The sequence below is a fragment of the Ornithinimicrobium sp. CNJ-824 genome, from assembly GCF_001942405.1.
GTDB lineage: Bacteria > Actinomycetota > Actinomycetes > Actinomycetales > Dermatophilaceae > Ornithinicoccus > Ornithinicoccus kibberensis.
The window spans coordinates 114,801-172,471 of record NZ_MKKA01000059.1; the positions used below are offsets into that span (position 1 = coordinate 114,801).

General features: G+C 72.3%; 44 protein-coding genes and 7 pseudogenes (2 of these 51 cut by a window edge). 22 read left to right on the forward strand and 29 right to left on the reverse strand.

From position 1 onward, the window contains the following. The 3 genes from BJF81_RS14345 to BJF81_RS14355 form a co-directional block, all read left to right on the forward strand. Nucleotides 1-198 carry the final stretch of an ROK family glucokinase gene (locus BJF81_RS14345; RefSeq protein WP_075958913.1) on the forward strand. 765 nt of this gene lie to the left of the window's left edge, so only the last 198 of its 963 coding nucleotides appear in the window; its start codon lies beyond the left edge, outside the window; its stop codon occupies nucleotides 196-198. Further along, a complete protein-coding gene (locus tag BJF81_RS14350) occupies nucleotides 195-1,211 on the forward strand; it encodes an ROK family glucokinase (protein WP_075958914.1) in 1,017 nt (338 codons plus the stop codon). The genes BJF81_RS14345 and BJF81_RS14350 overlap by 4 nt, the downstream gene beginning before the upstream one ends. Nucleotides 1,212-1,294: 83 nt before the next feature. Beyond that, nucleotides 1,295-1,996 (forward strand): endonuclease/exonuclease/phosphatase family protein, encoded by a 702-nt coding sequence (locus BJF81_RS14355; protein ID WP_075958950.1) that lies wholly within the window; start codon nucleotides 1,295-1,297, stop codon nucleotides 1,994-1,996. A gap of 7 nt (nucleotides 1,997-2,003) precedes the next feature. On the opposite strand, the gene BJF81_RS14360 is transcribed toward BJF81_RS14355, so the two are convergent. Further along, nucleotides 2,004-2,519 (reverse strand): hypothetical protein, encoded by a 516-nt coding sequence (locus BJF81_RS14360; RefSeq protein ID WP_075958915.1) that lies wholly within the window; start codon nucleotides 2,517-2,519, stop codon nucleotides 2,004-2,006. A gap of 97 nt (nucleotides 2,520-2,616) precedes the next feature. Here BJF81_RS14360 and BJF81_RS14365 point away from each other — a divergent pair, with 97 nt between their 5' ends. The 5 genes and pseudogenes from BJF81_RS14365 to BJF81_RS20460 all read left to right on the forward strand — a co-directional run bounded on the left by BJF81_RS14365 (nucleotide 2,617) and on the right by BJF81_RS20460 (nucleotide 6,547). Then, nucleotides 2,617-3,465 (forward strand): lysophospholipid acyltransferase family protein, encoded by an 849-nt coding sequence (locus tag BJF81_RS14365; protein WP_075958916.1) that lies wholly within the window; start codon nucleotides 2,617-2,619, stop codon nucleotides 3,463-3,465. 35 nt (nucleotides 3,466-3,500) lie between these two features. After that, nucleotides 3,501-4,873: pseudogene (locus BJF81_RS14370) on the forward strand (class II 3-deoxy-7-phosphoheptulonate synthase). A 78-nt stretch (nucleotides 4,874-4,951) separates the two neighbouring features. Continuing rightward, nucleotides 4,952-5,934 (forward strand): annotated as a pseudogene (locus BJF81_RS14375) (threonine aldolase family protein). A 14-nt stretch (nucleotides 5,935-5,948) separates the two neighbouring features. Continuing rightward, nucleotides 5,949-6,368, forward strand: coding sequence for a molybdopterin-dependent oxidoreductase (locus BJF81_RS20455; RefSeq protein ID WP_158068702.1), 420 nt, complete (start codon nucleotides 5,949-5,951; stop codon nucleotides 6,366-6,368). Continuing rightward, nucleotides 6,365-6,547: a molybdopterin-dependent oxidoreductase gene (locus tag BJF81_RS20460; RefSeq protein ID WP_269087348.1), complete on the forward strand. Its 183-nt coding sequence runs from the start codon at nucleotides 6,365-6,367 to the stop codon at nucleotides 6,545-6,547. The genes BJF81_RS20455 and BJF81_RS20460 overlap by 4 nt, the downstream gene beginning before the upstream one ends. 3 nt (nucleotides 6,548-6,550) lie before the next feature. Here BJF81_RS20460 and pknB read toward each other — a convergent pair whose 3' ends face one another. Both pknB and BJF81_RS14390 read right to left on the reverse strand, forming a co-directional pair. After that, nucleotides 6,551-8,596 (reverse strand): Stk1 family PASTA domain-containing Ser/Thr kinase, encoded by a 2,046-nt coding sequence (gene pknB / locus BJF81_RS14385; protein ID WP_075958917.1) that lies wholly within the window; start codon nucleotides 8,594-8,596, stop codon nucleotides 6,551-6,553. A gap of 52 nt (nucleotides 8,597-8,648) precedes the next feature. Next, nucleotides 8,649-9,941, reverse strand: a complete 1,293-nt coding sequence (locus BJF81_RS14390; protein ID WP_075958918.1) for a LysM peptidoglycan-binding domain-containing protein — start codon at nucleotides 9,939-9,941, stop codon at nucleotides 8,649-8,651. A gap of 167 nt (nucleotides 9,942-10,108) precedes the next feature. Here BJF81_RS14390 and BJF81_RS14395 point away from each other — a divergent pair, with 167 nt between their 5' ends. Beyond that, complete coding sequence (locus BJF81_RS14395) at nucleotides 10,109-10,471, forward strand: Rv2175c family DNA-binding protein (RefSeq protein ID WP_075958919.1); 363 nt, start codon at nucleotides 10,109-10,111, stop codon at nucleotides 10,469-10,471. Nucleotides 10,472-10,501: 30 nt separating this feature from the next. Here BJF81_RS14395 and BJF81_RS14400 read toward each other — a convergent pair whose 3' ends face one another. Beyond that, complete coding sequence (locus tag BJF81_RS14400) at nucleotides 10,502-11,593, reverse strand: polyprenyl synthetase family protein (RefSeq protein ID WP_237770255.1); 1,092 nt, start codon at nucleotides 11,591-11,593, stop codon at nucleotides 10,502-10,504. A gap of 328 nt (nucleotides 11,594-11,921) precedes the next feature. On the opposite strand from BJF81_RS14400, the gene BJF81_RS14405 reads away from it, so the two are divergent. From BJF81_RS14405 to BJF81_RS14425, 5 genes and pseudogenes are all read left to right on the forward strand, one after another. Next, complete coding sequence (locus tag BJF81_RS14405; protein ID WP_083664263.1) at nucleotides 11,922-12,284, forward strand: DUF6504 family protein; 363 nt, start codon at nucleotides 11,922-11,924, stop codon at nucleotides 12,282-12,284. Nucleotides 12,285-12,375: 91 nt separating this feature from the next. Then, a complete protein-coding gene (locus BJF81_RS14410) occupies nucleotides 12,376-12,858 on the forward strand; it encodes an SAV_6107 family HEPN domain-containing protein (protein WP_158068703.1) in 483 nt (160 codons plus the stop codon). Nucleotides 12,859-12,967: 109 nt separating this feature from the next. Further along, nucleotides 12,968-16,874, forward strand: a pseudogene (locus BJF81_RS14415) (DNA polymerase III subunit alpha). Nucleotides 16,875-16,903: 29 nt separating this feature from the next. Further along, nucleotides 16,904-18,127, forward strand: coding sequence for a DNA polymerase IV (dinB, locus tag BJF81_RS14420; RefSeq protein ID WP_342447162.1), 1,224 nt, complete (start codon nucleotides 16,904-16,906; stop codon nucleotides 18,125-18,127). Nucleotides 18,128-18,192: 65 nt separating this feature from the next. Continuing rightward, the gene (locus BJF81_RS14425; RefSeq protein WP_075958920.1) at nucleotides 18,193-18,663 is read left to right on the forward strand and encodes a DUF3040 domain-containing protein; all 471 of its coding nucleotides are present in this window, start codon (nucleotides 18,193-18,195) and stop codon (nucleotides 18,661-18,663) included. A 57-nt stretch (nucleotides 18,664-18,720) separates the two neighbouring features. Here BJF81_RS14425 and BJF81_RS14430 read toward each other — a convergent pair whose 3' ends face one another. From BJF81_RS14430 to BJF81_RS17725, 6 genes and pseudogenes are all read right to left on the reverse strand, one after another. After that, nucleotides 18,721-19,203: a DUF456 domain-containing protein gene (locus BJF81_RS14430; protein WP_075958954.1), complete on the reverse strand. Its 483-nt coding sequence runs from the start codon at nucleotides 19,201-19,203 to the stop codon at nucleotides 18,721-18,723. A gap of 105 nt (nucleotides 19,204-19,308) precedes the next feature. Beyond that, the gene (locus BJF81_RS14435) at nucleotides 19,309-19,524 is read right to left on the reverse strand and encodes a DUF7455 domain-containing protein (RefSeq protein WP_075958921.1); all 216 of its coding nucleotides are present in this window, start codon (nucleotides 19,522-19,524) and stop codon (nucleotides 19,309-19,311) included. A gap of 882 nt (nucleotides 19,525-20,406) precedes the next feature. Next, nucleotides 20,407-23,928: a thiol reductant ABC exporter subunit CydC gene (gene cydC, locus BJF81_RS14440; RefSeq protein ID WP_075958922.1), complete on the reverse strand. Its 3,522-nt coding sequence runs from the start codon at nucleotides 23,926-23,928 to the stop codon at nucleotides 20,407-20,409. A gap of 15 nt (nucleotides 23,929-23,943) precedes the next feature. Further along, complete coding sequence (gene cydB, locus BJF81_RS14445; RefSeq protein ID WP_075811989.1) at nucleotides 23,944-25,044, reverse strand: cytochrome d ubiquinol oxidase subunit II; 1,101 nt, start codon at nucleotides 25,042-25,044, stop codon at nucleotides 23,944-23,946. A gap of 45 nt (nucleotides 25,045-25,089) precedes the next feature. Continuing rightward, a pseudogene (locus BJF81_RS21660) lies at nucleotides 25,090-26,555 on the reverse strand (cytochrome ubiquinol oxidase subunit I). 204 nt (nucleotides 26,556-26,759) lie between these two features. Next, on the reverse strand, nucleotides 26,760-26,999 hold the full coding sequence (locus BJF81_RS17725; RefSeq protein WP_143780878.1) for a hypothetical protein: 240 nt from the start codon (nucleotides 26,997-26,999) through the stop codon (nucleotides 26,760-26,762). Nucleotides 27,000-28,527: 1,528 nt separating this feature from the next. Between BJF81_RS17725 and BJF81_RS14460 the strand changes: the two genes are divergently transcribed. From BJF81_RS14460 to BJF81_RS20465, 7 genes are all read left to right on the forward strand, one after another. After that, nucleotides 28,528-29,136 (forward strand): DsbA family protein, encoded by a 609-nt coding sequence (locus BJF81_RS14460; RefSeq protein WP_446740564.1) that lies wholly within the window; start codon nucleotides 28,528-28,530, stop codon nucleotides 29,134-29,136. 30 nt (nucleotides 29,137-29,166) lie between these two features. Next, nucleotides 29,167-29,784 (forward strand): vitamin K epoxide reductase family protein, encoded by a 618-nt coding sequence (locus BJF81_RS14465; protein ID WP_075811993.1) that lies wholly within the window; start codon nucleotides 29,167-29,169, stop codon nucleotides 29,782-29,784. Nucleotides 29,785-29,834: 50 nt separating this feature from the next. Further along, nucleotides 29,835-30,260, forward strand: coding sequence for an ArsR/SmtB family transcription factor (locus BJF81_RS14470; RefSeq protein ID WP_075958923.1), 426 nt, complete (start codon nucleotides 29,835-29,837; stop codon nucleotides 30,258-30,260). After that, nucleotides 30,257-32,248, forward strand: coding sequence for a heavy metal translocating P-type ATPase (locus BJF81_RS14475; protein ID WP_075958924.1), 1,992 nt, complete (start codon nucleotides 30,257-30,259; stop codon nucleotides 32,246-32,248). The genes BJF81_RS14470 and BJF81_RS14475 overlap by 4 nt, the downstream gene beginning before the upstream one ends. Further along, on the forward strand, nucleotides 32,245-33,159 hold the full coding sequence (locus tag BJF81_RS14480) for a cation diffusion facilitator family transporter (protein WP_075811999.1): 915 nt from the start codon (nucleotides 32,245-32,247) through the stop codon (nucleotides 33,157-33,159). Before BJF81_RS14475 ends, BJF81_RS14480 begins: the two co-directional genes overlap by 4 nt. Continuing rightward, nucleotides 33,152-34,795 (forward strand): apolipoprotein N-acyltransferase, encoded by a 1,644-nt coding sequence (gene lnt / locus BJF81_RS14485; protein ID WP_083664264.1) that lies wholly within the window; start codon nucleotides 33,152-33,154, stop codon nucleotides 34,793-34,795. The genes BJF81_RS14480 and lnt overlap by 8 nt, the downstream gene beginning before the upstream one ends. A gap of 162 nt (nucleotides 34,796-34,957) precedes the next feature. Next, the gene (locus BJF81_RS20465; protein WP_269087347.1) at nucleotides 34,958-35,080 is read left to right on the forward strand and encodes a hypothetical protein; all 123 of its coding nucleotides are present in this window, start codon (nucleotides 34,958-34,960) and stop codon (nucleotides 35,078-35,080) included. 298 nt (nucleotides 35,081-35,378) lie between these two features. On the opposite strand, the gene BJF81_RS14490 is transcribed toward BJF81_RS20465, so the two are convergent. From BJF81_RS14490 to BJF81_RS14505, 5 genes and pseudogenes are all read right to left on the reverse strand, one after another. Then, on the reverse strand, nucleotides 35,379-37,319 hold the full coding sequence (locus BJF81_RS14490) for a cytochrome c oxidase assembly protein (RefSeq protein ID WP_083664265.1): 1,941 nt from the start codon (nucleotides 37,317-37,319) through the stop codon (nucleotides 35,379-35,381). Between the two features lie 650 nt (nucleotides 37,320-37,969). Next, the gene (gene resB, locus BJF81_RS14495) at nucleotides 37,970-39,706 is read right to left on the reverse strand and encodes a cytochrome c biogenesis protein ResB (protein WP_237770256.1); all 1,737 of its coding nucleotides are present in this window, start codon (nucleotides 39,704-39,706) and stop codon (nucleotides 37,970-37,972) included. A 1-nt stretch (nucleotide 39,707) separates the two neighbouring features. Further along, nucleotides 39,708-39,830, reverse strand: a complete 123-nt coding sequence (locus tag BJF81_RS21195) for a hypothetical protein (RefSeq protein WP_321166349.1) — start codon at nucleotides 39,828-39,830, stop codon at nucleotides 39,708-39,710. Further along, nucleotides 39,785-40,447 carry a cytochrome c biogenesis CcdA family protein gene (locus BJF81_RS21665; protein ID WP_446740568.1) on the reverse strand — a complete coding sequence of 221 codons (663 nt, stop codon included), beginning with the start codon at nucleotides 40,445-40,447 and terminating at the stop codon, nucleotides 39,785-39,787. The genes BJF81_RS21195 and BJF81_RS21665 overlap by 46 nt, the downstream gene beginning before the upstream one ends. A gap of 112 nt (nucleotides 40,448-40,559) precedes the next feature. Then, nucleotides 40,560-40,949, reverse strand: a pseudogene (locus BJF81_RS14505) (TlpA disulfide reductase family protein); the annotation flags it as partial. 622 nt (nucleotides 40,950-41,571) lie between these two features. Between BJF81_RS14505 and BJF81_RS18170 the strand changes: the two are divergent. Next, on the forward strand, nucleotides 41,572-42,198 hold the full coding sequence (locus BJF81_RS18170; protein WP_075812001.1) for a copper resistance CopC family protein: 627 nt from the start codon (nucleotides 41,572-41,574) through the stop codon (nucleotides 42,196-42,198). 452 nt (nucleotides 42,199-42,650) lie between these two features. Here BJF81_RS18170 and BJF81_RS14515 read toward each other — a convergent pair whose 3' ends face one another. From BJF81_RS14515 to BJF81_RS14585, 14 genes and pseudogenes are all read right to left on the reverse strand, one after another. After that, a complete protein-coding gene (locus BJF81_RS14515) occupies nucleotides 42,651-43,154 on the reverse strand; it encodes a hypothetical protein (RefSeq protein WP_202817142.1) in 504 nt (167 codons plus the stop codon). Between the two features lie 594 nt (nucleotides 43,155-43,748). After that, nucleotides 43,749-46,772 (reverse strand): multicopper oxidase domain-containing protein, encoded by a 3,024-nt coding sequence (locus BJF81_RS17020; RefSeq protein ID WP_237770257.1) that lies wholly within the window; start codon nucleotides 46,770-46,772, stop codon nucleotides 43,749-43,751. Beyond that, nucleotides 46,769-47,950 (reverse strand): hypothetical protein, encoded by a 1,182-nt coding sequence (locus BJF81_RS14535; protein WP_237770258.1) that lies wholly within the window; start codon nucleotides 47,948-47,950, stop codon nucleotides 46,769-46,771. The genes BJF81_RS17020 and BJF81_RS14535 overlap by 4 nt, the downstream gene beginning before the upstream one ends. A gap of 197 nt (nucleotides 47,951-48,147) precedes the next feature. After that, nucleotides 48,148-49,053 carry an NADP-dependent oxidoreductase gene (locus BJF81_RS14540; RefSeq protein ID WP_075958927.1) on the reverse strand — a complete coding sequence of 302 codons (906 nt, stop codon included), beginning with the start codon at nucleotides 49,051-49,053 and terminating at the stop codon, nucleotides 48,148-48,150. 56 nt (nucleotides 49,054-49,109) lie between these two features. Further along, on the reverse strand, nucleotides 49,110-49,535 hold the full coding sequence (locus BJF81_RS14545) for a cupin domain-containing protein (RefSeq protein ID WP_075812007.1): 426 nt from the start codon (nucleotides 49,533-49,535) through the stop codon (nucleotides 49,110-49,112). 97 nt (nucleotides 49,536-49,632) lie between these two features. Beyond that, the gene (locus BJF81_RS14550; protein ID WP_075958928.1) at nucleotides 49,633-51,600 is read right to left on the reverse strand and encodes a heavy metal translocating P-type ATPase; all 1,968 of its coding nucleotides are present in this window, start codon (nucleotides 51,598-51,600) and stop codon (nucleotides 49,633-49,635) included. A 118-nt stretch (nucleotides 51,601-51,718) separates the two neighbouring features. Then, nucleotides 51,719-51,958, reverse strand: a complete 240-nt coding sequence (locus tag BJF81_RS14555) for a heavy-metal-associated domain-containing protein (protein WP_075958929.1) — start codon at nucleotides 51,956-51,958, stop codon at nucleotides 51,719-51,721. A 213-nt stretch (nucleotides 51,959-52,171) separates the two neighbouring features. Beyond that, nucleotides 52,172-52,474, reverse strand: a pseudogene (locus BJF81_RS14560) (transposase); the annotation flags it as partial. 4 nt (nucleotides 52,475-52,478) lie between these two features. Then, nucleotides 52,479-53,870, reverse strand: a complete 1,392-nt coding sequence (locus BJF81_RS14565; RefSeq protein WP_075958931.1) for an IS30 family transposase — start codon at nucleotides 53,868-53,870, stop codon at nucleotides 52,479-52,481. Nucleotides 53,871-53,916: 46 nt separating this feature from the next. Continuing rightward, nucleotides 53,917-54,641, reverse strand: a pseudogene (locus BJF81_RS14570) (IS3 family transposase); the annotation flags it as partial. 34 nt (nucleotides 54,642-54,675) lie between these two features. Next, complete coding sequence (locus BJF81_RS14575; RefSeq protein WP_237770259.1) at nucleotides 54,676-56,007, reverse strand: Mu transposase C-terminal domain-containing protein; 1,332 nt, start codon at nucleotides 56,005-56,007, stop codon at nucleotides 54,676-54,678. Nucleotides 56,008-56,112: 105 nt separating this feature from the next. Further along, a complete protein-coding gene (locus tag BJF81_RS19970) occupies nucleotides 56,113-56,664 on the reverse strand; it encodes a hypothetical protein (protein ID WP_237770260.1) in 552 nt (183 codons plus the stop codon). Further along, complete coding sequence (locus tag BJF81_RS14580) at nucleotides 56,661-57,398, reverse strand: TnsA-like heteromeric transposase endonuclease subunit (protein WP_075812019.1); 738 nt, start codon at nucleotides 57,396-57,398, stop codon at nucleotides 56,661-56,663. Before BJF81_RS14580 ends, BJF81_RS19970 begins: the two co-directional genes overlap by 4 nt. Nucleotides 57,399-57,653: 255 nt before the next feature. Next, nucleotides 57,654-57,671, reverse strand: the 3' portion of a protein-coding gene (locus tag BJF81_RS14585; protein ID WP_143780879.1) for an ABC transporter permease. 1,089 nt of this gene lie beyond the right edge of the window; 18 of the gene's 1,107 nt are visible here — the last part of the coding sequence; the start codon falls outside the window, past its right edge — the gene reads right to left on this strand; its stop codon occupies nucleotides 57,654-57,656.

The following is a 57,671-nucleotide window of genomic DNA, read 5'->3' on the forward strand; positions in this document are numbered from 1 at the left end:
GTGCTCGACCCGGCGCTCATCGTCGTCGGCGGCGGGGTCAGCGCCGCGGGCGACCTGGTCCTGGAGCCGGCCCGCAACGCCTTCGGCCGGCACCTCACCGGCCGGGGGCACCGGGAGATCATCCCGATCGTGCGCGCCGAGCTGGGCAACGCCGCCGGCATGATCGGCGCGGCCGACCTGGCCGCCGCCCGGACGTGACCGGCGGGGCCGCCGGGCCACGGCCCGACGGGGACGCGCTGGCGGTCGGGGTCGACGTCGGCGGCACCCGGATCAAGGCCGGCCTGGTCGACCCGGCCGGCCGGGTCGTGACCCAGGTGCGGCACGACACCCCCGACCGCACGACCGCGGCCCGCGTGGTCGAGGACGCGGTCGTGGCGGCCGTCGAGGAGCTGCTGCGGTCCCCGGCCGCCGCCGGCCGGGAGGTCGTCGCGGTCGGTGTCGGTGCGGCCGGGTTCGTCGCGGCGGACGCCGGGCGGGTCGTCTTCGCCCCGCACCTGTCCTGGCGCGACGAGCCGCTGCAGGACCGGCTGCGCGCCCGGCTGGACCGCCCCGTGGTCGTGGACAACGACGCCAACGCGGCGGCGTGGGCCGAGCACCGGTTCGGCGCCGGCCGCGGGGAGAGCCACCTGCTCGTGGTGACCCTGGGCACCGGCATCGGCGGTGCGCTCGTGCGGGAGGGCCGGCTGGACCGGGGACGGCACGGGCTGGCGGGGGAGTTCGGCCACATGGTCCTGGTCCCCGACGGTCGACCCTGCGAGTGCGGCAACCGGGGCTGCTGGGAGCAGTACGCCTCCGGCGCGGTGCTGCGCCGCGAGGCGCTGGACCTCCTCGCCGCCGGGGCCCCCGACCTGGACGCCGTGACGGAGCGGTGCGGCGGCGACCTCGACCGGCTGCAGGGCGAGGACGTGACCGCGGCCGCCCTGGCGGGGGACCGGGTGGCGACGCCGAGCTGCTCGCCGGACGTGGGCCGGTGGCTGGGGACCGGCCTGGCCAACCTCGTCGCGGCGCTCGACCCCGGCACGGTCGTCGTCGGCGGCGGGGCCAGCGAGGCCGGGGACCTGCTGCTGCGCCCCGCCCGGGAGACCCTGGCCCGCCGCCTCGTCGGCCGCGGCCACCGGCCGGTGCCGCCCGTGCTGGCCGCCGAGCTGGGCGTGGGCGCCGGCCTGGTCGGGGCCGCCGACCTGGCCCGCGCCTCGACGATCCCTGCCTGAGCGCCCTTTCCGGGCCCCTGCCCGGGCACCCGGGGCAGGGGCGGGCGCCCGGGCGCGCGACGGCATACCGGAGAATGGGCACCATGCCCGAGAACACCGAGCGCGCCGGCCTGCGCGTGGCCAGCTACAACCTGCGCGGCCTCAAGGACGACGCCAGGGCGGCCGCCGCCGTCGTCCGCGCCGTCGACCCCGATGTGCTGCTGCTGCAGGAGGTGCCGCGCTACCCCGGGTCGGACTACGCGATCAGCGCGTTCGCCCGCCGGACCGGGCTGCTGTGGTCGGGGCGCACCCGGCTGGTCAGCGGCACCGGCATGATGACCAGCCTGCGGGTGCGCGCGACCGACTCCCAGGACCGCCGCCTGCGCGTGGGTCTGGGGGAGAATCCCCGCAGCTGGACGGTCGCCAGGGTCCAGGCGGTCGGGCTGGAGCCGGTCACCGTCGTCTCGGTCCACCTCTCCCTCAACGAGGACCAGCGGGTCGACCACGTCCGCACGGTCCTGTCCGAGCTGGCGGCGGCGCCCGACCTGGCCGGCGGGCCGCTCGTGGTCGGCGGCGACGTCAACGAGGAGGCGGACGGGCGCGCCTGGGGGGTGCTGTCCGGGGCGCTGACCGAGGTCAGCGACGACCGGCCCACGTTCCCGGCGCAGAAGCCGCACCGGCGCATCGACGCGATCTTCGCCCGCGGCCACCGCACGGCCGTCCCCGGGGACCCCCGGCTCGTGGCGGACGCACCGCTGGAGCAGGCCACCGACCACCTGCCGGTCTGGGTCGACCTGACGTTCTGAGGCGCCGCTAGACCTGGGCGCCCCAGTCGCCGCCGGGACCCCGGTCCCGGGGCTGACGCAGCACGAGCAGCACGAACCCGGCCACCGTCAGCGCCGCGCCCGGACCGGCCCACCCGGTGTCCAGCACCGGGACCACCGCGGAGAGCACCACGAGGAGCGGGCCGCCGACCAGGCCCACGAGGATCGCCCAGAAGTGCAGGTCGCCGACCGGCAGCGGCGGGACGGGCGGCGGCACGAAGTGGTCGTCCTCCTCCGGCGGGGAGTAGGACCGGAAGTCGGTCGCCATGCCCTCGGGCGGCCCCCCGGCCTCCGGCACGCCCCGACGTGGGGGCCGGGGGCGGGGCGGGACCTGCGACGGGGGCGGGTTGACCCGGTCCGGCGGTCCGAAGCGGCCCGTCGGCGGCGGCTCGGGCCGGGCCGGTCCCTCGGGCAGGTCCGTGCCCAGGCCGGCGACGATCTCGCGGAAGCGCCGGTCGACGTCGTCGGGCCCCTCGGGCTCGGGCGGGTGGCCGGGCTCGGTCACGGGCGCCTCCTGACGGTCGGGAGCACGTGGTCATCCTCGCACGCTGCCCGCTCACCGGTAGAGTGCGTGCGCTGACCGTCGGCAGGAGAAGAGCACCGTGATCTACTGGATCCTCAAGCACATCGTCGTCGGCCCTGCGGTGCGGGTCGTCTTCCGCCCCTGGGTCGAGGGCCGGGAGAACATCCCCGCCACCGGCGGTGCGATCCTGGCCAGCAACCACCTGTCCTTCTCCGACTCCATCTTCCTGCCGCTCATGGTCGAGCGCCGGGTCACCTTCCCGGCCAAGCAGGAGTACTTCACCGGCCGGGGGGTCAAGGGCTGGCTGACCCGGCAGTTCTTCACCGCCACCGGCCAGATCCCGATCGACCGCTCCGGCGGCCGGGCCTCCCTCGTGGCCCTGGAGAAGGGGCTGGAGGTGCTGCGCCGGGGGGAGCTGTTCGGCATCTACCCCGAGGGCACCCGGTCCCCCGACGGTCGGCTCTACCGCGGCAAGACCGGGATGGCCCGGCTCGCGGTGGCCGCCGACGTCCCGATCGTGCCCTGCGCGATGATCGACACCGACAAGGCCCAGCCGACCGGCCAGCGGATCCCCAACGTCGTCCAGGTGGGCATCCGGATCGGCCGGCCGCTGCACTACCCCCAGTACGCCGGGCAGACCGAGAACCACGAGGCCCTGCGCGAGATCACCGACGACGTCATGCGCGAGCTGCAGCGGCTCTCCGGGCAGGACTACGTCGACGAGTACGCCTCCGCCGTCAAGAAGCGCCTCGCCGACCGCGCCCGCGGCGGCCTGGAGCAGGCCCGGGAGAACCTCGGGCACGCCCGGGAGAACATCGAGCAGGCCCGGGACCGGGCCCGCGCCGGGCTCACCGAGGCCGCCGACCGGGCCCGCGAGGGCCTCTCCGCCCGCCGGCCCCGGCACGACGACGGGCAGCCGCCCGCCTGACGCGACGTCATACCCACCTCCCCGCGTCTCCTACCATGGTGCGGGTGAGCACCGACACCACCGGCCTGACCGCGGCCCCCGGGGCTGCCATCGACTGGCCCGACCTCCCGGCCAAGCAGCAGCCCAGCTACGACCCGGCCGAGCTCGCGCACGTCCTCTCGGTGCTGGGGACCTATCCGCCGCTGGTGTTCGCCGGCGAGGCGGACCTGCTGCGGGAGCGGATGGCCGCCGTCGCCGCGGGCCGGGCCTTCACGCTGCAGGGCGGCGACTGCGCCGAGACCCTGGCCGACGTCACCGGCCCCAACATCCGGGACCGCATCAAGACGATCCTGCAGATGGCGGTCGTGCTGACCTACGGCGCCGGGACGCCCGTCGTCAAGGTCGGCCGGATGGCCGGGCAGTTCGCCAAGCCGCGCAGCCGGGACGACGAGACCCGCGGCGGGGTCACCCTGCCGGCCTACCGGGGCGACATGGTCAACGGCTTCGAGTTCACCCCCGAGGCGCGGCGTCACGACGCGACCGGCTGCTGCGGGCCTACCACGCCAGCTCGGCGACGCTGAACCTCGTGCGCGGCTTCACCAGCGGCGGGTTCGCCGACCTGCGCAGCGTGCACGCCTGGAACAAGGGCTTCATCCAGGGCCCGGCGCAGAAGCGCTACGAGCAGATGGCCCACCAGATCGACCGGGCCGTCCGCTTCCTGGAGGCCTCCGGCGTCGCCGACGCCGAGGAGATGCGCCGGGTGGAGTTCTTCTCCGCCCACGAGGCGCTGGTGCTGGACTACGAGCGGCCGATGGTGCGCCGCGACCACCGCACCGGGCTGCTCTACGACACCGCCAGCCACTTCGTCTGGGTGGGCGAGCGCACCCGTGACCTCGACGGTGCGCACATCGACTTCGTCTCCCGGGTGCAGAACCCGGTCGGGGTCAAGCTCGGGCCGACGGCCGACCGCGACACCGTGCTGGCCCTCATGGACAAGATCGACCCCGAGCGCACCCCCGGCCGGCTGACCTTCATCACCCGGATGGGGGCCGACCAGATCCGCGACGTGCTGCCCGCCCTGCTCACCTCCCTCGGCGAGGAGGCGCACCGGGTCAGCTGGGTCTGCGACCCGATGCACGGCAACACCTTCACCTCCCCCAGCGGGCACAAGACCCGGCGGTTCGAGGACGTCGTGGAGGAGGCGCGCGGCTTCTTCGCCGCGCACGCCGAGGCCGGCACCCACCCCGGCGGCATCCACGTCGAGCTCACCGGCAACGACGTCACCGAGTGCGTCGGCGGGGTGCACCCCGTCGACCTGGACGACCTGGGCCTGCGCTACGAGACGCTGTGCGACCCGCGGCTGAACCACCAGCAGAGCCTGGAGCTGGCCTTCGTCGTCGCCGAGATGCTCGAGCGGGGCGTCCACTAGATGGCCGCCCCCACCCCCGTCGTCGCCGACCTGCGCTCGGACACCCTCACCCGGCCCACCCCCGCCATGCGCGCGGCGATGGTGGACGCGGAGGTGGGCGACGACGTCTACGGCGAGGACCCGACGGTCGCCCAGCTGGAGGCCCGGGTCGCCGAGCTGCTCGGCCACGAGGCCGCGCTCTTCATGCCCACCGGCTCGATGGCCAACCAGGTCGGCCTGCGGCTGCACGCCGGCCCCGGCCAGGAGGTCGTCACCGACTCCCTGGCGCACGTGCTGCGCGCCGAGCTGGGGGCCGCCGCGGCGTTCTCGGGTATCACCACCCGCAGCTGGGTGGCCGACCGCGGGCTGCTCGACGTCGACACCGCGCTGTCGGTCATGGTCCCCGACGGGGGCGCCTACCAGGTCAGCACCGCCTGCGTCGTCGTGGAGAACACGCACAACTTCGGCGGCGGCACCGTCCAGCCGCTGGCCGACATGCGGCGGCTGCGGGAGCCACCGCCGAGGTCGGCGTCGGCGTCCACCTCGACGGCGCCCGGCTGTGGAACGCGCACGTGGCCACCGGCACGCCGCTGTCGGACTACGGCGCGTGCGCCGACACCGTCTCGGTGTGCCTCAGCAAGGGGCTGGGTGCACCGGTCGGGTCGGTCCTGGCCGCGGACGCCGAGCGGATCCACCAGGCCCGGGTATGGCGCAAGCGGCTGGGCGGCGGCATGCGCCAGGTCGGCATCCTGGCCGCCGCCGGGCTGCACGCCCTGGAGCACCACATCGAGCGGCTCGCCGAGGACCACGCCCGCACCCGCCGGGCCGCCGAGGCCCTGGCGCAGGCGGCCCCCGGCACGGTCGAGCCGGGCACGGTCGAGACCAACATCCTCGTCCTGGACGTCGGCGCCGCCGGCTGGACCGGTCCCGGCCTCGTCGCCGCGGCCGGGGAGGCCGGCGTGCTCGGCTACCTGACCGGGCCGCGGCACGCCCGCTACGTCTGGCACCTGGACGTCGACGACCCGACGACCGACGCCGCGGTGGACGTCCTGGCCGGGCTGCTGCGCCGCGGGCCGGTCTGAGGGGAGGGACGGCGGTGACGGGGGACGGCACGGCCGCGGGGCAGGGGCCGGACCTGCCGCCCGGCCAGCGGCCGGCCGGTCGCTGGCTGGCCTCCCACTACGGCAAGGTCCCCCAGGTCGACGGGGAACGCTGGCGGCTGACCGTGCGCGGTGCCACCGCCGACGGGGGTCTGACCGTCCTGGACCGGGGCATGCTGGCACAGATGAAGTTCGTCGAGGTGGCCGCCGCGCTGCACTGCGTCGACCGGCACAGCGTGACCGGCCTGCGATGGGGCGGCGTCCGGCTGGCCGACGTCGTGGCGGCCGCACCGCCGGAGGAGGGCGCCCACCACGTGCTGCTGGCGGCCTCCCGCGGTTACTCCTCGGCCGTCCTCCTGGAGGACCTGCTGGCCCCCGACGCCTGCTCGCCACGCACGTCGACGGGCAGCCGCTGACCCGTGAGCACGGCTGGCCCGCGCGGGTCGTGCTCCCGCACCTCTACGGGTTCAAGGCGCCGAAGTGGATCGCCGAGATCAGCTACCACCACACGGCGCAGCAGGGCTACTGGGAGGCCCGGGGCTGGCACCCCCGCGGCCGGGTGGCCCTCGAGGAGCGCTGGGCCCACCAGGGCTGAGGCTCACACGACGGCGAGCACGACCTCGGTCCCCGGGGCCACCTCGGTGCCCGGCTCGACGGACTGCTCGCGGACGGTGCCGAAGAACCCGCCGCGCACGTCCTCGCGCACGACCGTCAGCCCCAGCCCGGTCAGCTCCTCCTCCGCCGTGGAGAACTGCCGGCCCACGACGTCGGGCACCTCGACCAGCTCGGGGCCCTGGGAGAGGACCAGCCGCACGGTCGTGCCCCGCTCGACCTGCGCCGGGCCGGGCGACTGGCTGACGACCGCGCCCTCGGGCACCTCGTCGTCGAAGACGCGGTCGGGGGAGACCTCGACGAGGAGCCCGGCGCCGGTGAGCGCGTCCCGGGCCTCCTGCTCGGTCCGCCCGGTCACGTCGGGGACGTCGACCGGCGCGGGGCCGTCGGAGACGACGACGGCCACGGCGGTCCCGGGCGGCTGCTGCGTGCCCACGTCGGGGTCGGAGGCCAGGACCGTCCCCGCCGGGACCGTCTCGTCGAACCGGCCGGTGCGCCCGCCGAGCTGCAGACTGGCCTCCTCCAGCGCCTGCGTCGCCTCGTCCACGGTCAGCCCGACCAGGCGCGGCACGGCATACCTCTCCGGGCCCTGGGAGACCACGAGCCGCACGTCGGTGCCGTGCCGCAGCTCGCTGCCGGGGGCGGCGTCGGCCGAGACGACGGTCCCGGCGGGCACCTCCTCGGAGAAGTCGCGCTCCACCACCGGGTCCAGCTGGCGCGCGTCCAGCGCGGCGCGGGCCTCGTCCTCGGTCAGCCCGACGACGGTCGGCATCGCCGAGTGCACGGCCGGCCCCTCGGTGAGGTACCAGAAGCCGTACGCCCCGCCGGCACCCAGCACGAGGAGCAGCAGCGCGAGCACCCAGGCGGCGGCCCCTCCCCGCCGCCGCCTCCGGTCGGTCCCGGCCGTCGGAGGGTATGCCGTCGCGCCCCGGTCGGTGCCGCGGGCGCCGCGACGGGCGGGCCTGGGGGCACGGTTGCCGCGGGTCCGGGCGTAGTGGCCCTCGGGCGCCCCGGTGATCTGCCGGGTCGCGTCCGCCGGCTGCAGACCCATGACCTGGGTCGCGTCCGCCGGGTCCGTCGGCGTGCGGCCGGTCCCGGGAGGGCCCGACGCGGCGCGGACGGCGACCGGGACGGTGGCGTCGGGCGGGGAGGGCGGCAGCGCCGGGACGGCGTCGAGCTCCTCGTCCGACAGGCTCCGGCGCAGCGAGCGCAGCTCGGTGAGCAGCCAGCCGGCGTCGGGCGGCCGGTCGGCCGGCTCGGTCGCCGAGGCACGCAGGAGGAGGTCTTCCACGGAGGCCGGGGCCGAGGGCACGAGGTCGCGCAGGCGGGGGGCGCCGACGTGCACGTGCTCGTAGGCCACCCGCAGGGGGTCCTGGCCGGGGAAGGCCTTGCGGCCGGTGAGCAGCTCGAGGAGGAGCAGACCCACGGCATACACGTCGGTGCGGGCGTCGGCGCGCCCGTGCTCGACCTGCTCCGGGGCGAGGTAGGCGGCCGTGCCCCAGAGCACCTCGGTGGTCCTTGCGTCGGCCACGTCCAGCCGGGCGAGGCCGAAGTCGGCCACCTTGACCGTGCCGCCGCGGCCGAGGAGGACGTTCTCAGGCTTGACGTCCCGGTGGACGAGGCCCTCCTCGTGGGCGGCGGCCAGCGCCTGGACGACGGGCTCGACCAGGCGGAGCGCGGCCCGCAGGGACAGCGGCGCGTGCTCGTCGATGACGTCGCGCAGGGTCCGGCCCTCCACCAGCTCCATCGCCAGGAAGACGACGCCGTCGTCCCGGCCCTGGTCGTAGACCGGGACCACGTGCGGGTGGGAGAGCCGGGCGGCGGTGCGGGCCTCCACGACGAACCGGCCGACGAACTGCTCGTCGGCCGCCAGGTCGGGGCGCATGACCTTGAGCGCGACCGGGCGGTCCAGGCGCAGGTCGCGGGCCCGGTAGACGGTGGCCATCCCGCCCGTGGCGAGCACGTCCTCCACCCGGTAGCGGGCGTCGACGACCCGTCCGAGGACGTGGTCGTGGTCGGTGGACGTGCTCACGTCGCCACTGTACGGAGCACGAAGCCCCGACCGTGGGAGGTCGGGCCGGGGCTCAGATGCGCTTCATGAGGGCGGTGATGTTGCGCACGTACTGCTCGGTGTCGGGGAACAGGCCGTGCTCGCGGACGCTGGCCAGGCCCTGGTAGTAGCCGCCGATGGCGTCCTCGCGGGTGTCGGCCGCGCGCAGCAGCGTGCGCATGATGACCACCCCGGCCTCGACGTTGTCCTCCGGGTCGAGCAGGTTCAGCTCGCGCCCGATGAGGGAGCTGGCCCACTCGCCCGAGCTGGGGATGACCTGCATGGCGCCGATGGCGTTGGCGGGCGAGACGGCCCGCTGGTTCCAGCCCGACTCCTGGTAGGACAGCGCCAGCATGAGCGTGGGGTCGACGCCGTGCCGGCGGCTGGTCTCGGTGATCAACGCCTTGATCTGGGCCGCGGAGGGCACCTCGACTCCGGCGAGGTAGTCCCGGTTGGCCGCGGCGGACCGGGCCACCCCGTCGCTGTAGCGGTAGTGCAGGAAGGTGTCCTCGACCTTCTCGCCCTTGCGGTAGTCGCCGACCGAGCTCTCGTCGTAGGCACGGGTGGGAGCGGCCTTCTTCGGGGCGGAGGGGGCGGGAGCGGGGGCGGCCTGGCCGGAACCCCCGGTGCCGGGCAGGCGCAGCGTCTGTCCGGGGTGGATGAAGGCCGAGCTGGAGATGCCGTTGGCCCCGGCCAGGGCGGAGGCCGTGGTGCCGTTGCGGTGGGCGATGCCCCACAGGGTGTCGCCGGCGCGCACGGTCACCGTGCCGCCGGCCGAGGAGGACGACGCCTTCGGGGCCGACGTCGTGGGGGACGACGTCTTCGGCGACGGCTTGGGACGGTCGGCGGTGCTCGAGGTCGAGGTCCGTGCCGTCGAGGAACCCGGCAGGGTGAGGACCTGGCCGGGGTAGATGAGCCGGGAGTTGGTGATGCTGTTGGCCGACACGAGCGTCTCGACGGTGGTCCCGTGACGCAGGGCGATCTGCGACAGGGTGTCCCCGGAGCGGACCGTCACCGTGCCGGAGGCGGCCCGGGGGGTGCTCCGCGCCGGAGCTGGTGCCGGCACCGCGGCCCCCTCGCGCGGGATGACCAGGGTGGCCCCGGGCAGGATCCACCGGCCGCCCTGGCTCAGCCCGTTGGCCCGCACGACCGCTTCCGGGCTGACGCCGTGCCGGGCGGCGATGCCGTAGACCGTGTCGCCCGAGCGCACGGTGTAGGTGGTCCTGGTCGTTGTCGCCGTGGTCAGCTCGGAGGTGTGCAGGGCGGTGGGGGCGTAGGCCATGGCCGGCAGGTCGGCAGGTGGCATGGCGGCGAAGAGCGGGCTCACGGGGGAGACCTCCGGGACAGGGGAGTGCGGGTGGGACGACCGGTGCCACAGGGTGTGCAGAGACCCAGGGGAAGGACCGTGAACACTGAGGCACGAGGGACAGTACTCGCTTCCGGGACGCCGCACCACCCTGACGGCGTGTCGATCCATGTGATTGACTAGAAGATGTGGTAAATGGCACCGATGTAATTCCGACCGACGACTGGCTCAGCGTCCCCGAGATCATGGAGCGGACGGGCGCTCCCCTGCTCACCGTGCGGCGCTGGCTGCAGGACCGTGAGCTGATCGGGCTGCGCAGGGGGCCGAACAACGCCGTCATGGTCCCCGCCGGCTTCCTCGACGACGACGGTCCCCTGGGCCCGCTGCGGGGCACGATCACCGTGCTCGCCGACGGCGGGATGAGCGACGAGGAGATCATCGGGTGGCTGCACCGGCCCGACGACAGCCTGCCCGGCGGCAGCCCGGTCGCCTCGCTGCACGCCGGGGCCAAGACCGAGGTCCGGCGTCGGGCCCAGGAGGAAGCCTTCTAGCCAGGAGGGGGCGACCGGCCCGGCCCGGGCTCAGAGGTGCCGGTCGGTGCAGATGACGACCAGCTCGGCCAGGGCCGCCGCGGCGACGTCGTCCAGGTCGGGCGCCGACCCCAGGGCCTCCAGGGAGGCCCGCGCGGCGGCGTCGATCATCTCCTCGGTGCGGGCGAGGGCGCCGCTGTCGCGCAGCACCCGCCGGCAGGCCTCGACCGTGGCCTCGTCGAGGTCGGGGTCGCCCAGGCTGGCGGCGAGCAGCTCGGCCCCCGGTTCGTCGGCCAGCTCCAGCGCGTGCGCCACGAGCACGGTGTGCTTGCCCTCCCGCAGGTCGTCCCCCGCGGGCTTGCCGGTGTGCCCGGGGTCGCCGAAGACGCCCAGGACGTCGTCCCGCAGCTGGAAGGCCTCGCCCAGCTGGGCGCCGTACTCGGCGAGCGCGGCCAGGAGCCCGGGGCCGGCGTCCCCCGCGCGGGCGCCGACGAGCAGGGGCTGCTGCACCGAGTAGCGGGCGCTCTTGTAGCGGATGACCGTGCGGGAGCGTTCGACCCGTTCGGCGTAGCCCAGGTCGGCCCACCCCACCACGGCCTCGAGCATGTCGAGGAACTGGCCGCCCATGAGCTGGGTCCGCATCCGGTCGAACTCGGGGCGGGCCCGGGTCAGGGCGTCGACGGGCAGGCCACTCGTGGAGAAGAGCTCGTCGGTCCAGTTCAGGCACAGGTCGCCGGCGAGGATCGCGGCGGCGTGGCCGAACCGCTCGGGGTCGCCGTTCCAGGCCTGCCCGCGGTGCTGGGTGGCGAAGGCGCGGTGGGCGGTGGGTCGTCCCCGGCGTCGGTCGCTGTTGTCCATGACGTCGTCGTGCAGGAGCGCGGCCGCCTGGAAGACCTCCATCGAGCTCGCGGCCCGGACCGCGGCCTCGTCGTCAGGACGCCCCGCGGCGCGCCAGCCCCAGTAGAGGAAGGCCGCCCGCAGCCGCTTCCCGCCGGCGAGCAGGTCGGCGACCGCGTCCACCAGCGGGCCCATGGGTGCGCCGAGCTCGGCCAGCACCTCCCGTTGGTGCGCGAGGTGGTCGTCCAGGGCCCGCTGCACACGGGGCCGCAGGTCGACGCCGTCCAACGGGTGGGCGTGCGCCACGGGTGATCTCCTCAGCTCGGGGACCGGGGGTCCGTCCGTCCCGACGAGCCTAACGGGTGGCGCGGGGGTGCCCGGCCCCGGACGGCCCCCGTCGGCCCGGGCCATCCCCGCCCCTGGCCCGGGCCGGTGGCCATCCTGCCCGGACCGGGGATCCGGCCCGGGTCCTTCGTCCACAGGGGACCGGACGGGTCGGTCGGTCGGACCGGTGGTGCGCCTCCCACCTGGGGATCGTCCGGGGCGGGCACCGGAGGGGTTGAGCTTGTCGGTGCTGGCTCGTACATTTGTCCGTATCGAACACGAGTTCGAACACATGGGCGGAGGTAGGTCGATGAGCAGGTGGTACCAGGACCAGGTCGAGGTCAGGCTGGGCGACCCGGAGGAGCACCGGGTCCGGCTCGAGCCGGGGTGGCGCCGGGGGACGCTGACCGGCCCGGACGGGGGCCCGACGCACGTCCCGACGACGTTCCTGTGGCAGGGCCGGGTCCACGTGGTGCGCGGCGTCCTGGCCCAGTGGACGCAGCGGGTGCCGTGGTGGCGCCGGCAGGAGGAGGGGGTCTCGGGCGGACCGTCCGCGGAGGTCCTCGAGCAGCAGGTGTGGCGGGTGGAGGCCTCGGCCGGCCGGACCCTCGGGCAGGGGGTCTACGACCTGGTGCAGGACGAGCGGTGGCGGCTGGAACGGGTCAGCGACTGACGGCGCCCACGACGACGAGCACCACGACGACGAGCACGACGACGACACGACGAGCACCACCCCACGGCGACGACGAGACGAGGAGAACACCATGAGCACCACCACCATCGGCACCACCAGGGAGACCGTCCGAGGACCTTCCCCGGAGCCGGACGGGCCGACCGGCACCGCCGGCACCGTGCTGGACCTGCTGGACCGGGCCCGTGGCGGGCTGCTGCTGGCCTGCCACAGCGGCACGGCGTCCGAGCGCTACACCCAGGCCCACCTGGCCGCGCTGCGGGCGGGGGCGGCCCTGCTGGCGGCCCGCAGCGCGCCGAGCCGGCGGGCCAGGCCGCGCAGCGTGTGGGAGGTGCTGCCCACGGTGGCGCCGGAGCTGACCGAGTGGGCCGTCTTCTTCGCCGGGTCCGGCCGCCGGCGGCTGGCGCTGGAGCGCGGTGCCGACGTGGTGACCGCGCGCGACGCCGACGACCTGGTCCGTTCCGGCGAGCGGTTCCTGGAGCTGGTCCGGGCCAGCCTGCACCTGCCGTGCGGCCTGCCGCTGCCGGCCGAGCTGAGCCCCGTCCGGCCGAGCTGAGCCCCGTCCGGCCCGGCCGAGCCTCGTCTGGCCGGCCGGGCCCGCAGACCCTTCCCGGCCCCCGTGCCGGTGCGTCCCACCCCTTCCCGTGACAGGACCCGTGATCCCCATGCCCGTCCCCCCGCCCGACGACTTCGTCCACCTGCACGTGGCCTCCAGCGCGTCGATGCGCTACGCGCCTCGCACCCGGACGAGCTGGTGGACCGGGCGGTCGAGCTGGGCCAGTCCGCGCTCGCCCTGACCGACCGGGACGGGCTCTACGGCGCGGTCCGGTTCGTCCGGGCCTGCTCGGCGGCCGGGCTCACCCCGGTGCTGGGGGTCGACCTGGCCCTGGGGCAGGGTGCCGGGCCCGGCACCGGAGCCGTATCCGGGCCCGACGCCCGTGGACGGTCGGACGACGACCTGTCCGGCCCGGCCCGGATCGAGCTGGGGGCCCCAGGGCGGGCCTCCCCGGCCAAGGGCGGCAGCCTCGTGGACGACCAGCGGCCCCGGGTCGTCGTCCTCGCCCGGGGCCAGCGCCCCGGGCTGGCCCCCGGCACCGGGTGGGCACGGCTGTGCCGGCTGGTCACCCAGACCCACCTCGCGGGGGAGCGGGGGGTGCCGCGCACCCGGCCCGACCTCCTCGCCCGGGCGGCCGCCCCCGTCGACGGCGTCGCGCCGGTGGTGGTGCTCCTGGGACCGGACTCCGACGTCGGCCGCGCCGTGCTGGCCCGGCGCCGCGACCTGGCCAGGGCCAGGCTGCAGGCGTGGCAACGCCTGCTGCCGCCGGGTGCGCTGCGGGTCGAGCTCGTCGTCCACGGCGGCCCCGAGGGCACCCCCGGCAGCCTGGGGCACGCCGCCCGCGCCTGGGCGCTGGCCCGCGAGTGCGACGTCCCCGCCGTGCTCACGGCGGCGGTCCGGCACGCCGTCCCCGAGCAGGCCCGGGTGGTCGACGTCCTCGACGCCGCCCGCCGGATGGTCGCCCTCGACGAGCGCCACCTCGACCGGGTCAGCACCGCCGGCCACCTGGCCACCACCGCGACCATGCACGCCCGGGCCCGGTCGCTGGCCGAGGCGGCCGGTGCCGGTGCCGACGCCGGCACGCTGCTGCGGGACACCCTGGCGCTGGCCGGCGAGTGCTCCCAGGACGCCCGCTCCGACCTGGGCATCGGGTCGGTCCACCTGCCCGAGCCGCAGGTGCTCGGCGTGGCCGGGGTCGGCCAGGCCCACGAGGTCCTGACCCGGCGGTGCGCCGACGCGGTGCCGGCCCGCTACCCCGGCGCGGGCACCGCATACCTGGAGCGGGTCCGTCGCCGGCTGGACGAGGAGCTGGGCGTGATCGCCGGGCTGGGCTACCCCACCTACTTCCTCACCGTCGCCGCCGTGTGCGACCTCATCCGCGACCACGGGGTCCGTGTCGCGGCCCGGGGCTCGGGGGCCGGGAGCCTGGTGACCTACCTGCTCGGCATCAGCGGCGTCGACCCGATGGAGCACGGGCTGCTGATGGAACGGTTCTGCTCGCCGCTGCGCGCGCAGCTGCCCGACATCGACATCGACGTCGAGTCGGCCCGGCGCACCGAGATGTACGAACGCATCCTGGAGCGGTTCGGCTCCGAGCGGGTCACCACCGTCTCCATGGCCGAGACCTACCGGGTGCGGCACGCCGTCCGCGACGTCGCCGCCACCCTGGGGATGCCGCCCGGGGAGGTCGACGTGCTGGCCAAGGCGTTCCCGCACGTGCGTGCCCGGGACGCCCGGGCCGCCGTCCGCGACCTGCCCGAGCTGCGCACCGCCGGCCTGGACGCCCCCCGGATGCAGCTGCTGCTGGAGCTGGTGGAGTCCCTCGACGGGCTGCCCCGGCACATCGCGATGCACCCGTGCGGGGTGATCCTGTCCGACACCGCCCTGCTGGACCGCACCCCGGTGGAGGCCAGCTGGCTGGGGTTCCCGATGAGCCAGTTCGACAAGGACGACGTCGAGGAGATGGGGCTGCTCAAGCTCGACGTGCTCGGCATCCGGATGCAGTCGGCGATGGCCCACGCCGTCCAGGAGGTCGCCCGCGTCGACGAGGTCCGGGTCGACCTGGACGACCGGGCCCAGGTGCCGCTGGACGACGAGGACACCTACGCCCTGATCCAGTCCACGCGGACCCTCGGCTGCTTCCAGATCGAGTCGCCCGGCCAGCGTGAGCTGGTCGGCAAGTTCGCCCCGGAGACCTTCTCCGACATCATCATCGACATCTCGCTGTTCCGGCCCGGGCCGGTCAAGTCGGACATGATCCGTCCCTTCCTGCACGCCCGGCAGGGGTGGGGCGAGCCGGAGTACCTGCACCCCAGCCTCGAGCCCTACCTGGAGCAGACCTGCGGGGTCGTGGTCTTCCACGAGCAGGTGCTGCAGATCGTGGCCGAGACCACCGGGGTCAGCCTGGCGCAGGCCGACGAGGTGCGCCGGGCCATGGGCACGCCGCAGGGCCAGGGCGAGGTCGAGCTGTGGTGGCGGGCCGCGGCGGCCGACCGCGGCTACCCCCCCGAGGACGTCGACCGGATCTGGGAGGTGCTCGCGGCGTTCGCCTCGTTCGGCTTCTGCAAGGCGCACGCGGCGGCGTTCGCCCTGCCGACCTACCAGTCGGCCTGGTTGAAGACCCACCACACGGCCGCGTTCCTGGCCGGGGTGCTCACCCACGACCCGGGCATGTACCCCAAGCGGCTCATCCTCGACGAGGCCCGCAGCATGGGGGTCCACGTCCTGGGGCTGGACGTCAACGCCTCCACCGACGTCTACCGGGTGGAGCGGGTCGCGGAGGACGGAACCGCCGGGGTCGGCGCGGAGGGCGGAGCCGGCGACGGGAACGTCGCGGAGGAGGACGTCCGGGGCGGTGCGCGGCCCGTCCTGGGCCGGGGTCCCGACCGGGTCGACCGGGTGATGGCCGCGGTGGAGCGGCGGGCGCACCGCTACGGCATCCGGCTCTCGCTGGCCGACGTCAAGGGCATCGGCGAGGACGAGGTGCGGCGGATCGTCGCCGGGCAGCCCTACTCCTCGCTGTCGGACCTGTGGCAGCGGGCGCGGCCCAGCCGGCCCACGGCCGAACGGCTCGTCCTCGCGGGCGGGTTCGACGCCCTGCACCGGGTGGGTCGCCGGGCCGCCGGGCGGGGCGGGCTGACCCGCCGCGACCTGCTGCTGCACGTGCGCGAGCTGGACCGGTGGAGCCGGCACGTCGACACCGCCTCGGGACGCAGCCGCGCCGGACGCCGGCGACCGGCGCCCGTGGTCGAGGGGGAGGTCGCCGCCCGCACCCGGGCCCAGGCCGTGGGGCGGCGCGGCTGGCACGAGCAGGCCGGGCCCGCCACCCAGCTGGCCCTCGACCTGGGCGACGAGCCGACGGTCGTGGGCAGCGGGCTGCCGGAGATGACCCCGGCCGAGCAGCTGCACGCCGAGCTGGAGGTCCTCGGCCTGGACGTCAGCCAGCACGTCGTCGCCGCCTACGGACCCATGCTGGCCGAGCTGGGGGTGACCCGGTCCCGCGACCTGCTCTCCCGGCGCAACGCCGCCGAGGTGCTGCTGGCCGGGGCCAAGGTGGCCACCCAGACCCCGCCCGTGCGCTCCGGACGCCGGGTGGTCTTCCTCACCCTCGACGACGGGACCGGCCCGGCCGACGCGACCTTCTTCGAGGACGTGCAGGGTCCGTACGCCACGACGATCTTCCACTCCTGGCTGCTGCTGGTGCGCGGGTGGTGCGTCGCACCGGGCCGCGCGGGGTCTCGGTCCGCGCCACCGGGGCGTGGGAGCTGGGCCCCCTGTCCCAGGCGTGGGAGCGGGACGGGGTCGAGGGGGTGCGCGCGGCGATGGCCGCCGTCGAGGAGCAGGCCCGGGCGCTGGCGGCCGCCGCCGACGGCGCCGCGCCCGACCGACGGGTCCTCGTGCACGCCTCGGGGTTCCGGCAGTCGCCCTACGCCGACGTCCGGCCCGCCGGCGGCCACGCCCGGGGAACCCCCGCGGCCAAGCTGTGGCACTCCAGCCCGGGGAGCTCGGGATGGTGAGGCCGACGGTGGACGTCCTGCACGTCGACATGGACGCCTTCTACGCCGCGGTGTCCCTGCTCGACCGGCCCGAGCTGCGCGGCCGGCCGGTGGTCGTCGGCGGAGGATGGCGCAGCGTGGTGCTCTCGGCCACCTACGAGGCCAGGGCGTTCGGGGTGCGCTCGGGGATGCCGATGGCCACCGCGCGCCGGCTGTGCCCGGCGGCGGTCGTCGTCCGCCCCGACCACGACCGCTACGCCCGGGTGTCGGAGGCGGTGATGGCGGTCTTCGCCGAGGTCACCCCCCGGGTGGAGCCGGTGTCGATGGAGGAGGCCTTCCTCGACGTCTCCGCCACCGCCCGGCAGTGGGGGACGCCCCGGCAGATCGGCCAGTGGATCAGGGACACCGTCGCCGACGAGCAGGGGCTGACCTGCTCCGTGGGCGGGGCACCGACCAAGACGGTGGCCAAGATGGCCTCCCGGGCGGCCAAGCCCGACGGGATGCGGCTGGTCTCCCGCCGGGAGGTGGTCCCCTTCCTGCACCCGCTGCCGGTCGGTGCCCTCTGGGGCGTGGGGGAGGCCACCGAGTCCGAGCTGCACCGGCTCGGGCTGCACACGGTGGGCCAGCTGGCCCACGTGCCGGTCGCGACCCTGCGCCGGGCGTTCGGGGAGCAGACGGCCCACCGGCTGCTCGGCCTGGCCTGGGGGCGGGACGACGACCCGGTCACCCCGGCGCGCCGGGAGCGCAGCGTGGGGTCCTCGGAGACCTTCGCCCACGACGTCGACGACCCGGTGGTGGTGCGTCGCCAGCTGCTCCACCTGGCCGAGCGGACCGCCAGCCGGATGCGGCACGCCGGCGTCCTGGGCCGCACCGTGGTGCTCACGGTCCGGTTCTCCGACTTCACCACGATCACCCGCTCGCGCACCGTCGCGGTGCCCACCGACGTGACCCGGGACGTGCACGCCACCGCCTGCGCGCTCTACGACGCGCTCGGGCTGCAGCGGGCCCGGGTCCGGATGCTCGGCGTGCGGGTCGAGGGGATCACCGACGCCGGGACCACGCTCGTCCAGGGCCGGCTGGACGAGCCGGAGAAGGGGTGGCGGGAGGCCGAACGGGCCGTGGACCGCGCCGCGGCCCGGTTCGGCCGGCACGCGGTCCGCCCCGCGAGCCTGCTCCCGGAGCGTCCCCGGGACGTCCCCGCGCGCCGTCCGACCCCTCCGTCGGGGCGTGCGGGAACTCCCGCTAGTGATTCGCGCGTTGGCGTCATATCCTGATCCCCAAGACATGGGCGTCGGCAGCACCCCGGCCGAGGCCCGCCTTACCACCACCGGAGGTCCCCGTGCCCCTCTCCGAACACGAGCAGCGCGTCCTGCAGCAGATGGAGAAGGCGCTCTACGCCGAGGATCCCCGCCTGGCCACGACCCTGAAGAGCACCGCGTCCCGCGGTGGCGGGCGGGGCCTGGACCGCCGCCGCATGGCCCTGGGGGTCCTCGCCGCCGTCGGCGGGCTCGCGCTGGTCGTCGTCGGCGTCATGTCGCAGATGATCTGGGTCGGTGCCGTGGGCTTCCTGGCGATGGTGCTGGGCGGTGCGTGGGCGGCGACGCCGGGCCATGCCGCCGGCCCCACCCTCACCGCCGTCGGTCCCGACGGCAGGCCGCGCGGCGGCGGCCCCGGACGGGGCGGCCGTGGCGGCGGAGGTGGCGGTGGAGGTGGCCGCGGGCCCAAGCCGCCGAGGGCGCCCAAGGGTGGTTCGTTCATGGACCGCATGGAGCAGCAGTGGGACCGGCGCAAGGAGCAGGGCCCCTTCTGAGCGGCCCGGCGCACCAGGCCCAGGCCCGCCCGCCGCACCCGGCCCGGCCCCCCAGGGTCAGCGCACGAAGAGCACCGTCACCGCCCACACCGCGATGATCGCGAAGGCAGTGGCCAGCTCGATGAGGATGTTGGTGCCGACCGCCCGCAGCGCGTGGCGGGTGGCCCACCAGGCCTCGGTGCGGTCCCGGGTGCGGGCCAGCGAGATGAGGAAGATTCCCACCGGGAACCCGACGAACAGCCCCACCACGGGGATGACGAACGCGCCCACGACCGCCGCGACCACGCCGGCCACCAGGGTGCTGGTGCCCACCCCCGCCCGCCGCATGCGCTGACCGGGGACCAGCCACTGCAGGGCCGTCCCGGCCAGGAACAGCACCAGGGTGACGCCCAGCACCACCCACCCGCTCGTGCTCGGCGACTCGAGCGCCCAGATGAGCACCGCGACGACCACGAGCAGCAGACCGGGCAGGACGGGCACGACGATGCCGAGCACGCCGACGGCCATGAGCAGGGCGAGCACGATCTCCAGCACGGTCATGGGCAGCCAGTCTGCCAGCCAGGGGAGGGCCCGGGACGCAGGACGCCCGCGCACGCTCGGGGCGTGCGCGGGCGGTCCGCGTGCGGTCGTCGCGAGCGCGGTGGCTCAGAGAGCCGGGCTCTCCTCGGCGTGCAGCCGGTGCGTCTCGTCGAGGATGTCGACGTCCTGCAGGTGGCGCAGCTTGTCGAGGTGCTCGCGGCCGTGGTGGGCGCAGAAGTGCAGCTCGAGGCCGTCACCCAGGCGCGCACGCACGTAGGCCTGGGCACCGCAACGGTCGCAGCGGTCGGAAGCGGTCAGCTCGGGGGTCAGCGTGGCGTTCACGTCGGTCTCCTCTCCTGGCCCCAGGGTGGTCGGTCCCCTCCTGGTGCCTCTCAGTCAAGCACGACAACGTCCCGTGGCCGGGACTTTGTGCCCCGGGCGAGGGGTGTTTCGCTCAGCGCGTAGCCGGGAATGCAGGCCCGCATCCCCGGGCCCGTCGCTGTAGGTTCTCGCGCGGATTGTCATCGCCGCGAGCCGTTGACCTGCGATGGGACAGATTGTCGGGACGCCGACCGTCTCACCAACTTGTCCGAATCCTCATGGTGAGCCCATCCCGTGGCTTGGCTCCGCCGGCCAGCATCGCCGGACGGCAGAGCACTGGAGCCAGCCTGGGTCGCTCCAACTTGGGTGAGCATGCGTCGTCCGCCCGCCGGCGTGCACGCCCGTCGCTACGGTACCGACGACGTCGATGTACAGGATGGCACCATCGACAGTGGCCGTCCCACATGAGGATCGTCGCTGGAACAGGGGCCCGGTCATCGATCCACGTCAATGTCCATGGGCTGGTTCGCCGGGATGATGTGGTGCTGGGGCAGGCGGATGGCAACAACGGCGGCGAGCAGAGCGACAGCAATCCCGACGGTTAGAGCGACGCTCAGGCCGCTGTTGTAGAGGGGGGTCGGAGGGCTTGGCCGCGCTGGCCACGATGGCGAAGTACGTGCTCCCCACGGTGGCGAATCCGCGGCTGGCGGAGAACTGACCAACGCTGTTTGACACCCCGGAGGCTTCGGAGGCGTGGTTGCGCGACACCCGGGAGAGGGCCGTCTCGGTCAGCGGGCCGACGACCAGCCCCATACCGAGGCCACCGATCGCGCTACCGCAGGAAGTGCCAGAACGCCGGCCCTGCCGGGGCGAGGAGCACGACCGCGACGACCAGGGACATGCCTAGCCGATCCTGGCCACCTGCGCTGATCGAGCCTTTCCGAGGTGCACCTGCTCGGTGACCCAGCCGGCGCCGCTCCCGGGCCGGTGGCTGACCATCACGACGACGCCGTCGTCCGCCGGGCGGGAGGCGAGCAGGCCGGCCAGGGCCCGCTCGGCGGTGGCGTCGTCGAGGTGCGCGGTGGGCTCGTCGAGGAGGACGACCGGACGGGCCGAGACCAGGGCACGGGCGAGGGACAGCCGGGCGCGCTCGCCGCCGGACAGGCCGGACAGCCGGGTGTCCAGGCCGTCGGACAGGGTGTCGTACCAGTGCCCCAGGTCCACCGCGTCCAACGCGGCGAGCAACTCATCGTCGCTCGCCTCCGGCGCGGCCAGGACGAGGTTGGCCCGCACCGAGCCCAGGAAGGCGTGCGGCTCGTCGTCGACCACGGCGATCGCGCCGCGCACCTGGCCGAGCGGCAGGTCGCGCACGTCCTGGCCGTCGGCGGTGCAGCTGCCCGTCGCGGGGTCCAGGTGCCGCGCCAGCAGCGCGAGCGCGGTCGACTTGCCGGTGCCGTTGGGCCCGGTGAGCGCCACACGGGTGCCCGGCGGCAGGTCCAGGTCGAGCGGTGGCAGGTCGAGGGAGGTATGCGGCGGGCCCTCGCCCCCCGCCCCTGCCCGGGCGGGGCTGGCCGTCCAGCTCGCGCCGGCCCTGTTCAGGGCCAGGTGGGTGATTGGTGCGCGGCCGGTCTGGTCCTCGTCCTGCGCGCCGCCGGTCGCGACCGCGGGCCCCTGGTCCAGCACCCGGGCGAGCCGGGCCGCGGCGGCCCGCGCCCGGGCGCGGGCCCCGGCGATGTCGGCGGAGTCGGTCCAGGGGTCGGCCAGGGCGAGGGGGATCAGCGCGACCATCGCGGCGTAGGGTGCGGAGAGCAGGCCGGCGGTGTGGGCCGACCAGGTCAGCTGGGCCACGACCGCGGTGGTCGCGGCGACGACCAGCCAGAGGCCGAGGATGGTCAGCGCCCGGGCGCGGATCAACCGGGTCTCGAGAGCCTGCTGTGCCTCCTCCGCCTCGGCCACCGGCCGCACCAGGGGCCGGGGGTCGGCGTCGACGCCGGTGACGGCCTGCACCGCCAGCAGCCGCGAGGTCAGCGCGGTCGTCAGGTGTTGCACCTGTCCGCGGCTGCGCACCGCCTGGCCCTGGGCCGAGTGCTCGAGCACGTACCCGGCGGCGCTGACCGCCAGCACCAGCAGCGCACCCGCGGCCAGGGCGAGGCCGGCGGCGGGCACGTGCCAGCCGGCGAGGACCACGCCGACGACGGTGGCCAGGACCGCAGACCACGCGGGGACGGTGACGCGGACCCGCTCGTCGACGACGTCGTCGAGGTCGCGCACGACGGTGGTCAGCACCTCACCGCGGCTGCGTCGGCCGAGCCGGGCCGGGGTCAGCGGGATGAGCCGGGCGAAGACGTCCGCCCTCCGGTCGGCCAGCTCCTCCAGCGCGACGTCGTGGGAGACCACTCGCTCGGCGTAGCGGAACACCGGCCGGAAGATGCCGAACGCCCGCACTCCGACGATCGCCACCAGCAGGGTCAGGATCACCGGCTGCGTGGAGGCCTGCACGATCAGCCACCCGGAGGTGGCGGTGAGGGCCACGCCGCAGGCGACGGAGGCGCCGCCGATGAGGCAGGCGAGGACGAGGCCGTGCCGACCCCGAGGCGTCTCGATCGGGGCGACGACACCGGGCTCGGGGTGGGCTCCGTCCCCGGGGCCGGCCGTCCCGTCGCTGTCGTCCTTCTCCCTGGCGTTGCCCATCCCCCCGGCGCGGTCACGGTGCGCGGTGGTCACACCTGCGCCGGTGGTGGGGACGCGCGCGTGGAGCGGAGCGGGCGGACGGTGCCGTGCGGGCGCGGGTGCGGGCTCGACCCGCCACCGGTCGTCGGCCAGGGCGGCGAGGTCGGGGTCGTGGGTGACGACGACCACCCGGCGGGTTCGGGCCAGGGCGGTGATGACGGTGTGCAGCGCGGGCAGGGAGGTGATCGCGACGTTGGCGGTCGGTTCGTCCAGCAGCACCAGGGGCGCGCCGCTGAGCGCGGCCCGGGCCAGCGCGAGGCGCGAGCGCTGCCCGGCAGACAGGCCGAAGCCGTCGTCCCCGAGCACGGTGTCCAGCCCCTCGCGCCCGGCCAGGGCGTCCCACAGCCCCACCCGGTCCAACGCCGCGACCATCTGCGGGCCGGTCAGGCCTTCGTCCACCAGGGCCAGGTTGTCCCGCACCGTGCCGGGCAGGATGACCGGGCGCTGGGCGGCGAGGTGGGCCCGCGGTGCGACGACCTGCCCGGCGTCGGGGGTGCGCAAGCCCGCCAGCAGCTCGAGCACGGTGGTCTTGCCCGCGCCGGAGGGGCCGGTCAGCGCGGTCAGCCCCGGGTCCGCGAGGCTGGTCAGGCTCACGTCGACGATGCTGCGCCTGCGGCCCGGATGGGCGTAGGAGACGCCGGCGAGGCCGACCTGGTCGGGTCTGAGGGCGGTGCGGTCGGCGGCGACCCCGTCCGGTCCGGACCTGGTCGCGGCCGCCGCGGCCGGCCCTGCTCCGGTGGTGCCCTCCTCGCCCTGCTCATCCAGCACCCCCTCGGCGCGCAGCTTCTCCAGGGTCTCGGCGCCGTCGGCGGCGTTGTGGAACTCGGCGCCGACCCGGCGGATCGGCCAGTAGGCCTCCGGGGCCAGCAGGATCGCGGCGAAGCCGGTGAGCAGGTCCAGCTGCCCGAAGGCCAGCCGCAGTCCGACCGCGACCGCGACCAGCGCGACGGAGATGGTGGCCAGCAGCTCCAGCGCGGCGGTCGTCAGGAAGGCGGTGCGCAGCGTCTGGACGGTGGCCCTGCGGTGCCGGTCCCCGACCTCGCGCACGACGTCGACCTGGGCCCAGGCGCGGCCGTATCCGACCAGCGTCGGCAGGCCGCGGACCACGTCGAGAAAGTGGCCGGCGAGCAGCGCCATGGCTTCCCACCGGCGCTCGGTCTGGTCCTGGGTGTGCTGGCCGATGAGCGCCGCGAAGAGCGGGAGCAGCGGGACCGTCAGCACCACGATGAGGGCGCTCCACACGTCGATCACGGCCAGGGTGAGCACCGCCAGCACGGGCACCACCGCGCCGGTGACCAGGGCGGGCAGGTAGCGGGCGACATACGGCTCGACGGCCGAGACCCCCTCGGTCGCCCGGGTGACCGCGACCTCCGCCGGCGGCCGGGTCTCCTCCGGCCGACGCAGCCAGCGCCGCAGCACGGCCAGCCGCAGCACGGCCGCGACCCGCAGGCCGGCGACGCGGGCGACGTGCTCGGTGAGCCCGGCCAGGACGCCGCGGGCGGCGAGGAGCAGCACCAGCCAGGTCAGCGGTCCCGTCAGGTCGCCGCCGGTGACGACCCGGTGCACGGCCCAGGCCAGCGCCACCGCCTGGGCGATCGCCACCGCGCCGGAGACGACACCGACCAGCGAGAGCAGCGCCACCGGCCCGCGGGTGGCGGGCAGGGCTCGCAGGAGGGCGGGGTCGAAGGGACGCACGGTCGACAGGTCCGGTCAGGGGGTGCTGCCGGCGGGCTCGGCCCGGTCGTCGAGGCCGGTGGTCTCGCCGGTCACGGCCGCGTGGTGCACGGAGGTCGGGATGTGGTGGCCCTTGACCCGCCTGCGGAAGGCCCAGTAGGTCCACGACTGGTAGAGCAGCACGATCGGGGTGAAGATCAGCGCGACCACGGTCATGATGCCCAGCGTCTTCTGGCTGGAGGCGGCGTTCTCCACCGTGAGCGACCATTCCGGGTTCAGCGTGGACGGCATGACGTCGGGGTAGAGCGCGACGAACAGCGAGCCGACGGCGAGCAGGATCGTCACGAAGGTGCCGGAGAAGGCCCAGCCCTCGCGACCCTGGCGGGCGCTGCCCAGCGCCAGCAGCAGGGCGACGACGGCGACCGCGGCCAGCGCCCAGGAGACGACGGCCCCCCTCTCCAGGTGGATGACGGCCAGCCAGACCACCGCGAGCACGGCCGAGATCACGCCCACCCTGATGCCCAGGACGCGGGCGTCATACCGCAGCTGCCCGTCGGTCTTGAGACCGATGAACAGCGCCCCGTGCGTGACGAAGAGAGTGAGGGTGACCAGGCCGCCCAGCAGCGCGACCGGGTTGAGCAGGCCCCAGAAGCCGCCGACGTACTCCATCGAGGCGTCGATCGGCACGCCACGGACGATGTTGGTGAACGCCACGCCCCACAGCAGCGCCGGGACGACCGAGCCGAAGATGATCATGGCGTCCATCCGTCGACGCCAGCGGGCCGAGTCGACCTTGCCGCGGTACTCCAGCGCGACCCCGCGCACGATGAGGGCCACCAGGACGAGCAACAGCGGGATGTAGAAGCCGGAGAAGAGGGTGGCGTACCAGTGCGGGAACGCCGCGAAGGTCGCGCCGCCGGCCGTGATCAGCCAGACCTCGTTGCCGTCCCAGAACGGACCGATCGAGGACAGCATCTGCCGCCTGCGGGTCTCGCCGGACTCCTGGTCCGGGTCGTCCGGGTTCTCCCGACCGAGGACCGGCAGCAGCGCGCCGACGCCGAAGTCGAAGCCCTCCAGCACGAAGTAGCCGATCCACAGTACGGCGATGAGGATGAACCAGATCGTGGTCAGTTCCATGGTCACTTCTATCTTTCGATGGTGTCCGGGTATGCCGTGTCGGGGTCAGTAGGTGAAGACGAACGCGTCGTCGTCGGTGCGGCCCTTCGGGTCGTAGGAGGCGTCCTCGGGCACCACCTCGGCCCCGGCGCGGCCGTAGCGCAGGCTCAGCCCGACCATGAGCACCGCCAGCACACCGTAGAGCGCCGTGTAGACGACCATCGACAGGGCGACCGTGCCCGCCCCCACGCTGGGGGAGACCGCCGTCTGGGTGGTCATCAGGCCCATCACGACCCAGGGCTGGCGGCCCATCTCGGTGAAGATCCAGCCGAAGCTGTTGGCGAACAACGGCATGAAGAGCACCGTGGCCGCGGCCCAGCCCCACCACCGGCTGCCCTCCATCCGGGTCTCGCCGTCGGCGTCGCCCTTGCCGCGCAGGCGCCACAGGACCGCCATCCCGATGCCCATGCCGAGGAAGCCCAGGCCCATCATCAGCCGGAACGACCAGTAGGTGACCGGCATCAGCGGCCGGTAGTCCTCGACCTCGGTCAGGTCGTTGCCGGCGTAGGTCTGCACGTAGCGCTCCTGGATGCCGTTAACACCCTCGACCGCTCCCTCCAGATCACCGGTGGACAGGTAGGACAGCAGCTTGGGCACGGTCAGCGCCCAGACCTCCTCGGTGCCATCGAGAGAGCCGACGGTGATGATCGAGAACGGCGCGCCCTCACCCTCGGGGTAGTCCTCGTAGACGCCTCGGCCGCGGCCATCTTCATCGGCTGCACCTCGCTCATCACCTTGCCCTGCACGTCGCCGGAGACGATCACGCCGACGCCGGCGATGACCAGGGTCCAGGCACCGAGCTTGGCGGCCTTGCGGTACATCGGCTTGTCGCTCTGAGGGGTGCGGGTGCGCCACAGGTGCCACACGGCGAACGCGAGCACGAAGGCGCCACCGGTCATGTAGGCCGCGGTGAGCACGTGCGGGAAGGCGACCAGCTGGACCTTGTTGGTCAGCACCGCCAGGAAGTCGGTCAGCTCCGCGCGGCCGGTCTCGGGGTTGATCCAATAGCCGACCGGGTTCTGCATGAAGGAGTTGGCGGCCAGGATGAAGTAGGCCGACAGCACGGTGCCCAGGTGGATCAGCCACATGCAGGCGGTGTGCAACTTCTCCGGGATCCGGCCCCAGCCGAAGATCCACAGGCCCAGGAAGGTCGATTCCAGGAAGAAGGCCAGCAGTGCCTCGATCGCCAGCGGCGCCCCGAAGATGTCGCCGACGAAGCGGGAGTAGTCGGACCAGTTCATCCCGAACTGGAACTCCTGCACGATGCCGGTGACCAGGCCGAGGGCGAAGTTGATGGTGAACAGCTTGCCGAAGAACTTGGTCAGCCGCAGCCACTGCGGGTTGCGTGTGCGCATCCACTGGGTCTGCATGATCGCGACCAGCAGGCTCAGCCCGATGGTGATCGGGACGAAGAAGAAGTGGTAGACGGTGGTGATGCCGAACTGCCACCGCGCCAGGTCGAGTGCGTCCATCAAAACCCTCCCACGGGACCGTGCGTACTACGAGACGTCGTTAAACCATACCTCGCGGGTGAGTAGCTCAGACCCAGGTCCCGGGTGAGGACCTCGAACCTCGGGCGCGGGGCCGCGTTGACGAAGCTGTCCCACCCGGCCTTGCGGGACAGCCGGTAGCCGGCGGTGTCGTGCTCGCCCAGCCAGGCCGCCAAGGGTTGGTCTTCATTCGTCGAACACCTCCAGCCCGTCGGCGTCCGGATGCTCGTAGTAGCGGGCGAAGACGTCGCGCACGTCGTCGACCACCTCCAGCGGTTGCTGTCTGGAGCGTTCGGCGAGTAGATCGACCACGCCCGGCAGGGAAGCCACCTGCTCCGCCGGCGACGTCGGTTGTCCGTCCTCGCCCGTCGAGAGGGGCTGACTTTGCGGTGGAGTGCCGGTGCCGTGGCTGCGGGTGGTGGCCAACTTGAGCGCGAGAGACTTGTCCCGCCGGGATGGTGACTGCCTGCTTCGACCAGGCGCCCAGCGGGCCCTGGACCACGGTCAGCGGGTCGACGTGCCGGTTCTCGCGCAGTGCGAGCTTCTTGGTGTACTCCGAGGCGTCCTTGGAGAACGGCTGGTCCCCCCCGGGTGCGTGCTCCCACTCCAGCGGCGCGAAGGCTTTGGTGTGGGGCCGGGACGCCGTGGAAGGGCCACCAGCCGTCCTCGGCGCCGGTGGGTTGCGGTGTGACGCACTGGTAGAGCACGTTGGCCATTGCCGACGATGAACGTCGTGATCGACCGAGTCCGTCAGCGGGTGGACGAGGAGCACGGGCTTGGGGTCGTCCCGATGCCGTCGCGAGCGACCGCCTACCGGCGCCTGAGCGAGTTGTCGAAAGGACGGCATGCGTTCGGGCCGGGCAAGGCTCGCCGCTCGGTGGCGAACCGTCCCGGTGGCCGTACGGGCAGTTGCGGGCGACCGGCCGGGTGAGTACGTGGTGCTCGACACCACCCCGCTGGACGTGTTCGCGATGTAGCTGGTCACCCTGCGGTGGGTGCCGGTGGAGCTGACCGTCGTCCAGGACCTGGTCACCCGGGTGCGTCCTGGGCGTGCGGCTGTCGCCGGTGTCGACGAAGTCAGCCGACGAATCGACGAAGAGACGAAGTCCCCGCAGCACTGCCAGGCACGCCACGTCCCACGAGGATCAACGGAGCCAGGACGGTCTCGGAGAAGCCTGGCAGCCACCAGTCCCGCTGGTCCGGCCTCACGATAGGACTTGAGTCACCTCTCCAGGGTGCGCACCGACGCGTTCCCTCTGCCTGAGAAACCGACACGTTAGATGAGACACCCCACACCTTGAGCAGAGAGAAGAGATGTAGGTTCGCTGCACCTGTCGGACAAGCAGCCGTTTGACCTGCGCAGTGACACGTTGGTGAGACGCGGGCCGTCTCACCAACGTGTCGGAATCCTCAAGGGGGCAGGCGGATACCGGGCCAGAATGGCAGCGTGATCAAGTGGATGGAGTACAGACCGATGACGAAGGCCTCCGAGCCACCCTGGCTGACCACGGGTAGGTGGGGGCGTCGCATCGGACCTGCCCGAGGGGTTGAGCTGGCGCGGCGCCGCTCTCGGCTACGACGTCGATCTCGGGGGTGCAGTGTGACGCGTGTCCTCGACGTACCGGCCCGGCTTGGCCATCATGACGCCGCCGAGCGTCATGGGGGATGAAGGTGGCGACGAGGTACCCGTCACCCCCCGCAGGCCGGCCGTGGTGGTACTTCGACGCTGGAAACACGTTCTGTTCACTCGTCCTCTTCGGCCTCGCGCGTGGCGAGACTCCTCGGAAGGGGGCGCCTTCGGCCTGTGACCGTCCCCGACCGCGGGGGTCGGTATGAGGCGTCCTGTTTCCCCGGCGGAGGGTTCTCAGGGTCGGGCTTTACCATCCGGGGCGGGACCGGAGCGTCTCCGCGGCTTGACTTGACGATTGTCCGTGCCTGATGAAGGAGTGCCCTCTTGCGGCGTAACGTGATCCTGTCCCTCCTGCTGATCGGCGTCTTCGCCGCGGTGGTGGCCATCGCCGTGCAGCTGACCCGCCCGGCGTCGGCCCCGGGGGTCACTGACGCGGCAGGGGCGAGTTCGTCCGTGCCGGTGGCGCGCGAGGACAGCCACGTGCTGGACGACGCGGGGGAGGGGGCGCCGGTGCTGGTGGAGTTTTTGGACTTCGAGTGCGAGGCGTGCCTGGCGGCCTATCCGCTGGTGGAGCAGGTGCGGGAGCAGTACGCCGGAGAGCTGACGTTCGTGGTGCGCTACTTCCCGATCGACGGGCACGCGAACTCGATGACGGCGGCGGTGGCGGTGGAGGCCGCGGCCCAGCAGGGCAGGTTCGAGGACATGTACACGCGGATGTACCAGACCCAGACCGAGTGGGGCGAGCAGCAGGAGTCGAAGGCGCCGCTGTTCCGGGAGTTCGCGCAGGAGCTGGGGTTGGACATGGACGCCTATGACGCCGCGGTCGCGACCCGGCCACGCAGCAGCGCGTTGAGCGGGACCGGCAGGACGGTTTGGCGCTGGGGGTGCAGGGCACGCCGACGTTCTTCCTGGACGGAGAGCCGGTGCAGGTGACCTCGGCCGAGGACTTCCTTGCCCAGATCGATGCAGCCGTCAACGACTGAGTCGCGGCCGGTGTCGGACGCGTCCCCCCAGTCGGAGAAGCGAGCCTCGCCGACGACCGGCTGGGTCCTGCTGGTCTGCGGGTGGATCGGCCTGTCGGCGGCATTCGTGCTGCTGGTCGAGAAGATCCGGCTGGTCGCAGACCCCGCGTACGTGCCCAGCTGCAGCATCAGCCCGCTGCTGAGCTGCGGGTCGGTCATGAGCACCCCGCAGGCCGAGCTGCTCGGGTTCCCCAACCCGATCCTGGGCGTGGCCGGCTTCGCCGCCCTGGTCACGGTCGCCGTCACGGTGCTCAGTGGCGCCCGGCTGCCGTCCTGGTACTGGGGCGGACTGACCGTGGGCACGGGCCTGGGCACGGTGTTCGTGCACTGGCTCATCTTCCAGAGCCTCTACCGCATCGGGGCGTTGTGCCCGTACTGCATGGTCGTCTGGGTCGTCACGGTCACTGCCCTTGTCGCGGTGCTGGCCCGCTGGTCCCGCACCGGTGCGCTGCCCCGCTGGGTCGGGACATACGCCAGCAGCCTCGTCGTCGCCTGGGCTCTCGTGGTCGCCGGTCTGATCGCCGTCCGGTTCTGGGACTACTGGGTCACCCTGGTGTAGGAGTGTGCCCAGGGTGCGAAGACGCCCCCGCCATGCGCTATCATCGTCGTATGACGATGGCACCACGGAGCACGAGCGAGTCTGCGGACTCGTCGACAGACGGTCTGGACGTCGCCGCGGCGCTGTTCCACGGTTTGTCGGACCCGTCCCGGTTGGCGATCCTGCAGCACCTGACCCTGGGCGAGCACCGCGTCCGGGACCTCACCGAGCACCTGGGGCTGGCGCAGTCGACGGTGAGCGCGCACCTGGCGTGCCTGCGCGACTGCGGCCTGGTCGCGTCCCGGCCGCAGGGTCGGGCCTCGATGCTCTCGCTGACCAGTGCACCGGAGCTGCTCGGCGTGCTCGACGCCGCGGAGCGGCTGCTCGCCTCCTCTGGGTACGCGGTGGCCCTGTGCCCGAACTACGGAGTCGGGACCGAGGGCAACCCCGCCCCGGACCAGCTGCGCACCCACGCCGGACAGGAGGCGGGCGCGTGAGCGGCCAGGAGACCCCGGAGCGGGAGATCCTCGTGGACGCGTGCGGGTGCGAGATCACCCCGCCGCCTCCCACCGGTGGCGGTGAGGTCGAAGAACCGGTCACCCGGCTCTGGCAGGTGCGCGAGGTGCAGCTGGGTCTGCTCTCCGGTGCCCTGCTGGGTGGTGGGCTCCTCGCCGGGCTCGCGGGGTGGGAGACCGCCGAGCTGGTACTGGCCGCGGCAGCGCTGCTGGTGGGCGGGTCCACCTTCGTCCCGGGTGCGCTGCGGCGGCTGGCGCGCGGCAAGCTCGGCGTCGGCCTGCTGATGACGATCGGCGCCGTCGGCGCCACCCTGCTCGGGCAGGTGGAGGAGGCCGCCGCGCTGGCGTTCCTGTTCTCCCTCAGCGAGGGCCTGGAGGAGTACTCCCTGGCCCGGACCCGGCACGGCCTGCGGGCGCTGCTCGACCTGGTGCCCAAGGAGGCGACCGTACTGCGCGCCGGCCGCGAGCTCGTGGTCGACCCTGGGCAGCTGGTGGTCGGGGACGTCATGGTGGTCCGGCCCGGGGAGCGGCTGGCGACCGACGGGAGGGTGCGGACCGGCCGCAGCAGCCTGGACACCTCGGCGATCACCGGCGAGTCCATGCCGGTGGAGACCGGGCCCGGCCAGGACGTCTTCGCCGGGTCGATCAACGGCACCGGTGCCCTGGAGGTGGAGGTCACCTCCACCGCGCAGGACAACTCCCTGGCCCGGATCGTGCACGTGGTGGAGGCCGAGCAGTCCCGACGCGGCGCCACCCAGCGGCTGGCCGACCGGATCGCCGGGCCGCTGGTGCCCGGCATCCTCGTCGCCGCCGTCTTGACGGTCCTGCTCGGTGCCCTGCTGGGTGACCCGTCGGTCTGGGTGCACCGGGCCCTGGTCATGGTCGTGGCGGCCTCACCGTGCGCCCTGGCGATCTCGGTGCCGGTCACCGCGGTCGCCTCGATCGGGGCGGCCAGCCGCCGTGGGATCCTGGTCAAGGGTGGTGCCGCGATGGAGGCCCTGGGCAAGGTGCGCACCGTCGCCCTGGACAAGACCGGCACGCTGACCCGCAACCAGCCGACCGTGATCGACGTCGCCGCCGCGCCGGGTCACGACCGGGGCCAGGTGCTGGCGTGGGCGGCCGCGCTGGAGGCCCGCAGCGAGCACCCGCTCGCCGCGGCCATCCTGGCCGCCAGCCACGAGGTGCCCGCCGCCGAGGACGTGGATGCGGTCGTCGGCGCCGGGCTGGTCGGCACCGTCGACGGCGCGCGGGTCCGCCTCGGCAAGCCCACCTGGGTCGAGCCTGGCGCCCTCTCCTCGGCGGTGGCCGGTATGCAGCAGGCCGGCGCGACCGCGGTCGTGGTCGAGGTCGACGGCGACCCGGTCGGCGCCATCGCGGTCCGGGACGAGCTGCGGCCCGAGGCCGCCGAGGTCATCGCCCGTTTCCGGGAGCAGGGCTACACCGTGGCCATGCTCACCGGCGACAACCAGGTCACCGCCCAGGCCCTGGCCGCACAGGCAGGCATCGATCAGGTGTATTCAGACCTGCGTCCCGAGGACAAGTCCACGGTGGTCACCCGGCTGCGCGCCCACGGACCCACCGCGATGGTCGGCGACGGCGTCAACGACGCACCCGCGCTGGCCACCGCCGACGTCGGCGTCGCGATGGGCGCCATGGGCACCGATGTCGCCATCGAGACCGCCGACGTCGCCCTCATGGGCGATGACCTGCGGCTGCTGCCGTTCGCGTTCGACCACGCCCGCCGCACCCGGGCCATCATGGTGCAGAACGTCGTGCTCTCCCTGGCCCTCATCGCGGTCCTCATCCCGCTGGCCCTGCTGGGGGTCCTGGGCCTGGCGGCCGTCGTGCTCATCCACGAGCTGGCCGAAGTCGTCGTCATCGCCAACGGCGTCCGTGCCGGACGCTCCAGGCACCTACCCACCCCGAGCACCGCCCTTGAACGCGCCCGGCCAGAAGGAGCTCACGTATGAGCGCGGGTCACGACCACGGCGCCGCAACCACTCACCGGAGCCGCCTCGCCATAGCGTTCGCCATCACCACCACCATCCTCGTCGCCGAGGTCATCGGGGCGCTGTGGACAGGCTCCCTGGCCCTGCTGGTCGACGCCGGACACATGCTCACCGACGCCGCCGGGCTGCTCATGGCGCTGGTCGCCGCGTCACTGGCGCTGCGCCCACCGACCGCCGAGCGGACCTGGGGATTCCGCCGCGCCGAGGTCCTCGCCGCCGGCGCGCAGGCCACCGTGCTCCTGGGTGTCGGGATCTACGCCTTCGTCGAGGGCGTGCGGCGGCTCTACGAACCGCACGAGGTCAGCTCCACCGGCCTGCTGGTCTTCGGCATCGTCGGCCTGGCCGCCAACATCGCCTCCATGCTGGTCCTCAGCACCGGGCGGACCGCCAACCTGAACATGCGCGCGGCGTTCCTCGAGGTCGTCAACGACGCCCTCGGGTCTGTCGCCGTCATCGTCAGCGCCATCGTCATCGCCACCACCGGGTGGGTCCGCATCGATTCCATCGCCGGCATGCTCATCGCCGCCCTCATCATCCCACGCGCGATCATCATCCTGCGCGAGGCTGGGCACATCCTGCTGGAGTCCACCCCCAAGGGACTCGACCTGGACGACGTCCGCGCCCACGTCCTCGCCCTGCCGCACGTCCAAGACATCCACGACCTGCACGCCTCCACCATCGCCACCGGCCTGCCCGTGCTGTCCGCGCACGTCGTCCTGGACGAGGAGTGCTTCACCGACGGTCACGCCGCCGAGATGCTCGCCCAGCTCCAGGACTGCGTCGCCGCCCACTTCGAGGTCAGTATCGAGCACTCGACCTTCCAGCTCGAGCCACCGGGCCACGCCGCACGGGAGCACGCCGCGCATGCATAGGCTGGCCCGTCCGGTCCGGACGGGTCTGCGCACCGTCCCGCGGGTGCTCGGTGCCCGTCAGCTGCTCGGGCTGCTGGGTGGGGTCTGCCTGTGGCTGGCGTTCCCGGGGCACGACGTGTGGTGGCTGGCGGTCGTCGGTTGTGCTGCGTTGGCACTGGCCACTGCCGGCGCCACGTGGTGGGCCGGTGCGCTGTCGGGTGTGCTGCTCGGGCTGGCCTGGTTCACGCCGATGTTCACCTGGGCCGGCACCTACGCCGGTATCCCGGCGTGGCTTGGCATGAGCGTGGCCTCGGCCCTCTACCCGGCGGCTCTCGGTGCCGTGCTGGCGTTGCTGCAGCGCGGCGGCAGGGTTCGCCCGGTGATCGGTGCGGCCGCGTGGGTGCTGATGGAGTGGGCGCGCTCGGTCACCCCGTTCGGCGGCTTTCCCTGGGCTCGGCTCGGTTTCAGCCAGGCCGACTCGCCGATGCTGGGCGCGGTCAGCCTGCTCGCGGTCCCCGGGCTGGGGTTCTTGGTGGCCCTCGCCGGTGGGCTCCTCGCCGTGGCCGTGCAGCGCTTGATGGCGCCGGGTGGGGCCCAGCCGCGGCGGGCCGCCGTGGCCCTGGCTGGTGCCGCCGTCCTGGTGGCCGGTCCGGTGCTGGTGCCTCGTCCGACGGCGGGCGAGGCCGTGACCGTGGCGGCGGTCCAGGGTGACCTGCCCGACGGCTTCTCCCGGACGCTGACGGCCGAGCCGGGGGTGATGCTGGACCGGTACGCCGACGCCACCCACGCGCTGGCGGACGAGGTCGCCGCCGGTGGCACGCCTCCGGACCTGGTGGTGTGGCCCGAGGGCGCAACCGACCTGGACCCGCTCGACCCGCGTGCCGGGCAGGCAGCCACCGACCGGATCATGGGGGCGGTCGAGGCCGTCGGGGCACCAATGCTGCTCGGGGGCCTGTCCCGGCAGGGCGGGGCCGGTCCTGCCTTCAACATGGTGTTCAGCTACCTGCCCGGGCACGGGCTCGACCAGACGTACAGCAAGGTCTACCTGGCACCTTTTGGCGAGGTCATGCCGCTGCGACCGCTGTTGAGGTATCTCAGCCCGTGGGTGGACCGGATCGTCGACCTCAACGCCGGCGACCGCCCCGGCCTGATGCCGGTCCCGCTCGCCACGGGCCGGACCGTGAACCTTGGCCTGGCCATCTGCTTCGAGGTCGTCGTCGACCGCGCCGTGCGCGACCTCGTCACCGGTGGCGCGCAGCTGCTCGTGGTGCCCACCAGCAACGCCTGGTTCGGAGAGAGCGACCAGTCCGTGCAGCACCTGGCGGTCTCGCGGGTGCGGGCCGTCGAGTACGGCCGGTCCGTCGCGCACGTCAGCAACGTCGGTGTCTCCGGGCTCATCACCCCCGACGGTGTCGTCCACGCACGCAGCGACCCATACACGCAAGCCACCCTGCTCGGGCAGCTGCCGCTGCGCACCGAGCAGACCCTCGCCGTCCGCACGGGTCCCTGGGTGGTGCCCGCCGCCGCGGGCGTCGTGGTCCTGGGCATGGTGAGGATGGCTGTCCGTCGTCGGCGGGACCGGGTGGCTGGTCCGAGCGAGGCGGCCGAGATGAGGGTCGCCGAACGGTCTGTCCCTCCGACAGCAGGCGGTCGATGAACAGGCGTGAGACGACCCTGCTGCGGTGGCCAGCCGGTGCTGGGCGCGCCCGAGCGTGGATACTTCGCCGTCACGGACAGTGCGCTAGGGAAGAGAGGAGATGACCAAGATCGCGACGCCGCAAGTGGCCCTTTCCGATCCCCGGACGTCGGCGGGGACGTGGTGAGGCGCAAGCGTGACCGACCGGCCGGCCGGTCCTGGGCAGCCCGCCTGCTGCTGGTGGTCGTGGCCCTGCTGGCGGCAGGGTACTTTGTCCCGATCCTGATCCTCATGCTCGACCGGTGACTGGGGCATCCCGGCGCGGCGGACGGGCTCCGGGGTGAGCCAGCGCGCGGGACCTCCCTCTCGAGCAGCAGACTTGGTGCTGCGCTAATGCAGCGCTAATGCCCGTCGTACCGTCTCAGCGAGGCTGCGGCCTCACCGCCCGGGTATCCTCGACATCAGGGCCGCTCGGGCAGGGCTGTGTGCCTGCACCCGCCCCACAGGCGTTCGAGTACCTGCGCCCCGCACCGCAGTCCCCGCCAAGCATCCATCACCGCATCCCCGGCCAGCTACGTCGCTCCCGCGCGTCGGCTGCCTCCACTCACCCGTGCCTGCCCGGTTCGGCCTGGCGCCCGGCGCGCGTGTACACCCCGAGGACCACCATCAGCAGGAGGGCGACGACCGGCAAGTAGCCGGTACCCAGGGCCACCATGCCGCCGAACTGCTGGTCGGCCTGCAGGTCGGACACCCAGGGCACCTCGATGGTCGTGTAGAACTCTGACGCCAGCAGAGAGTCCGTCCGCATGACGGCGAGGGCCAAGAAGGCCTGACCGGCGAGCGTGGCGCCCAGCACCATGGACCTCACAGGAGCGGACCACATGCGTGGCCCGGGGTCGGTGCCCACGAAAGCCCAGACGAACAAGTAGCCCACAATGGAGAACTGCGCGACCATGAGGACGCGCCCGACGTGAGTGGTCAGGGCCCACGCCAGCAAAGGGGTCCCATAGAAGATGGCCAGGCTGCCGAGAAGCAGCAGTGCGGCCACCACCGGGCTGGCGAAGAGCGCCGCCCACCGCGACTGGGTCAGGGCGAGCAGCAGCTCACGCGGACCCAAGGTCCGGTCCTGGCGCGACGGCAGGGCCCGCAGGGCGAGCGTGATCGCGCTCGCCGGCACCAGCAGGACCGGCACGACTGTCATCAGGCCCATGTGCGCGGCCGCGTGCATCGAGAACATCACCCGCCCGTAGACGCCCGGCCCGCCGCTGGTGAGCCACATGAACACCACCCATCCGAGCACCCAGAGGTACAGCTTGTGGACCGGCCACCGGTCGCCACGGCGGCGGAGCCGGACGAAACCGGCGGCGTAGAGCCCGATGGCGGTCACGGCGAGGAGCGCGAACAGCCAGTCGGTGCGCCAGGTGAGGACGAGCCGCGACCAGGTGAACGGCTCCGGCAGCGGCCAGCCGGTGAGGTCGAGCACGGGTGTGAGCTCGACGGGCTCGGGCACCGGGGTGGGCGTGCGCCCCAGCACGACCCCCAGTGCGACGGCGGCGGCCATGAGCACGATCTCGCCGGCCGCGACCCGCCCGAACCGCATCGCCGAGTCCACACCCCGGGCGACGGCGGTGCTGCGTTGGGCGTAGCCCGCGACACCGAGGACCACCAGCAGCGCCACCTTGGCGAGCAGGAGCACGCCGTACGGCGTGGCGAGGTTCTCGAGGGAGCCGACCGTGACGGTGGCGAAGAGGATGCCGGACACGGCGACCAGGACGTAGCACCAGGTGGCCACCGTGGAGAAGCGTCGCACGGTGTCGGCCAGCGCGGGACCGAGCACGGGTAGCAGTGCGGCGATCGCCATGAGCCCACCGACCCAGACCGTCAGTCCGACCAGGTGCAGGTTGAGGGCGGCCACGGCCGTCCGGTGGCCGATGGCGCTCGCGGAGTGACCGGCGAAGGCCAGCGGCACGAGAGCCAGCAGCGCCAGAGCGAAGGTCCAGCCCAACTCGGCCCGCGACCGCACGTAGGCGGTCAGGGCTACCACGGGCACGACGAGCAGGACGACGCCCAGGTGAAGACGGAGCAGTTCGAGCGACCAGGCGTTGCCGATGAGCTCGGAGAGGTAGCCGGAGGAGGAGGGCGAGATGCCGGCCAGCTCACCCAGGGTGAGGTAGAGCACGACGGTCGCGCTGACCAGCCACACGACCGCGGAGAGGAAGGCCATCTGGGCGGCCGTCTCTCGCCGCCTGGTAGTTGTGCCTTCCCGTGCGAGGAAGGCCGCGACGAGCAGCAGCCCGATGGTGAACGAGGCCGCGAGGTCGTGCACGGTCCCGACGATCGGCAGACCCCAGCGCACGAGGGGACCGGCGTCCCCGAGAGCCAGCGGTGCGGCGGCGCCGGAGAAGGAGGCGACCGGCACCGCGACCACCAGAGCGCAGAGCGTGGCTGTGACGGGCACCGCCCAACCGACCAGCGGCGCCCGGTCCCCGGCACCCGCAGCCCTTGGCGCCGCGGGGGACGACCCGGAAGGCACCTCGTTCGCCATGCGATCATCCTAGGTACGCCAGGGGAAGGGGTGGCCCCCGGTCGGGGGACATGGGTGTCGGCGTGCCGACCCGGTCCGTGTGACCGGGCGCGCGCCGGGCCTCGACCGCCGCCCCTGCCTGCACCCTCGCGACGCCGCCCGTCGGCGTGCGGGCGTGGCGCCTCCCGGCGTGCGAGCGCCCGAGGAACGGCCAGACCCGCCCGAAGATCGCATGTCACCCACCCCCGGGGTAGCCGCGCCGATTACCCGCGAACGTCGGTGCTCACCACCAGCGAGTTCTACCGGCGTCCGGGACGTCTCCCTGGCGCTCACTGTTTCTGAAGAGACGTGTTCGCCGTCGCGTCCGGCGACTCACTGCCGGGGCTCAGCCGACCACCGCCGGCGTGCCCCGCTGAGGATCACGCGCAGCGAGGGGGCCCCGTCTGTGACCGGTAGATCCGACTCAGCGGACAGGCCCTGCGCGTGATCCGGTGACTCGTCGCCGGCCACCGCGCCGCAGTACCTCTTACGGTGCGTCCTCGGTGGGGCGAGAAACCCTGGAACGGGGTCGACCGTTCAGGTGCGTGGCAGCGACAGCCTTCCGCGGAGCACCTGATGTCATCCAGGGCCGGTACGGGGGACCCGTCCAGACCTCCCTTGAGGGCATGCGGTCAGGGGCTCACCGCGCGTCCGCCGGCGGCGGTCACGGTCCGCTCGAGGACCTGCTCGACGAGCTCGTCCAGTCCTGGGTCGGTGCCCTTGGGCAGGGCGGCGACGGTCACTCCAGTATGCCGCGTGCCGTCGCCGGAGGAGTCCGGGCCATCACCGGAGGGGCCCGCGCCGTCTCCGGCCGGGTCGGCCGCGTGCACCGGGGCGACCCGGACGAAGACGCGGCGGCGACGCACCCCGAGCATGAGCCCCAGGCCGAGCAGCGCCATGCCGGCGAAGACGAGCGCGGGGATGCGGCCGGGGTCGTGCCGGACCATCAGCCCGCCCCAGCGGATCACGGTCTCCAGCTCGATCGAGCCGCGGTCACCCGCCAGCTCTAGCTCCTCACCGGGCCGGATGAGCAGACTGACCGGGCTGCCGTCGTCCTGCAGGACCTGGTCCATCGATTCGGTCTCGACCGAGAAGACTGACTGGGCCCGGCCCTCGGGGAAGAGGTCACCCTCGAAGACCGCCAGCACCAGGGCCGGGTCGACCAGGCCGGGGAAGCTGGAGGTCGGCCCGATCTGCGGCTCGAAGGTCAGCGTGGGCAGGAAGCCCCCGACGAAGGCCAGCGAGGGGTCGGCGCCGGGGACCTTGATCGCTCCCTCGGAGGAGTAGTTGTTGTCCTGCGGCAGGAACGTCACGGCGTCCTGGAAGAGGACCCGGCCCGCCGCATCGCGGACGGTGACCACGGGCGCGTAGCCGTTGCCGAGCAGGAACGCCGAGGTGCCGGCGATATGGAGCGGGTCGTTGACACCGAACCCCGTGCTCCGGGCCGGGCCGTCACCGGCCTGCAGCGTGGCGGTGCCGGCGAAGCGCCGGGGCTGGCCGAACTGCGCGCCTTCGGCCTCGGACTCGAACTCCACGTCCAGGTCGTCCAGGCGCAGGGAGAAGACCGGGATGTCGTCGGGGTCGACCAGCGGCCCCAGGTTCAGGGTGTCGAAGGCGCTCGGTCCCGTGGTGACCGTCTCCCCCTCCTTGACGATGATCTCCCCGCGCCAGCCGAACAGGTGGCCCACGGCGACGGAGACGATGACGCCCAGGACCGCCAGGTGGAACAGCAGGTTGCCGGTCTCCTTGAGGTAGCCCTTCTCCGCCGAGACGACCAGCGACCCGTCCTCCTCCGTGCGCAGCCGGTAGCGACGGCCACCCAGCTCGGCGCGCGCGGCGGCGACCACCGCCTCGGGCGCCGCGTCGACGACCACCTCGCCGCGGGCGGGCAACCGGCCCAGCCGGACCGGCGTGCGGGGCGGCTGGGCGCGCATGGCCTCCAGGTGCTGACGCGAGCGCGGCAGAATGCAGCCCACCAGGCTGACCATCAGCAGCAGGTAGATCGAGGCGAACCACGGCGAGGCGTAGACGTCGAACATCCCGATGCGGTCCAGCCACGGCGCGACGCCGGGGTTCTCCTCGAAGTAGCGCCGCACCCGGACGGGGTCGACCCCGCGCTGCGGGAAGATCGAGCCGGGGATCGCCGCGAGGGCGAGGAGCAGGAGGAGGGCCAGCGCGGTGCGCATGCTGGTCAGCTGCCGCCAGGTCCAGCGCGCCCAGCCGACGGGTCCGAGGCGGGGGCCGCCCAGCGTGGTGCGGTCCTTGGGGTAGCTCGGCTGGATCTGTTCCGGTGACCGCGACGTGCGCACACCGGCGATGACCTTGTCTCTGGGCCCGTTCCGGGTGGTGCCCTCCCCGGTGGTGGCCATGTCAGATCACCGTCGTGAAGTTGCTCGTCAGCCGGGTCTGGACCCACGCGGCCGCCTCGGCCCACACGCCGAGCAGCATCAGCAGGCCCAGCAGGACGAGCAGGCCGCCGCCGACGCGCTGCACGAGCAGGTAGTGGTCGCGCAGCCAGCGCGAGGCGCGGCTGACCCAGCCCAGACCCGCGGCGACGAGCACGAACGGCACCCCCAGGCCCAGGCTGTATGCGGTGCCCAGCACCAGGCGCGCCCGACCTGGTCGTCACCGGGCAGGATCGACGTCCCGAGCGTCTGGATCGCCGCCAGCGCCGGCCCGGTGCAGGCGCTGAACCCCAGCCCGAACGCGACGCCGAGCAGCGGTGCCCCCGCCATCCCCGCGGCCGGGCGCCACCGGACCCGCCACTCGGCCGTCGGCTGCAGCAGCATGACCAGTCCGAGCGCCAGCACCAAGACGCCGGCCACCCGCAGGAGGGTGCCCTGGTGCTCGGTCAGTGCCAGCCCGATGCCGGAGATGACCACGCTCATCGCCAGGAACACGGCGGTGAAGCCGAGCACGAAGAGCAACGCCCCGAGCACGAGGCGACGGCGCGAGGCGGTGCCTCCGCCGGGTGACGTCATACCCCCGACGTAGCCGAGGAACCCCGGGACGAGGGGCAGCACGCAGGGTGAGGCGAAGGAGACCAGGCCCCCGAGCGCGGCGACGAGGGCCGCGCCGAGCAGGGGCCCGGAGAGGACGAGCTCGCTCACCGGGTGCCTTCCTCGGCGAGCACGTCCTCGACCAGGCCGCGTAGGTCGAGGCCTCGACAGGTCCGCTGACCCGGGCGGCGAGGCGCCCCTGGCCGTCCAGGACCATCGTCGTGGGGGTGGCGACGGCCAGCCCCTGCAGCTGGGTCCGCGTGCGGCCGCCGTCGTCCTGGAGAGAGGGGTAGGAGATGTCGTACTTCTGTTGGAACGCGATCGCGCTGGGCACCGAGTCACGGCTGTTGACCCCGATGAACTGCACCGGCTCACCGGCCTCGCGGAACTCGGTGGCGACCTTCTCCAGGTCGGGCGTCTCCTCGATGCACGGTCCGCACCACGAGCCCCAGACGTTGATCACCACGACCTCGCCGAGGTGGTCCTGGGAGGACCACGCCTCCTCCTCCAGGGTGGTGCCCTCGAGCGTGATCACGGTCTCGCGCTCCTTCGGCGCGAGCGCCTGAATGGTGCCGTCCCCCGCGACGTAGCCCTTCTGGTCACCCTGGCGCATCTGGTCGTTGATCGTCGAGCCCTCGCTGCCGCAGCCGGCCAGGGCGATGGTGCAGGCGGCGAGCACGGCCGCCGCGCGGCCCCACGGCACGAGCGTCACCCGACCACCCTGTCGGGCAAGCTCGCGTGGCGTACACGAAGCAGGTGGGTGGCTTGGCAGCAGTGGGTGCTCGGACGGAGCGGCGCGCGATCCTTGAGCTCTGGGTCCGTGTCAGCAGCCCCCGGTGGTGGGTTGAACGTCGTGCATGTGCCTGTGCATGTGCCGTGCTGAGCGCGGCGCGCGGGCTGGCTGCCCTGGGGTCGTCGGCCTCGTCGATCGACCTTGGGGAGCGAGTCGTCCTCACTGCCTTTTCACCTCTCCGTCACACGGCTGTACGGGTGCTCACCGGTGCCCGGCGGTCGGTCCGACTTTATCCTTGACCGTCAGTGGTTCGGGCGCAGCATGGAGCCGACCGGGCCGCCGAGTCGTGTGCCTGCCACGCCGTGCCGCGACGATGGTCCAGGGCCGGCCCGTTGACCGTGCGCGGCCCTTGGCTCGCGGGTCGTGGTGCGGTTCCTGCGCGGGACGGTGCGGTTGGGCTGTGCCCTGCATGCATACGTCGGCTCCTACGTATGCTGCCAGCATGCTACGTCTGCGTGCCCCCTTCCTCGCGCTCCTCCTCACCTGCCTTCTCGTCGTGCCGGTCGGGGCGTCGAGCGCGCACGACGAGCTCACGGCCACCGAACCGGTCGATGGGTCGACGGTCGAGGCACCAGAGGAGCTGGTGCTCACCTTCTCCGGTCGGCTCTCCGACCTCGGCGCCCAGGTCACCGTCAGCGGCCCGGATGGGCAGTCCGTGGTCGACGGCGGCCCTGAGGTCACCGGCACGAAGCTGGAGCAGGAGCTCGTGGACGACCTCCCTGCGGGGGACTACGCGGTCGTCTGGCGAGTGACCAGTGAGGACGGCCACCCGATCTCAGGCGAGTTGGGCTTCACGGTCGAGCAGAGCACCGAAGACGCGACGGCCGAGGCTGAGCCGTCGACCGAGGCCGAGGCTGCGCCGACCTCCGAGGCCGAGCCGTCGACCCAGGCCGAGCCGACCGCAGCCGCGGGCGATGACGCGGCATCCGAAGCGTCAGAGGGCGCCACGAACTCGCAGGAGGTGCCGGACGGCGGTGGGCTGCCCGTGTGGGCCTGGACCCTCGTGGCGCTCGGGGCCATCGGTGTGCTCGGCCTGCTGGCGCGCACCTGGACCCGCGGGCGGGAGTGAGGCACGCGCGGCGACGCCTACGCTAAGAGAGGCTTACCCGCCGGCTGGCTGACACGGGCGCACCCCTCGAGTGACCCGAACCTGGTCACGGCATCGGTGCACGGGGCCCTGCGCGCAAGGGTGACTCGTCCGCCCGTGAGCCTGCTGCGGTGATCGATTCGACACCGCATCAGTTCCATCTCCTACCCGTTAACTTGCGACACCGTTGTGGTTTCGGGGCTCACGCGGCACCCTGACCAACGTGACGGAGCCCGTCGAGGACTGTTCGGCCCGCGGGTGAGGACGTCGAGCCCGATGTAGCGGTTTTGCGCCGCCCAGGCGCCGTGCTGCTCGGCCAGAACGGGCGCCGACGAGGTGGATGATGGACCCTGCGATTGGGAAAGATGCCGACGACGTCGGTACGCCGGCGGATCTCGCGGTGTCATCATCACCAGCGCACCGTCGAGCAGGGCTCAGCTGTGAGGCAGAGCTGACAGCACTATTCCCACCGGAACACTGACCCCGAGGATCGCCAGAAGTATCCGGTAGATCGCCAAAGGCCAGGAGTGCGTGCGTGGGTGGCGGGCCGCTGCCAGGAACAGGGCGAGCGCCAGGAGCAACAGCACACCACCAGCGACCACCACGGACACCGACTCGGTCAGGGTGCCGAGAAGAACCGCGGCGTTGGCGACGTTGTAGACGAGGAGCTGCCAGCCACGGCGCCTCCCGGATGGTGGGACGACGGCAAGAAGCGCCTGCCCGACACCAAGGCCCACCTGGGCCACCCCAGCCACGAGCACCAAGTAGGCCGCCACCCAGGAACCGTCGGTGAAACCGGTCGGGCCGGTGGCCGCGGCCACGAGCCCACCCGTGATGACGGCGATGAGACCCACGAGCGCGAAGCCGCCCATCGCGTGCCATCGGGCGGTAGAAATCGTTTCCGGTGCTGCCACACTGCCGGCCTGCGGCTTGCTCATGCTTGATCTCCTTCGTCGGTCCCTTTCCGGCCCCCTGTCCGCTCGAAGAGGCTCCTCAGAGTTCCGCGTGGATGCTTGCCAAACTTCCTCACCTTGGGCGGTGGTCAGTGTAGAGGGTGGCGCCTCGCAGCGTGCCTTGGCGGACGTGGTGATCGCGGAAACGGTAGGAGTCGCCGTCGAGGTTGAGCACGACGGAGCGGTGAAGGAGGCGCTGGACGGCAATGTCGCCGAAAGGCGGTCCAAGGAAGCACGGTCCCCGTCCTCGCAATCGCGGCCATCTGACCGGCCCCGCTGATACTGCCCCGCCGCTGTAGCCGGACGTCGACGCACCCGAGGAGATTGATGAGCGCACTGCTCGACGACGCCGCGCGCAGGTGAGCGGGCTGCCCTGCTGCCAGATCACACGAGAACCTACAGCTGTAGTCGCCTGTCCGGACTCAGATTTCATGTCACCCTCTCTTGCATGTCACCGTCTCCTTCGAGGTAAGAGTCCCGTGGAGTGGTGGGCTTTGGGGAGTGGGTGTGGCTCCCTGACGTAGAGGGGTCATCGGCGAAACCTCGGTGTGTACCGCCAAGTACTCACCAGAGGAGATCTCACCGATGACCCTTCCCAGTCTGCCGTATCCGACCTGCTGGACGCACTTCGCGCCGGCGCCGGCGTCGATCTCGTCCGCGAGTCGGTCCGCATCGTGAACCGCCCCACAGAGGACCGCGACCCGCTTCGCCGAGGCGATCCCGACCTCGAACACCCCGAACCCGGGTCAGCACCGACCCGGCGTTGACGCCAGTCCCTCGCCGCGAGGGCCACCGGCCGCCAGGGCCCGGCGACGGGGGTGGGCCGCAGCGCCGCCGACGGTGAGCCACCGGCTTGTCCGCAGCAGCCTGCCGGTCCCATGCGGCTCGCCGACGAGTCCGACCGACCGGTCGAGCAGTTCGTTCGCGACCAGCTGCAGCGCGGCGCCGCCGATCACGATCCGGCGCGCCGGTAGCCCCGCTACTTGGTGACCGTGATGATCCCGCGGGCGCCGGTCTCGGCGTCAGCGGCGATGTGGTTGAGGATCGTGTAATGCCCGGGCGCCGGGAAGGTCGTCTCGACGAAGCCGCCCTGGGCGGGTAGTAGCCCGAGCGCCTGGGAGCCCGCGGAGTGGTAGTCCGGTGGGTCGAGCGGGCCGCGGCCGTTCTTGAGCAGGTGGGTGCCCTCCTTGTAGACGGTGTCAAACTGGGTCCCGACGATGTGGAAGGACAGTGGTCGGTTCGGCCCGATGTCGAGGACCCAGAACCGGACCCGTTCACCAACCTTGGCCGTGAGTGGCCGGTCGACGTACTGGCCCACGAGCCGTTGAACATCACGGCATCGGCCTGGTTCGCGGCCGCCTTGGTGGCGTCGACCGGGCCGCTCTGCGCACCGAGGTAGAGCTCGGACTGGGTGATCACGTAGGACCGGTCGACCTTGGGCAGGTCGGGCGGGTCGATGATGACCGCCCCGGCCATCCCGGCTGCGATGTGCGCCGTCATCGGTGCCGTCAGGCAGTGGTACATCCAGATGCCGGAGCGCTTTGCGGTGAAGGTGTAGACGAGGCTCTCCCCCGGCGCGATGTCGCGCATCGGGACGTCGGGTGAGATCTCGCTCGCGTGGAAGTCGACGGAGTGGGCCATGGTGCCGTTGTTGACGAGCTTGACCACGAACGTGTCGCCGACGCGGCCGTGCAGGACCGGTGCGACCGACCCGCCGTTGTAGGTCCACCGGGTCTGGAAGACCTCGGGCGCGACCTCTGTCTTGACGTCCTCGACCGTGAGCGTGACGTGGTGGACCTTCTCGTCCGTGAGGGGCGGCAGGACGGGGTCGATACCGGTGAAGTCGGCCCCCCACTTCTTCATGAAGTCGATCCTCGGCGAGGTGCTGGCCGGGACGCTCGCAGTGCCTCCGGTCCCACCGATGGCCTTGACGGCGAAGACCATGCCCATCTGGCGGTGGCCGACGACGGAGCACCACCCGTCGATGTCGCCGCTGACGACGCCGACGTCGACCGTCGCCCTCTGGCCGGGCGAGAGGCGTCCGCTCGATGCGCCGTTGGCGAGGACGATGTCGTGGACGTTGGTGGTATCGGTGTTCTTCAGCTCGATGATGAGCTTGTCGCCGAGGGGCGCGGACACCTCGGCGGGGTGGAAGCGCATGTCCTTGGCGGTGACCTCCACCGTTGTCGTGTGGCCGGTCGGGGTGACCGCCGAAGGGTTCTGGTCCTTGCTCGACGCGAGCGTGAGCCGGGTGGCGGTGGGGTCGAGACCGACCCCGATCGTCGCGCCGACGGCGGTGATCGCCAGCCCGGTGACCAGCTCGGCGCGCGACCACGACGTGGCCAGCGGCGCGACCGGCTGAGGCGGGGTGCCGTCGGGGGCGGGCGGCTGCTCCGCGGCAGCGCGCCTGCCCTTGACCCCGGCGTAGATTCCGCGCAGCAGGATGGGGATCGACAGGCCGAGGGCGACCAGGACGAGCACCGACAGAACGACCCTGACCAGGCTCGGCACCGGCAGCAGGGCCAGGGCCAGCCCGACGTTGGCGACGACGACCCGGGCCGTCCCCCAGCGGTCCATCTCCCGCATCCCGAGGCGTAGTACGTGGGGTCCTCCACCGATGGCGACCGGCAGCAGGTAGGACAGTGCACCGAGGACGATCTGCAGGGCGAAGCCCACGACGAAAATCGTCGTGAGGATGCCGTAGCTGTCCGACAGGTCGGCCCAGGAGCCCCGCTCCAGCAGCGACCACGCCATCAGCCCGAGGCCGATGGGGAGCCAGAACAGCCCTGCGCCCGCGGACAGGGCCGGGAAGCTGCTCGGCGGGCGGTTCCGGGCGGCCGCGACGATCGGCCGGTAGACCCAGAGGGTCCCGACGAGGTAGGCGACGATCCCCGCGGCCGCGACGGCGGCGAGGTCGACGAGCGGCCCCACGACGACGAGGACGAGAGCGAGGATGAAGACCGGCAGGGCCTGCTTCGAGGTGGACTCCGCGTTGGGCGCCATCCGGGTGCGGAGCATGGTCGGCCACAAGGTGACCAGGGTGCCGAGCACCGTCAACCCAACCCACCCCAGCAGGTTGATCATGCTGTGCGCGACGAGGAGTCGCCCGTGCCACGGGTCGCCGAGGCCACGGGCGAGCAGCACGCCGAACGTCGCACCGACCGGCAGGAGCAGCGCCGCGACGATGTAGTAGCGCACGGTGATCCGGAAGCGCCCCGGCAGCGCGGCCCGCAACCGGCGTCCGAGCGCGATCGCGTGCCACACGATGGCGGCCGAGATGACCGTGCCCCCGGCGAGGGTCAGGAGCCAGATGTTCGTCGGGACCCCGATGAACACCAGGATGATCCCGACCTGGAAGATGCTCAGCCGTGCCGTCTGCCAGCGGCGCTCCTCGAAGCCGGCCTTCGTCTTGAGCAGCGCGTCGGTAAAGTGGACGCTCCACACCATGGCCGAGTGGGTCACGACGCCGAGGACGACGAGGTGGACCACGAGCCACCGCGACGACGCGAAGAACGGGTGGACCAGCGCGACGAGGAACGCGACGAACAGCCAGATCGCGACGGGACGGTCACGCATGAACCACGTGCCGCGGGCGGTGCTCACGAAACACTCCGATGGGGTGCGGCGGTGCTCGAGGAGGGGGAGGAGGGTACGCCGCGGGGGTGGGTCTGACCGGCCGGTGCCTTCGCGCGCGGCCTGCGTGCGACGGGCCCGGCCAGGCTCGACCCGAACGCGACGACGAAGAACAGCAGCAGGGCGACGATGTTGATGACCGACCCCGCCTGCCAGACCGTGTACAGCTGACCGAGGTCGCCAGCGAGGATCCGGATGAGCAGGCCGACGTGCATGAGCACCAACGGGACCCACATGATCGGGCGATAGGGCAACGGTCGCCGCAGGACCGCGGGCAGGATGACTGGAGCGTGGGCCATGACCATCGAGATCGCGAAGCCGAGCATCGTGGAGTGGACGACGAGATCGTAGAGGTTGCCCCCGAGCTGGGCGCCGCCGATCACCCACGTCATCGCGGCAAGAAAGAGCCAGAAGTAGCCTGCCAGCAGGGAGGCCGCGCTGAACCGGGGCAACCCATTCGCTCGGATCGTCTTGCGGGCGACGTCGTGCCTCACCAGCCAGACCACGAGGGAGACGATGACCAGGCCCGTCAGGCGGGCGCCGAGATCCGGCCACAGGAGGGTCATCACGAGGGTGATGGTCAGGGCACCGGAATGCAGCACGAGGGTCCGCCCGCCGGTGGGGGGCATGTGCAGGCGGGCCAGCTCGACCCGCTCGGCGCAGATCGTCAACACGACAAAGCCGACGAGCCACGCCAGCAGCCACGGGACCTCGACCCGTAGCCAGAGGAACGCCCCGATGGCGAGGCACACGGCGCCGAGGAACTCGACGATGACGACGTCGTCGTGGCTGCGGCGGAACAGGGCGGCGTAGACAGCAGCGAAGGCGATCGCACCATCGAAGAGGAGGAGCTTGCCGACCATGATCGGCAGCGGGGTGAGCAGCGCGATGCCGCCGAGGCCGAGCAGGAGCGGTGCGGCGAAGCCGAGCCGATGGCGGAGCGCGACGGCCCGCTCCAACGCGATCAGGGTCCCGAGGAAGCCGCCGACCATGAGCATGCCGTGCAGGTCGCCCGTCCGGGCCGCCTCGACCGGGGCGTCCACGCCGACGAGCGTGAGCGCGGCGTTGACCCCTGCGAGCATGGCGATGCCGGCCGGGACCAGGAACACCGCACGCGACAGGGCCTGGCTCGATCCGGTCTTTTCCACGGCCTCAACTGTAGATAATCGGCCCATCAATCTCGAACTCCACCCCCTCGCCAAACGTCGCGTACCGGCTCAACCTCGCACCAGGGGCGGAGGATCTCCGCGACGACCCCGCTCATGCCGAGCGGATCGCGGCTTCTCGGCAGACTGCTTGGCGACCCCCCCGCGCGGAGCCGCCACGGAAAGCCCCAGGGGAGGGGTCAGGGCACGATGACGGTCTTGCCCACAGCGTGGCCCGTCTCGACGACGGCTAGCGCCTGGCGGGCCTGGTCCAACGGGTACTCTCCGCTGATCCGCGGGGTAATCACCTCGTATCCGATCACCGAGGTGATCTTCTCGAACGCCTCTGGGTCACGCGAGCGGCCCGTCCCGCCCAGCTCGGTCACGGTCCGGGGGTCGGCGGCTGAGACGATCCGGTCCGGTGTCGTGGCCAGCGGAGCGACATCCCGCAGCGCCTGACCCCCGACGAGGTCGACGACCAGGTCGACGCCCTGCGGGGCGAGTTCGCGGACGGCCGCCGGTGCCCCGTGGCCGGCGGCCACGAACGTGGCCCCGGTCGACTCCACGAGGTCACGCTTGTCCTGCGAGGCGATCCCGATGACCCGGAACTTGTGCACCCGGCCGATCTCGGCGGCCAGGTGGCCGACGCCGCCACCAGCACCTAGGACGAGCATGGTCTGGCCGGTCTCGAGCTCGATCTCGTGGGTGAGGTCGTATGCCGTGGTCCCCGCCACCGGGATGGTGGCTGCCACGGCGAACGAGATCTCGTCCGGCTTGGCGACGGCCTGCTCGGCCCGCAGCAGGGCATGGTCTGCGAACCCGCCCTGTCCCGGTGCCACCGGGCCCAGAACCTCCTCGCCCACGGCAAACGCCTCGACTCCCGGTCCGAGCGCGGCGACCACGCCGGCGACCTCGCGGCCCATCGGGACCGGCAGGTCTGCCTCCCGCCCGAGGTATCCCTCGCGGATCTTCCAGTCCACCGGGTTCACCCCGGCGGCGCGGACCTCGACGAGGATCTCGCCCGGCCCCGGTTCGGGAACAGGGCGCTCGATCAGCTCCTCACCTTCGGGGCCGCCGTACTGGTTGAACACGTACGCCCGTGACAACTCTGCTCTCCATTCTGCGAATCTTCGAATCTTCGAGGTAAGGCGGTTGACGCTGCTCAGCGCGCGGAGGGCTCGTCGTGGCCCTGCTCATGGGCCCGGTCGGCCTCCTCCTTGGTGGCGAAGGCAGCCTGCGGAGCGTGCTCGGGCGGGGCGTAGACGGTGTAGAGCACCAGCGGCTCCTCACCGGTGTTGCGGAAGTTGTGCTCCGCTCCGGCCGGGACGGCGCACTGGTCACCGGCCTCGACGGGGTGGGTGTGGCCCTGCAGGTCCGCGTGCCCGGTCCCGCTGATGAAGGTCAGGATCTGGTCGCCGTGCTCGTGCACCTCGGTGCCGATCTCCTCACCCGGTGGGATGGTCATGATGACGATCTGGGCGTGCTCACCGGTCCACAGGACCCTGCGGTAGTCGGGGCTCTCCTTGGCGGTGTCGGCGATGGTGAAGTGCTCGATGTTCTGACCGAGGGAGAAGTTCTCCTGAGTCATGGTGCTCCTTTCGTGTCCGTTGCGGACGTTGTGTCGGTATGTGGTGGCTGCGCGGCGCACCGGTGGTCGGGAGGCCGCCGCGCGGCAACTGGTGGGGTCAGGCAGGCTGGACGACCCGGGCCTCGTCGGTGGCGGTCAGGCCGCTGTCGTTGTCCTGCCTGGCGGGCCGGTCCTCGCGCCGGCGCAACAGCCGCATCGCGTTGACGATGACGACCAGCACGGAGATCTCGTGGACGAGCATCCCGATGGCCATCGTGACGCCGCCGAAGAGGACACCGAGCATCAGCACGACGACGGTGACCAGCGCGATCGTGATGTTCTGACGCATGTTGTTGACCGTCCGCCTGGCCAGGCCGAGCGCCTCGGGCAGCTTGAGCAGGTTGTCCTTCATCAGGGCGATGTCGGCCGTCTCGATCGCCACGCCGGTGCCGGCGGCTCCCATGGCCACGCCGATGTCGGCGGTGGCCAGGGCCGGGGCGTCGTTGACGCCGTCGCCGACCATGGCCACGGTATAGCCCTGCTGGCGGAGCTCGTCGACGGCCTCCAGCTTGTCCTCGGGCAGGAGCCCGGCGCGCACCTCGTCGATGCCGACCTGCCCGCCGACGGCCCGGGCGACCGGCTCGATGTCACCGGTGAGCATGACGACCTTCTTCACGCCCCTGGCGTGCAGCCGGCGCACCATCTCCGGAGCGTTCTCGCGGATCTTGTCCGCGACCGCGACCACGCCGATCGCGCGGCCGTCGCAGGCGACCACCATCGGGGTGCGGCCCTTCGCGGCCAGGTCGGCCACGACCCCGGCGGCCTTGCTCTCGTCCTCGCTGCCCTCGACCTGCTCGGCCTGGAGCAGGGCGAGGTTGCCGACCGCGATCCGGTGGCCGTCGAGCGAGGCGATGATGCCCTTGCCGGGCACCGGCTCGGTGTGGGAGGGCAGGCCCAGCACCGGCAGGCCCTTCTCGGCGGCGGCCTCCAGGATGGGGCGGGCCAGCGGGTGCTCCGAGCCGGCCTCGGCGCGGGCGGCCATGCGCAGCACCTCGTCCTCGTCCATGACCGGGTGGTCCGGACCGAGGTCGGGGTACAGGGCGATCACGTCGGTCAGCCGCGGTCGGCCCTGCGTGAGGGTGCCGGTCTTGTCCAGCGCGACGGCATCGATCTTGGCGGAGGTCTCCAGGAACTCGCCGCCCTTGATCAGGATGCCGTCCTTGGCGCCGCGGCCGATGCCGGCCACGATCGAGACCGGGATCGAGATGACCAGGGCGCCGGGGCAGGCGATGACCAGCAGGGTCAGGGCCAGGACCACGTCCTGGGTGACCAGACCGAGCACGACCGCCAGCACGATGATGGCCGGGGTGTACCAGGCGGAGAAGCGGTCCATGAACTTCTGCGTCTTCGCCTTGGCGTCCTGAGCCTCCTCGACCCGGTGGATGATCCGGGCCAGGGTGGTGTCGGCGCCGACCCCGGTCGCCTTGACCTGCAGGAAGCCGCCGGTGGAGATGGTGCCGGCGAACACCTGGTCGCCTGTCATCTTCTCGACCGGGATGGACTCTCCGGTGATCGAGGCCTCGTCGAGCGCGCCGGTGCCGCCGGTGACCTTGCCGTCGACCGGGACCTTGGCGCCGTTCTTGACCAGGACGGTCTCGCCCAGGGCGACCTCGTGGGCCGGGACCTCGACCTGCTCGCCGTCGCGCAGCACGATCGCCACGTCGGGGGCCACCGCGACCAGCTCGGCCAGCGCCGACCGCGTCCTGTTCAGGGTGGCGTCCTCCAGGGCGTGGCCGATGGCGAACAGGAAGGTCACCGCGGCGGCCTCCCAGTAGTTGCCGATGATGACCGCGCCGATGGCGGCGACCGAGACCAGCAGGTCGATGCCGATGACCTTGGCGGTCAGCGCGTTCCAGGCCTTGATGACGACGGGGGTGCCGGCGATGACCGCGGCAGCGACCATCAGGATGTCGCCCCACAGCTGGTTCTCCCAGATCCGGCTCGATGCGAACGAGGCCAGGATCAGCAGACCCGAGACCACCGGGACGGCCCAGCGGCGATACAGCCAGCCTTGGACCTTGTTCATGCGTCTTTCCTCTCGAAGAACATATGGTGGGGGTGTGCCGCTCCCCGCGATCCGGGCCCACCCACAGGTAGGGGCGAACCGGGGATCACGCGATGGGGCCGGCTGCTCGGGGCGACCTCTAGAAGGCGGCGGGCTTGGCGGTGTAGCCGGCCTTGGCGACCGCGGCGACCAGGTCGTCGGTGCTGGCCTTGGCCGGGTCGTGCACGACCTCGATCCGGGCCGAGGCGAAATGGACCTTCACCGACTCCACGCCCTTGATGCGGCCGACCTGCCTCTCGATCTTGGCCACGCAGGAGGGGCAGGAAAAGCCCTCGGCCCGCAGGATGGTCTTGGTGGTGGTCGTGGTGGCGCTCATCATGGTTTCCTTCCGCTTGTTCTCGGGCCCCTTTCCGGGGGTGTTGACTTCACGGTACGCAGAACCCGGCCCGCGTTCCTTGACCTGGATCAAGTGGCCGCAGGAGCAAACACCCGGCACCACCACTGGGTCTAAGAGAGTGGGGCGCGCCGCCGCGCGCGGTGTAGGTTCCCGCGATGAGCCGCCCCGGGATGTCCGGAGACTCGGTTGTGTGTCTCACCCAGCCTGGGCGAGGGGGGTTCTGTGAGCGTAGTGGATCTGCTCGACGACGGCCGGGGTGAGGTCCTCGAGGGACTCGTGCGGCCGCTGGGTGTTGAAGAAGTCGACCCACTCGAAGGTGGCGACCTCGACGTGGTTCACGTCCCGCCACGGACCGTGACGGTTGATCTGCTCGGTCTTGAACGAGCCGATCGTGCTCTCGGCCAGGGCGTTGTCGTACGCGTCCCCGACGGACCCCACCGAGGCGTCCACGCCGGCCTCGAGCAGCCGGGTCGTGAACGCGATCGACGTATATTGGGCGGGTTCAACCGGTGGTTGCAACACCTGGTGGTTGGAGGGAGTCTAGCTGTTCCTCCAGGACCTCAGCTGGGGTCTTCCAGCCGAGGGTCTTGCGGGGGCGGTTGTTGATCGCGAGGGCGACGGATCGCAGGTCCTCGGCGGACCACCGGGACAGGTCTGTGCCCTTGGGGAAGTACTGGCGGAGCAGCCCGTTCGTGTTCTCGTTCGTGGGTCGCTGCCAGGGTGAGTGCGGATCGGCGAAGAACACCTTCGTCCCGGTCTCGAGGGTGAACTGGGCGTGCCCGGAGAGTTCCTTGCCACGGTCCCAGGTGAGGGTCTTGCGCAGCTGGACGGGCAGCGTGGTCATCGAGATCGTCAGGGCCGCGTTCATCGCGACGGCGCCGTAACCGCCGAGCGAGGGGCCGTTCTTCACCGGTGGGTTCTCGCCCCAGCCTTCCAACCGGGGCAGATGCACCAGGAGCGTGGAGCGGCTGCTGCGCTCGACGAGCGTGCCGATCGCAGACCTGTCCGTGCCGATGATCAGGTCGCCTTCCCAGTGCCCTGGTACCGCCCGGTCGGCGGCCTCGGCGGGGCGCTGGGAGAGGACGACATCGCCGGTGACATGGCCTTGGGGCTTGTTCCGTGAGCGTGCCCGCGGCTCCCGCAGCGCGCGGCCGGTGCGCAGGCAGGCGACCAGCTCACGCTTCAGGGCGCCGCGGCCCTGGATGTAGAGCGACTGGTAGATCGCCTCGTGGCTGATGCGCATGGACTCATCCTCGGGGAAGTCCACCCGCAGCCGGTTGCTGATCTGCTCCGGGCTCCACGCCGTGGCCCAGGGTCGATCCGCGCGATGGGGCTTGTTCCGGCCGGCCCACGCGGTGCGCGGTCCCGCCAGGACAGTGCCGTCCGGGCGCACGAGCTGACCGGCGAGCCGTGCCTGCACGTATGCCCGAAGCTGCGGGTTGCTCACCAGCTTCGCTTTCTTCGGGCGCTTGGCCGCGAGTTCGGCCTTCCACTGCGCGGTCGAGGCCCGGTACCCCGGGTTCGTGGACCGCGTGGCCGCGTTGCGTCGCAGCTCGCGAGAGATCGTCGAGGCATCACGCCCGATCCGGCGGCCGATCTCTCGTGGGCCGTGGCCCTGGGCGCGCAGGATCGCGATCTCCTCCCGTTCGGTGAACGACAGATACCGGCCCGTCGGCTCGGCCAGACTCATCGGCGGCATGCCGCCACCCTGACGGAACCAGCGGCCCCCGATGACCTCGGACACGCCGACGGCCTCCGCGGCCTGGACCGTCCGTAACCCCTCGGCGATCCGTCCCCAGAACTCGCGCTCAACCCGCCGCGGGAAACCCCACCGGCCGGGCGAGCGCATCTTCGGACGCTGCGCACGATCCGCGGCCTGCTGCCTTCTCGTCATCGAGCACCTCCATGTCGAGGTGTTGCGACGACCGGTTGATTTCGCCTTGTGAGCCCGCGTCCGAGTGCGCCACGAGCCCGGTCAGGTCGGTGATGCCCTCCTGGGCGCGGGTGAACATTGCGTGCTCCAGAGCGTCCAGGACCAGCGATGTGGTCATCGACGTGGCCGCCCGCCAACCGATCACGCGGCGGGAGAACGCGTCGATCACGAATGCGACGTAGACCATACCCAGCCAGGTCGGCACGTACGTAAAATCCGCGACCCAGAGCCGGTTCGGTGCGACCGGGTCGAAGTCGCGGTTGACCAGGTCCGCCGCTCGCTGCGCCTGCTTGTCCGGGATCGTCGTCCGCGGCTTCCTGCCGTACTGGGCGCCTTCCCAGCCGTTGGCCCGGTAGAGCCGCTCGATGGTGCACCGTGCCACGTCGTGGCCCTTGCCACGCAGCCGCAGCCACATCTTGCGACTACCGAGGCCGGCGACCAGCTTCGAGGAGGCCCGCTCGGCCCGGATGAGCTCGGTGACCTGCTCATCGCGCAGCGCCCGTGCCGAGGGTCGACGGTTAACCCACTCGTAGTAGGTGGAGGGACTGATCGGGATGCCGTGCTTGGTCAGCACGGCGCACAAGGGCTCGACGCCCCACCGCAGGCCATCGCCCACCCGGTGGTCCTTGTGCTCGGTGATGAAGGCGATCACCTGCGCCCGGGCCGGTCGAGCTCGGCCCCGAAGAAAGCCGCTGCGGCCTTCAATATCTCGTTCGCGCGCCGCAGCTCGGACGGTTGCTCGCTACCGCCGGTCCTGGGTTCATGCTCATTCGTCGAACACCTCGAACGCCTCCTGGTCAGGATGCTCGGCGTAGTACCGCTCGAACACGTCCACATCATCGGCCACCTGTGCACCGGTACGGCGACGCTCAAGATGGGCCAGCAGGTCAACCACACCGGGCGTGGAAGCGGCCTCCGACCTCGCGGCACCCTCGCCGGGCTCCTGAGAGGGTTGGGTCGCCAGGCGGCGGGCCAGGTTTTTTTCCCGGCGGCCGGTCACAGCGCCCTTGCTGTACCGCGCCAGCAGATCCGCCAGCGCGGCGCCGGGATCGACGTGCCGGTCGGTGTCCCGGCTCAGGCGCCGGGTGTAGTCGGCGGCCTCGGCGCTGAACGGGGCATCCAGGCCAGCAGCGTGTTCCCAGGTCAAGTCGTGCCAGGTCTGCGTGTCGGGGTCGCGGAAGTACACGGTGCGGATGTCGTCGTGGTCGACCATGATCGGCCATCGGCCCGGGTGGGCGCCGCCGTAGGTTGACTTGGTGCCGCGGTGCAGGTTCAGGCCCGGCCCGTCGTAGCGGCGTCCGTCGATCTCCACGCCATAGTGCTGAATCGTGCGCCAGGCGACGTCGAGGAACTCCATGCGCAGATCCTGGCTAGCCGGAAGCCGCAACACACCCGCGACGGCCATGCCACGAGCGAACATCTCTACCGGGGAGAGGTCGACTCCTGGTAGCCGCGGGTCGCACAGGCCCCGATGAGGGGTGTGGTGATAGATCCCGAGCCACTCGCGGATGATCGCCTCCAGTTCCGCAACGTAGTAGAACGCCCCGGCCTCCACGTCCTTGCCACGTGAGTAGACATCAGGGCCCTTGTAGGCGGGTAGATGCTCCAGGAGTTGCTGTCGCAGCGTCCGGAAGAATCGTTCCATGGTGGGCTTGTCCGTCGGCTTGTGCGGGATCGCGGGCTGGATGTTGATCCCCAGGCGGTGACACACGGTCTTGGTGTGCCCGGACAGGTAGACCTTGCCGTGGTCGACCACGATCGTGTCCGGCAGGCACCCGTGGTCATCGTGATCAGCTGGTCCGGGACGCGACGTACGGTGCCGGCACCTCGCCCTCACGTCCGGTCCCCACTGCTGCGGGGTGACCACCTGGAACAGCACCGATGCCACGTCCTGCGCCTTGGTCGACACAGCCCTCAAGGCCAGGCCGAGGACGCACCGGGAGTACAGGTCCTTCGCGATCGTCAGCTCGGTGTTGACCCACCGACCGGTCACCGGCTCCATCGCGAACACGTCCAGGCGAGTCGTGTCCAGCACGACGTACTGGCCGGGCCGGTCAGCCCGCAACCTGCCCAGCACGCCCTGCGGCCGTTCGGCCACCGACCTACGTTGCTTGGCGGCCCCGAACGTGTAATGGCCCTTGTCGAGCTCTCGAAGTCGGCGGTAGGCCACTGCCTGGGATGGAACTGCTGCCCCAGGGTGATCCTAAAGGTAGAGCGCGTTCGTCTTGAGCAGCACCGACTTCATCGTGGGGTTGGAGAGATCCTTGAACGAATCGAGCACCTGCAGGCACGCCTGGTCCCATTCCTGGGCGACCGATCGACGGGAAGTCTGGAGCAGGCGTGCGTCAACCAGACCGACAAGGCCTCGGTCCGCGTAGCGGGCGGCCCGCCGCCGTGCTGTACGCGCAGAGATCCTCAGCTGCTCACCCGCCCGTTGGTACCTCTCCTCAAGCGGGACCTCGATAATCCCGAGAACGAGGTCGTCGAAGACTTGCGCCTCGGCCTCGACCGCCCGGCGCTGGGCGGCACTCAGGGCGGAGAGAACGACAGCATCGAGTTCCGTCTGTGACTGACCCTCGTCGACCTGGTCATCCAGTGGCTGCGCGAGGCCGACGAGTGACGGTGCGTGGACCTTCCTGAGACTGTCGCCAGAGCGCAGCAGCACGGTGGCGCCGTCGTGCTCGACCACGGTCCAGGCGCTTCCCTGGAACCAGAGTCGGGCACCGATTGACACGTCCAGGCTGTCGGTACTCACACCGGCACCTCCGCTGGGGAGGTCAGCAGCGTCTCAGCGCCCAGAGGTTGTTGCAGGTTGGCCCAGGCCTCGCCACGCCACAGGCACCCCAGGACGGCCACGCGCCATGAGGCGTCGTCGCACATCGACGGCTTGCGGGCGACGGCCTCACTCAGGGTGACGTCCCCTGGGGCAAGAACCGCCCGTGCCTGGTCGAGGACGACGGCGGGTAGTCGCTCGGGGCGACGGCCGACAGCCAGGGTCTTGATGTTGCGCAGCACGACTGGATCTCCGCCGGAGAAGACCTCGTAGCCCCAGCCCTTGTCCCGACACAACCCGCGTGTCCAGTCGAACTGGGCCCGCACCGCGGACTTGTCCAGGAACTCTGCCGGTTTCACGTCGACCAAGGTGACCGTCCGGTCGACATGGACCAGGAGGACATCTGGCACGTGCGAAGGCTGGGGGCCGGTGCCGCTGCCGGTGATCTGGAACGGTTGGGTCGCGAGGGCCACGACGGTCAGGTCGAAGTCCGCCAACCACAGCCGGTCCAGCTCGAGCAGACTCTCGTAGACCAGGGTCCTCTGGTTCGTTGCCGACCAGAACAGCCCCGGGTAGTTGCCCTGTCCCCGGTAGGACGGCGGGATGCGGACCGGAAGACCCTCGACGATCAGCTCGGCGCGCGCCTCCCGCCACGTCGTCGTGACCTCGTCACCGGCGCCGTTGCAGTACCGCAAGGCGACCTCGCGCACGCGCACACTGCCATCGTGCCCGCCTGACAGATGGGCGAGAAATCTGACACGCGACTGACAACAAAGTGAGAAATGGCCAACTTGGCTGAGAACCTACAATGCCTGTAGGTTCTCGGCCGATCTGTCGGGGAAGCAGGTGCGTGGCCTGCGGACCGACATGTTGATGAGACGTCGTCGGTCTCGCTAACTTGTCGGAATCCTCAACCACTCACTAACTTGTCGGATTCTCTGGCCGAGGATGCTGGCGCCGTGTCAGCGCCGTCAAGGTGTGCGGAGGAC

Bases quoted from the DNA above. Each gene is read 5' to 3' on its own strand.
- BJF81_RS14355 (WP_075958950.1), top strand. From the start codon at position 1,295: ATGCCCGAGAACACCGAGCGCGCCGGCCTGCGCGTGGCCAGCTACAAC.
- BJF81_RS14405 (WP_083664263.1), top strand. From the start codon at position 11,922: ATGAGCAGGTGGTACCAGGACCAGGTCGAGGTCAGGCTGGGCGACCCG.
- BJF81_RS14410 (WP_158068703.1), top strand. From the start codon at position 12,376: ATGAGCACCACCACCATCGGCACCACCAGGGAGACCGTCCGAGGACCT.
- dinB (WP_342447162.1), top strand. From the start codon at position 16,904: ATGGACGCCTTCTACGCCGCGGTGTCCCTGCTCGACCGGCCCGAGCTG.
- BJF81_RS14430 (WP_075958954.1), bottom strand. From the start codon at position 19,203: ATGACCGTGCTGGAGATCGTGCTCGCCCTGCTCATGGCCGTCGGCGTG.
- cydB (WP_075811989.1), bottom strand. From the start codon at position 25,044: ATGGAACTGACCACGATCTGGTTCATCCTCATCGCCGTACTGTGGATC.
- BJF81_RS14465 (WP_075811993.1), top strand. From the start codon at position 29,167: ATGCAGCCGTCAACGACTGAGTCGCGGCCGGTGTCGGACGCGTCCCCC.
- BJF81_RS14470 (WP_075958923.1), top strand. From the start codon at position 29,835: ATGACGATGGCACCACGGAGCACGAGCGAGTCTGCGGACTCGTCGACA.
- BJF81_RS14480 (WP_075811999.1), top strand. From the start codon at position 32,245: ATGAGCGCGGGTCACGACCACGGCGCCGCAACCACTCACCGGAGCCGC.
- lnt (WP_083664264.1), top strand. From the start codon at position 33,152: ATGCATAGGCTGGCCCGTCCGGTCCGGACGGGTCTGCGCACCGTCCCG.
- BJF81_RS14490 (WP_083664265.1), bottom strand. From the start codon at position 37,319: ATGGCGAACGAGGTGCCTTCCGGGTCGTCCCCCGCGGCGCCAAGGGCT.
- resB (WP_237770256.1), bottom strand. From the start codon at position 39,706: ATGGCCACCACCGGGGAGGGCACCACCCGGAACGGGCCCAGAGACAAG.
- BJF81_RS18170 (WP_075812001.1), top strand. From the start codon at position 41,572: ATGCTACGTCTGCGTGCCCCCTTCCTCGCGCTCCTCCTCACCTGCCTT.
- BJF81_RS14515 (WP_202817142.1), bottom strand. From the start codon at position 43,154: ATGAGCAAGCCGCAGGCCGGCAGTGTGGCAGCACCGGAAACGATTTCT.
- BJF81_RS14545 (WP_075812007.1), bottom strand. From the start codon at position 49,535: ATGACTCAGGAGAACTTCTCCCTCGGTCAGAACATCGAGCACTTCACC.
- BJF81_RS14550 (WP_075958928.1), bottom strand. From the start codon at position 51,600: ATGAACAAGGTCCAAGGCTGGCTGTATCGCCGCTGGGCCGTCCCGGTG.
- BJF81_RS14555 (WP_075958929.1), bottom strand. From the start codon at position 51,958: ATGATGAGCGCCACCACGACCACCACCAAGACCATCCTGCGGGCCGAG.
- BJF81_RS14565 (WP_075958931.1), bottom strand. From the start codon at position 53,870: ATGACGAGAAGGCAGCAGGCCGCGGATCGTGCGCAGCGTCCGAAGATG.